The 51115-nt window shown below is 37.8% G+C and carries 52 protein-coding genes (1 of these 52 only partly in view); 21 read left to right on the top strand and 31 right to left on the bottom strand.

From position 1 onward, the window contains the following. From J655_RS14995 to J655_RS14965, 7 genes are all read right to left on the bottom strand, one after another. The coding region (locus tag J655_RS14995; protein WP_032052616.1) for a beta-ketoacyl synthase N-terminal-like domain-containing protein at positions 1–389 on the bottom strand (389 nt) is incomplete at its 3' end. Positions 390–401: 12 nt separating this feature from the next. Continuing rightward, on the bottom strand, positions 402–1055 hold the full coding sequence (locus J655_RS14990) for a 3-oxoacid CoA-transferase subunit B (RefSeq protein ID WP_032006418.1): 654 nt from the start codon (positions 1053–1055) through the stop codon (positions 402–404). Positions 1056–1073: 18 nt separating this feature from the next. Next, the gene (locus J655_RS14985) at positions 1074–1745 is read right to left on the bottom strand and encodes a 3-oxoacid CoA-transferase subunit A (RefSeq protein WP_005305950.1); all 672 of its coding nucleotides are present in this window, start codon (positions 1743–1745) and stop codon (positions 1074–1076) included. Positions 1746–2085: 340 nt separating this feature from the next. Beyond that, on the bottom strand, positions 2086–2802 hold the full coding sequence (gene ispD / locus J655_RS14980) for a 2-C-methyl-D-erythritol 4-phosphate cytidylyltransferase (RefSeq protein WP_032006420.1): 717 nt from the start codon (positions 2800–2802) through the stop codon (positions 2086–2088). Then, positions 2768–3157 carry a cell division protein FtsB gene (gene ftsB / locus J655_RS14975; RefSeq protein WP_004643028.1) on the bottom strand — a complete coding sequence of 130 codons (390 nt, stop codon included), beginning with the start codon at positions 3155–3157 and terminating at the stop codon, positions 2768–2770. The genes ispD and ftsB overlap by 35 nt, the downstream gene beginning before the upstream one ends. 267 nt (positions 3158–3424) lie before the next feature. After that, the gene (locus tag J655_RS14970) at positions 3425–4378 is read right to left on the bottom strand and encodes a bifunctional helix-turn-helix transcriptional regulator/GNAT family N-acetyltransferase (protein ID WP_032006421.1); all 954 of its coding nucleotides are present in this window, start codon (positions 4376–4378) and stop codon (positions 3425–3427) included. Between the two features lie 146 nt (positions 4379–4524). Next, positions 4525–6702 (bottom strand): TonB-dependent siderophore receptor, encoded by a 2178-nt coding sequence (locus J655_RS14965; RefSeq protein WP_032052614.1) that lies wholly within the window; start codon positions 6700–6702, stop codon positions 4525–4527. Positions 6703–7128: 426 nt separating this feature from the next. On the opposite strand from J655_RS14965, the gene J655_RS14960 reads away from it, so the two are divergent. Next, positions 7129–7809, top strand: a complete 681-nt coding sequence (locus J655_RS14960) for a hypothetical protein (protein WP_032006425.1) — start codon at positions 7129–7131, stop codon at positions 7807–7809. Between the two features lie 23 nt (positions 7810–7832). Here the strand turns inward: J655_RS14960 and J655_RS14955 are convergent, their stop codons facing one another. Then, entirely contained in the window at positions 7833–8210 is a 378-nt protein-coding gene (locus tag J655_RS14955; RefSeq protein WP_032006426.1) for a ParB N-terminal domain-containing protein, read from the bottom strand. 322 nt (positions 8211–8532) lie between these two features. Here J655_RS14955 and J655_RS14950 point away from each other — a divergent pair, with 322 nt between their 5' ends. Further along, entirely contained in the window at positions 8533–9210 is a 678-nt protein-coding gene (locus J655_RS14950) for a DUF421 domain-containing protein (RefSeq protein WP_032006428.1), read from the top strand. A gap of 83 nt (positions 9211–9293) precedes the next feature. Here J655_RS14950 and eno read toward each other — a convergent pair whose 3' ends face one another. From eno to J655_RS14935, 3 genes are all read right to left on the bottom strand, one after another. Continuing rightward, entirely contained in the window at positions 9294–10583 is a 1290-nt protein-coding gene (eno, locus tag J655_RS14945) for a phosphopyruvate hydratase (RefSeq protein WP_002121066.1), read from the bottom strand. A gap of 63 nt (positions 10584–10646) precedes the next feature. Further along, complete coding sequence (gene kdsA, locus J655_RS14940) at positions 10647–11504, bottom strand: 3-deoxy-8-phosphooctulonate synthase (protein ID WP_002121042.1); 858 nt, start codon at positions 11502–11504, stop codon at positions 10647–10649. A gap of 30 nt (positions 11505–11534) precedes the next feature. After that, positions 11535–13172 carry a CTP synthase gene (locus J655_RS14935; RefSeq protein ID WP_017480995.1) on the bottom strand — a complete coding sequence of 546 codons (1638 nt, stop codon included), beginning with the start codon at positions 13170–13172 and terminating at the stop codon, positions 11535–11537. A 223-nt stretch (positions 13173–13395) separates the two neighbouring features. Between J655_RS14935 and J655_RS14930 the strand changes: the two genes are divergently transcribed. Further along, a complete protein-coding gene (locus tag J655_RS14930) occupies positions 13396–13851 on the top strand; it encodes a hypothetical protein (RefSeq protein ID WP_002121076.1) in 456 nt (151 codons plus the stop codon). Positions 13852–14092: 241 nt separating this feature from the next. Next, a complete protein-coding gene (locus J655_RS14925) occupies positions 14093–14938 on the top strand; it encodes a metal-dependent hydrolase (RefSeq protein WP_002121049.1) in 846 nt (281 codons plus the stop codon). Between the two features lie 63 nt (positions 14939–15001). Here the strand turns inward: J655_RS14925 and J655_RS14920 are convergent, their stop codons facing one another. The 4 genes from J655_RS14920 to J655_RS14905 form a co-directional block, all read right to left on the bottom strand. Continuing rightward, positions 15002–16096, bottom strand: coding sequence for a YheT family hydrolase (locus J655_RS14920; protein ID WP_032006432.1), 1095 nt, complete (start codon positions 16094–16096; stop codon positions 15002–15004). A 19-nt stretch (positions 16097–16115) separates the two neighbouring features. Continuing rightward, complete coding sequence (locus tag J655_RS14915; protein WP_032006433.1) at positions 16116–16832, bottom strand: SGNH/GDSL hydrolase family protein; 717 nt, start codon at positions 16830–16832, stop codon at positions 16116–16118. 38 nt (positions 16833–16870) lie between these two features. After that, the gene (locus J655_RS14910) at positions 16871–17278 is read right to left on the bottom strand and encodes a nuclear transport factor 2 family protein (protein ID WP_032006434.1); all 408 of its coding nucleotides are present in this window, start codon (positions 17276–17278) and stop codon (positions 16871–16873) included. 71 nt (positions 17279–17349) lie between these two features. Beyond that, on the bottom strand, positions 17350–19374 hold the full coding sequence (locus J655_RS14905) for an NADPH-dependent 2,4-dienoyl-CoA reductase (protein WP_032042410.1): 2025 nt from the start codon (positions 19372–19374) through the stop codon (positions 17350–17352). A gap of 135 nt (positions 19375–19509) precedes the next feature. On the opposite strand from J655_RS14905, the gene J655_RS14900 reads away from it, so the two are divergent. Together J655_RS14900 and J655_RS14895 are read left to right on the top strand one after the other, a co-directional pair. Beyond that, positions 19510–20070 (top strand): PadR family transcriptional regulator, encoded by a 561-nt coding sequence (locus J655_RS14900; RefSeq protein WP_005069032.1) that lies wholly within the window; start codon positions 19510–19512, stop codon positions 20068–20070. 2 nt (positions 20071–20072) lie between these two features. After that, positions 20073–20990 carry an alpha/beta fold hydrolase gene (locus J655_RS14895; RefSeq protein ID WP_032006438.1) on the top strand — a complete coding sequence of 306 codons (918 nt, stop codon included), beginning with the start codon at positions 20073–20075 and terminating at the stop codon, positions 20988–20990. 48 nt (positions 20991–21038) lie between these two features. On the opposite strand, the gene J655_RS14890 is transcribed toward J655_RS14895, so the two are convergent. From J655_RS14890 to argC, 6 genes are all read right to left on the bottom strand, one after another. Further along, a complete protein-coding gene (locus J655_RS14890) occupies positions 21039–22094 on the bottom strand; it encodes a 3-deoxy-7-phosphoheptulonate synthase (protein ID WP_005069028.1) in 1056 nt (351 codons plus the stop codon). A gap of 425 nt (positions 22095–22519) precedes the next feature. Continuing rightward, positions 22520–22882, bottom strand: coding sequence for a YnfA family protein (locus J655_RS14885; RefSeq protein WP_032006439.1), 363 nt, complete (start codon positions 22880–22882; stop codon positions 22520–22522). Between the two features lie 3 nt (positions 22883–22885). Continuing rightward, positions 22886–25162: an ATP-dependent Clp protease ATP-binding subunit ClpA gene (gene clpA, locus J655_RS14880; RefSeq protein ID WP_032006440.1), complete on the bottom strand. Its 2277-nt coding sequence runs from the start codon at positions 25160–25162 to the stop codon at positions 22886–22888. A 9-nt stretch (positions 25163–25171) separates the two neighbouring features. After that, complete coding sequence (gene clpS, locus J655_RS14875; protein WP_002121129.1) at positions 25172–25585, bottom strand: ATP-dependent Clp protease adapter ClpS; 414 nt, start codon at positions 25583–25585, stop codon at positions 25172–25174. Between the two features lie 9 nt (positions 25586–25594). Continuing rightward, a complete protein-coding gene (locus J655_RS14870; protein ID WP_014206946.1) occupies positions 25595–26353 on the bottom strand; it encodes a DUF6776 family protein in 759 nt (252 codons plus the stop codon). 75 nt (positions 26354–26428) lie between these two features. Next, a complete protein-coding gene (gene argC / locus J655_RS14865) occupies positions 26429–27484 on the bottom strand; it encodes an N-acetyl-gamma-glutamyl-phosphate reductase (RefSeq protein ID WP_080973481.1) in 1056 nt (351 codons plus the stop codon). A 184-nt stretch (positions 27485–27668) separates the two neighbouring features. Between argC and J655_RS14860 the strand changes: the two genes are divergently transcribed. Beyond that, positions 27669–29189 carry a hypothetical protein gene (locus J655_RS14860; protein ID WP_032006442.1) on the top strand — a complete coding sequence of 507 codons (1521 nt, stop codon included), beginning with the start codon at positions 27669–27671 and terminating at the stop codon, positions 29187–29189. Here the strand turns inward: J655_RS14860 and J655_RS14855 are convergent. Next, on the bottom strand, positions 29186–29866 hold the full coding sequence (locus J655_RS14855; RefSeq protein ID WP_032006443.1) for a SprT family zinc-dependent metalloprotease: 681 nt from the start codon (positions 29864–29866) through the stop codon (positions 29186–29188). The genes J655_RS14860 and J655_RS14855 overlap by 4 nt on opposite strands. Beyond that, entirely contained in the window at positions 29866–30537 is a 672-nt protein-coding gene (gene rpiA / locus J655_RS14850; protein ID WP_002046900.1) for a ribose-5-phosphate isomerase RpiA, read from the bottom strand. Before rpiA ends, J655_RS14855 begins: the two co-directional genes overlap by 1 nt. 101 nt (positions 30538–30638) lie before the next feature. On the opposite strand from rpiA, the gene ilvA reads away from it, so the two are divergent. From ilvA to J655_RS14835, 3 genes are all read left to right on the top strand, one after another. Further along, positions 30639–32186 carry a threonine ammonia-lyase, biosynthetic gene (ilvA, locus tag J655_RS14845; protein ID WP_014206951.1) on the top strand — a complete coding sequence of 516 codons (1548 nt, stop codon included), beginning with the start codon at positions 30639–30641 and terminating at the stop codon, positions 32184–32186. A 146-nt stretch (positions 32187–32332) separates the two neighbouring features. Continuing rightward, on the top strand, positions 32333–32983 hold the full coding sequence (locus J655_RS14840) for a potassium channel family protein (protein ID WP_005069007.1): 651 nt from the start codon (positions 32333–32335) through the stop codon (positions 32981–32983). Positions 32984–33001: 18 nt separating this feature from the next. Beyond that, entirely contained in the window at positions 33002–34339 is a 1338-nt protein-coding gene (locus tag J655_RS14835) for a TrkH family potassium uptake protein (protein WP_032052613.1), read from the top strand. Positions 34340–34377: 38 nt separating this feature from the next. Here the strand turns inward: J655_RS14835 and J655_RS14830 are convergent, their stop codons facing one another. Then, positions 34378–35529, bottom strand: coding sequence for a phospholipase A (locus J655_RS14830; RefSeq protein WP_002120916.1), 1152 nt, complete (start codon positions 35527–35529; stop codon positions 34378–34380). A gap of 21 nt (positions 35530–35550) precedes the next feature. Further along, positions 35551–38490 carry an insulinase family protein gene (locus J655_RS14825; protein WP_032006447.1) on the bottom strand — a complete coding sequence of 980 codons (2940 nt, stop codon included), beginning with the start codon at positions 38488–38490 and terminating at the stop codon, positions 35551–35553. A 382-nt stretch (positions 38491–38872) separates the two neighbouring features. Between J655_RS14825 and J655_RS14820 the strand changes: the two genes are divergently transcribed. From J655_RS14820 to J655_RS14790, 8 genes are all read left to right on the top strand, one after another. Further along, complete coding sequence (locus tag J655_RS14820) at positions 38873–39877, top strand: adenosine kinase (RefSeq protein ID WP_032006449.1); 1005 nt, start codon at positions 38873–38875, stop codon at positions 39875–39877. Between the two features lie 16 nt (positions 39878–39893). After that, positions 39894–40202, top strand: a complete 309-nt coding sequence (locus J655_RS14815) for a Rieske (2Fe-2S) protein (protein WP_002121079.1) — start codon at positions 39894–39896, stop codon at positions 40200–40202. A gap of 25 nt (positions 40203–40227) precedes the next feature. After that, on the top strand, positions 40228–40836 hold the full coding sequence (locus J655_RS14810; protein ID WP_017480984.1) for an OB-fold-containig protein: 609 nt from the start codon (positions 40228–40230) through the stop codon (positions 40834–40836). 378 nt (positions 40837–41214) lie between these two features. Further along, positions 41215–41409, top strand: a complete 195-nt coding sequence (gene cydP, locus J655_RS14805) for a cytochrome oxidase putative small subunit CydP (protein WP_005073962.1) — start codon at positions 41215–41217, stop codon at positions 41407–41409. Beyond that, on the top strand, positions 41409–42995 hold the full coding sequence (locus J655_RS14800) for a cytochrome ubiquinol oxidase subunit I (RefSeq protein WP_032042412.1): 1587 nt from the start codon (positions 41409–41411) through the stop codon (positions 42993–42995). Before cydP ends, J655_RS14800 begins: the two co-directional genes overlap by 1 nt. Next, positions 42992–44137 carry a cytochrome d ubiquinol oxidase subunit II gene (gene cydB, locus J655_RS14795; RefSeq protein ID WP_017480983.1) on the top strand — a complete coding sequence of 382 codons (1146 nt, stop codon included), beginning with the start codon at positions 42992–42994 and terminating at the stop codon, positions 44135–44137. The genes J655_RS14800 and cydB overlap by 4 nt, the downstream gene beginning before the upstream one ends. Positions 44138–44147: 10 nt before the next feature. Further along, positions 44148–44249, top strand: a complete 102-nt coding sequence (cydX, locus tag J655_RS0104550; protein WP_002120988.1) for a cytochrome bd-I oxidase subunit CydX — start codon at positions 44148–44150, stop codon at positions 44247–44249. Further along, positions 44250–44549, top strand: a complete 300-nt coding sequence (locus J655_RS14790; RefSeq protein WP_004791954.1) for a cyd operon YbgE family protein — start codon at positions 44250–44252, stop codon at positions 44547–44549. 64 nt (positions 44550–44613) lie between these two features. Here the strand turns inward: J655_RS14790 and J655_RS14785 are convergent, their stop codons facing one another. The 5 genes from J655_RS14785 to J655_RS14765 all read right to left on the bottom strand — a co-directional run bounded on the left by J655_RS14785 (position 44614) and on the right by J655_RS14765 (position 48310). Next, positions 44614–45285 carry a DUF2057 domain-containing protein gene (locus J655_RS14785; RefSeq protein ID WP_017480982.1) on the bottom strand — a complete coding sequence of 224 codons (672 nt, stop codon included), beginning with the start codon at positions 45283–45285 and terminating at the stop codon, positions 44614–44616. Positions 45286–45505: 220 nt separating this feature from the next. Then, the gene (locus J655_RS14780) at positions 45506–46102 is read right to left on the bottom strand and encodes a nitroreductase family protein (protein ID WP_002121011.1); all 597 of its coding nucleotides are present in this window, start codon (positions 46100–46102) and stop codon (positions 45506–45508) included. 189 nt (positions 46103–46291) lie between these two features. Continuing rightward, a complete protein-coding gene (ftsY, locus tag J655_RS14775; RefSeq protein WP_005073955.1) occupies positions 46292–47404 on the bottom strand; it encodes a signal recognition particle-docking protein FtsY in 1113 nt (370 codons plus the stop codon). Between the two features lie 120 nt (positions 47405–47524). Continuing rightward, entirely contained in the window at positions 47525–47851 is a 327-nt protein-coding gene (locus J655_RS14770) for a hypothetical protein (protein ID WP_002120920.1), read from the bottom strand. A gap of 99 nt (positions 47852–47950) precedes the next feature. Next, the gene (locus J655_RS14765) at positions 47951–48310 is read right to left on the bottom strand and encodes a hypothetical protein (protein ID WP_002120892.1); all 360 of its coding nucleotides are present in this window, start codon (positions 48308–48310) and stop codon (positions 47951–47953) included. A 216-nt stretch (positions 48311–48526) separates the two neighbouring features. Here J655_RS14765 and J655_RS14760 point away from each other — a divergent pair, with 216 nt between their 5' ends. From J655_RS14760 to J655_RS14750, 3 genes are all read left to right on the top strand, one after another. Next, complete coding sequence (locus J655_RS14760; RefSeq protein WP_002121063.1) at positions 48527–48760, top strand: hypothetical protein; 234 nt, start codon at positions 48527–48529, stop codon at positions 48758–48760. A 282-nt stretch (positions 48761–49042) separates the two neighbouring features. After that, positions 49043–49417, top strand: coding sequence for a DUF2750 domain-containing protein (locus J655_RS14755; protein ID WP_005802084.1), 375 nt, complete (start codon positions 49043–49045; stop codon positions 49415–49417). A gap of 144 nt (positions 49418–49561) precedes the next feature. After that, positions 49562–49993 carry a CBS domain-containing protein gene (locus tag J655_RS14750; protein ID WP_002121094.1) on the top strand — a complete coding sequence of 144 codons (432 nt, stop codon included), beginning with the start codon at positions 49562–49564 and terminating at the stop codon, positions 49991–49993. Positions 49994–50047: 54 nt separating this feature from the next. On the opposite strand, the gene J655_RS14745 is transcribed toward J655_RS14750, so the two are convergent. Beyond that, positions 50048–51115: the 3' portion of an aspartate aminotransferase family protein gene (locus tag J655_RS14745; protein ID WP_017480981.1), read on the bottom strand. Its footprint extends 141 nt past the window's final position; 1068 of the gene's 1209 nt are visible here — the last part of the coding sequence; its start codon lies off the right edge, out of view; its stop codon occupies positions 50048–50050.

The following is a 51115-nucleotide window of genomic DNA, read 5'->3' as shown; positions in this document are numbered from 1 at the left end:
CCCATCACATAAGGTGCGCGGCTCATGCTTTCGACACCACCTGCAATCACCAAGTTTGCTTCACCGGCTTTAATGGCACGGGCAGCAATGGCAATCGCATCGAGTGAAGAACCACACAAACGGTTAATGGTGGTTGCTGGAACCTGATACGGTAAACCAGCAAGCAGTGCTGACATACGGCCGACGTTACGGTTATCTTCACCGGCTTGGTTGGCACAGCCATAGATCACATCATCGACCTGTTCCCAATCTACATTTGGGTTACGTTGGATGAGGGCTTTAATCGGTACAGCGCCCAGGTCATCGGCACGGACAGGTGCAAGACCACCGGCATAACGGCCAAATGGAGTACGGATGGCATCGATGATATAAGCGTTTTTTAATGTCATTTCCCTACTTCCTTACCCTTGAGTCGCATCAATCAAAGTTGCACCAGTCAAAGCCTGTAACTCTTCAAAGCTAAGACCTTCAACTTTCTCAATCACCTTTAAACCATCTTTAGTCACATCAATCACACAAAGATCGGTGTAAATACGGTCAACACAGTGTTTACCCGTAACCGGATAAGTTAGCTCAGCCACAATCTTCGGCTCACCTTGCTTGGTCACATGGTCTGTAGTGATAAATACTTTTTTAGCACCTACAGCCAAATCCATCGCACCACCTACAGCAGGAATCGCATCAGGTGCACCCGTGTGCCAGTTGGCCAAGTCACCATTCGCAGCAACCTGAAATGCACCGAGTACTGCAATATCAAGGTGACCACCACGCATCATGGCAAAGGAGTCGCCATGGTGAAAAAAGCTGCCACCTTCAAGCATGGTCACAAACTCTTTACCCGCATTAATCAATTCAGGGTCTTCTTCACCTGCCGCTGGTGGTGGGCCAAATGCCAACAGGCCATTTTCGGAATGAAGGAAAATATCTTTATCGTTAGGTAAGTAGCTTGCAATCTTGGTTGGCAAACCAATACCCAAGTTCACATAGGCGCCATCTGGAATATCTTGTGCCACACGTTTTGCAATCTGGTCACGGCTGAGTTTCTGGTAGCTCATGTTATTTCTCCTTATTGCTTACTGTGCGGGCTGTACTTGTACAACGTGCTGTACAAAAATACCTGGGGTGATGATGTGCTCTGGATCTAAGCCACCTAGCTCAACCACCTCAGAAACCTGAACAATCGTGACATCAGCAGCCATGGCCATAATCGGGCCAAAGTTACGTGCAGATTTACGGTAAACCAGATTGCCCCAGCGGTCGCCCTTATAAGCTTTAATCAGGGCAAAGTCAGCCTTGATCGGATATTCGAGTACGTAGTCTTTACCATCGATCTGACGGGTTTCTTTGCCTTCAGCTAAAAGTGTTCCAAAGCCAGTTGGGGTAAACACAGCGCCTAGGCCCATACCTGCTGCCTGAATACGACATGCCAGATTACCTTGTGGAACCACTTCAAGCTCGACTTTTCCGGCACGGTACAGCTCATCAAACACATAAGAGTCTGACTGACGTGGGAAAGAGCAGATTACTTTTTTAACCGAACCAGCTTTGAGTAGTTTAGCCAGACCATAATCGCCATTACCGGCGTTATTGCTGACAATTGTTAAATCTTTAATACCCAGTTCAATCAGTCCGTCAATGAGTTCAGCGGGTTGTCCTGCAGTACCAAAACCACCAATCAGAATGGTCGCACCATCTTTAATCTGCGATAGTACCTCGCTAAGAGAGGACTTACTTTTGTCAATCATTAGACAACTCCATTGTGCTCATTCAGGAAGGAATAGATAAGAGATTTAGGCACACAGAGGCAGAATGAACAGATAGATATTTCACTCAATCCCGAGTGTTTCCCTTAGATTTCCTTTTAAACATTCTTGATAATTTTTCTAATTTGATCTAGTTATCAAACCATGGTTTTGTTCGGTATAAATATTTTTTGTTCGATGATCGAACATTATCTAGTATAGTTGTATGATCTTGATAAATCCTAAAACTTATCAATGTAAAAGAATATGAGTGGTTATAAATAGATATGTAGAAAACTTGCTTAGGTGGGCAAATTATCCAAGCAAGTTAAAAATAATAGAATTAAGACTGAGATTGCAGAATCAAACGTGCAAGTTCTAAATCATCGGGATAGGTAATTTTTATATTATCCGAACGACCCATTACGACCTGTACAGTTTCACCCATATACTCGAGTGCACTTGCCTCATCGGTAATAGTGACGTCATTTTCTAAAGCATGTTCAATTGCTTTTTTTAGTTTACCGATTTTAGTAATTTGAGGCGTTTGAGCTTGCCATAATAAATCTCGGCTAACTGTTTTATCAATGTGATTGCCTGACTTAACCTGCTTTAAAGTATCGCGAACAGGAATTGCTAAAATAGCACTCTCATTTGATTCAATTGCATTTGCCACAAGTGCATTTAAACAATCAATGGTTACACAAGGGCGAGCCGCATCATGCACAAGAACCCAATCATTTTCATCGGCAAAATTTAAAAGATGATTTAATGCATTTAAAACTGAATGGACTCGCTCAGCTCCACCAATGCAAAAATGCGCCTTATCTATATTTTGAAATGCTAGAGTCTGAGCAAAGGTATCTTGTGCGCCAATTGCCAAAACATAACCATTTAATGGAAGTTGGCTTATACGGCCAATCGTATGTTCTAAAACAGTCCTATTCTGAATATATTGATACTGCTTCAATTCAGTTTTAGAAAAACGACTTCCTGATCCTGCAGCGGGAATCACTGCCCACAATTTAGTCTGGGATATCTGGGGATGCAGGTGTCTCATTCGTTTCCAAATCAACTTTAGCGTTCGGGTCAATATAAATAGGTTTGTAATGGGTACTGATCGTACTCATTTGAACAAATGTCTCGTGAGGTTTAACCAAACCAAGATCAAGGCGGGCATGTTCTTCTATTGCTTCTGTACCATTTTTCAGGTCAAAAACCTCTGCTGCCAAAATACGGTTTCGTTCTTTAAGCTCTTCATTTACCTCAGCTTGTTGCTGAATTTGTTGCATGAGAGCTTGATGAGGGATATAGCCACCCTCACCTAACCAAAATTGATATTGCAGGATAGCTACTAAAACAATAACAAGTAGCAATATCAGTTTGCTTGAAGTGGATCGAAATACTTCTAACATATCATTAAGATTTTTAATTAAAAACTTTCGTTAAGAGATTGTATTGTATAGTAATTAACAAGTAGCATGCGCAATTCCTGCAAAAATTTAAGCAAAATTATTAATGGGCATATTACTTTAATTGACCATTATGACATGTTTCATTTTGTCAAAAATGAATAGAATTTGAAAGGGAAATAATATTTATAAGTACAACTGTTTATAAATCAATCTACCCACAAAAAATCATTCTAAGCATGAGAAATTTATGCTGAGAAAAGCTTATGGTTAATTTCCATTATTTATCCGTGTAAATTGTTGCTCTAACATGGTGTTGCCCCATTGGTCTCCTTCCCATTCATTCGTGAGTTTAAAACCAAAAGTTTCATAAAGTTTTCTTGCTGCACTAAGGCCACTAAATGTCCATAATTGAACAGCAGAGAATTGTTTTTGATCACAAAAGTTTATTGCTTCTTTTAATAGCTTTTTGCCGATTCCCTGTCCTCGACAATCGTCACTTAAAATAAACCACCGAAGATGAGCCTCGCTATTCCCTAAATCTTCGCCATCAATCGCAACAGAACCCACAATTTTATTATTTTTTATTGCCAACCAAATATTATTAGAGTCTTTATAAAGACGGTTAGAGAACTCAGCTAAATTGGTAGCCACTTTTCCTTCAAAAAAAGGTCCAAAATTATAATTTTCATAATAATAAGTACCATGCATTTCTGCGATTCTGCCAATCATACCTGCGCGGTAGCCACTCACAATTTGAATAGTATTGTTATCTATAAGATCTTTATTATCTCGACAATTTACTAAAGATTCAGCATAGGCTGTCAAACCTTGAGCAATAACAAGTTGTTCATAAGATTTTAATTTTTCAATGGCTTGAATAACTCGCATTTCTCCATAATTATTAATTTTTCTTACAGTTTCCACTCCTTTCGGTGTGAGTTTAATCACTTTTAGTCTAGCATCATTCTTATCTTGTTCCTCTCTAATCTCCCCCGCCTTAATGAGTTTAAGCAACATTCTACTCACACTCGATTTCTCTAAGCCTAAAAGCTGTCCTAATTGTACCGCGGTTAAAGAACCTCTATTTTCAAGTTCAAGTAAAGAATGAACAGCTGACGGAGAATAATCAGTGGCAGCAAGAGTTGAACTCATAAAACCTAATTCACGAACCATAATTCGAGATGAACTACGGATTTCATCAATAATTTTTTGATCAATCATCACTGCACACTCAAAATATAGTTGTATAATACAACCATATTTATAAAAAAGAAGTCAAGATTTTCTTCACTTTTAAAACGAGCTTAAAAAGAATAAAAGCCCTCTTTGGAGGACTTTTATAAATCGTTTACTTATGTGAGTTTAAATCAGAAATTATAACGAACACTCAACGTTGCATTTCGTGGTGTGCCCCAATTCATTGAGTTAGCACCAATACCTTCATAATATTTTTCATCAAAAATATTATCGATATTCAATTGAAGTTTGATATTTTTATCCACTTGATAGCCAAGCATCGCACTTGCTAAAACATATGCATCTTGCTCAATACGAGAGCTTCCACTTCCCGTATAGTATTTACTCTTATAATTTAAACCAAGCCCTGCACTCCATTGATCAAGTTTGTACTTAACAAATAGATTCGAGGTTGTTCGAGAGTTTGTCGTATTAACCTTTGTGCCTTGTGCATCTTTTGCTTCAAAATTAGCAATACCAAAGTTAATACCCCAATTGTCATTAATCTCGCCATCAGCTTCAAACTCAAAACCTTTACTTTCAACCCCATCTACAGCGCGATAGGCCTGTTCTGTAGTTTGTGTACCATTACGGACAATAAATACTCCCGGTATCGATTCAGCAAAATTAGATTGTTCTATTCGGAATACTGACAATGCTGTATTTAAACGCCCTCCAAACCATTCGCTCTTTAAGCCAGCCTCATAACTCTTACCAGTAATCGGATCTATATATTGATCATTTATATCTTTACGTTCTTGAGGTTTAAAAATTTCTGTATAACTTGCATACACAGAATGATCTTGGGCAAAATCATAAATAGCGCCAACATATGGTGCTAATTCATTGTTAAATTCACGGTTACCTTTATCATTTTCAGACTTATATTCCCAGTTAGATAAACGTGCACCAGCAATAATTTTCAAAGGATCCAAAATCTGAAATTTTCCAGCAATATAAGCGGCAGTTTGTGTGGTTTCATTTAGCGCATTTTTACCGTTTAAAACAACAGGCTGAAGCAACTCTTGAGCCATATCATTATAGTTAAATGGTCCACCTAAATATTTCTCAATGTCTTGGTTTGTGTTAGATCCACCAAAAATATCTTTTGTCTTTTCATTCTTATTCCACGATCCACCAATAATAATTTCTTGTGGACGATTAAAAATCGTAAATGGAGCATTGATAAAAACATCAATATTGTTTTCTTCATTTGCAGCTTTTGCACCATATACTGAGACATTATCCTTGCCCTCTTCATTTTTTAATGGACTGGTATTGGTTGCCTTGTCTACTTTTCCAGCTGTATACAACAACATAGAAGCTGTATCTTCTTTACGGAAGGTATAAGCAATATTTAAATTAACGTCATTAAATAAATTATGCTTTAAATTTGCAAATACTGCCGTTGTATTTACATCCCAATAGGTCCAAGGTGCACTTACTGTTAAGCTTCTGGAAAAATTGGTACGAGTCCCATCAGTATAAAAAGCAGGTGTACCGCCCCAACGAATACCATCACGATGTAACTCTTGATAAGTTGCACCAAGCGACATGCTTGTTTTATCACTTAAGTCATAATCAACCGCACCATAAAATACATTGCGTTCTTTCTCATAGAAATCCATAAATGATTTTTCATCAGAATGTTTTACAAACATGCGGCCACGCAATGATCCATCTGCATTAAGTGGCGTGGAAACATCTGCTGAGCTATTCCAAGAGTTCCACGAGCCTAAAGATGTGCTGACATTACCAGTGAGTTCTTTTGAGTTTGCATGTTTCCGAATCATGTTCAGCGCCATTGCTGGGTTTCCCGCACCTGTGGTTAGTCCATTGGCACCCTTTACGACTTCGACACGATCATAAATATCTAAATCTAAATCTCCAGTGCCTAAGTTTGTAGTACTAGGTATTCCATCAATTAAGTAATAATCCACCTCAAAACCACGTGCATACACTCTTTGGCGCTCATCGGTACGTGAGGTTGAAACACCCGTAATATTATTCATTAAATCTTGAAAGGAATCGATTTTTCGATCATCTAAATATTCACGGGTTAAAACTTTGACTGATTGAGGAGTTTCACGAAGAGATAAATTTAATTTTGTAGAAGTATTTGTGCGTTTTGCTGTATAGCTCCCGGAACCTTCAGTAACGGCCGGATTTTCTTGTTCTGCTTGTACTTTTATCGTTGCTAAAGTGGTTGTTTCGGTTTGTTCTGCATAAACAAATGAAGGTACCGTTAAAGCCATAGAAAGTGCTAAAGGGCGAACTCTAAATGCTTTTCTAAAGGGCGGATTGTACATAAGAAAATTCCATAATAACCAATGTGCTGAACCATATTTTTAGCCTTCCACTACCTTATTCCTTGTTACACAGTAGTAAAAGTTCGGCACAAAAATTAACACGAATAATAATTGTTATCAACTTTAAGTTAATAATTATTCTTATTTGTTTAATTTAAATTGCCAATTTATCATTGCATTAAAGAATCGCTATCCACGACATCAAAATTTGGATTTCTAACAGATTGAGTGTTGATCTTGTTGAAGTATAATGCTGAAACCACAGGCTTTATATTATTGATTCAAAAATATATAAACCAATTTTCAAATTCAAATTGACTGTTGAACTGCTCATGAACATGAGAAATAAAAAACTACACAGTATTTTCTTTTATATTTTATTATTCTTCATAAATCTCATGAAAGAGAATAAAGGTATAAACTGTAGTGCACAAAATTTTAGCGTTTTCTTTAGTAAGCTTAGGTTTAAGCGCTTGTGATCACCCTACTGATGATAGCCCTTCAAAAATAATTAATATGGAGAGCAATCATAAACAATATACACCTGCTAACCCTTATATATTTGAATATAATGATATTGTTTACAGTCTAAAAGCTGAGCAGCCACAAGATACTTCCCATAGAAAATTTAAAAACTTATTAAAAAAAATTCCCTCTAATGATAATAATTTAGATATTTTAAAAACCAAACGCAAGGTACTTATTCACTTAGGTTGCCTTAAAGAAGCATATATAGTTACCGAAAAAATTTTAAATAAAACAGATAGTTCACAACTACAAGAGATGCAATGTATTTTCTTAAGAAAAATGAAAAAAGATGCTCATGAAATAAAAGCATGTTATGAAAAAATGGCTCATAGCTATTTAAACGAAATAAATTTAATTCCAAAGGCAGCCATACGATATCAATATGCACTGTGGGGCCATTATGCAGCGATGTTTCATGCGGGACATATAGAATATAAAGATAAACTCCAAGAAATCGTTGATTATCATAACATTGAAGATCATAAACAAACATATCAACAAATGTATGAAAATATACTGAATCCAAATGTTTTTCAAAAACGTTTAGACGCTATTCCCTACAGTCCTGATTGCCACTGAATCATATTCGCAATTATTTATAATTAATCATCGTAGCTCAGTTCATCCTCCTCAACATTGATATAATCTGGTTGAGGGTCTTTATCAAATTGTACAGCACGTATTTTAAACTTACCTAAAATTTTCGCCTTTCCTACTCTATGCATACCATCCATTATCCTGCCCTGTGAGCATATTATTATTGGATAAGACAAATCTGCTTCTTGAATTAATATCATATGATCAATGATATCTTGAGTAGTGGGATGAGAATCTGGATACCAGTATGGTTCATTTAATTCTTTTATTTCTGATAGCAAAATTTCTTTTACTTTAAAATTTCTAGTTAATTCTACTAAATTATCTACATCCCAAATATAAGTATCATTTTCAACTTTTCTAAAATGATATTGCTTTCTCATCATATAAAATTCGCTTAAAATACAATAATATTAAAATATATCATATACATATTAAGACCAAACATTTTAAAAATTGACAAACTAAATTTAGTCCATACAGATCAAAATTTTTATCTTATTTGATAACTTTAAAATCATTTTTTTTAGTGTTATTTCTACGATTGAAGCTTCAACTATATGTTTATTTTAATAGTAGAATTTATACAAAATCACATAAAGTTCGATTTTTTAACCAACAACTACTTAAAAAGTATATTTTTTCTATTTTTAATTTGCTAAGAATTTTATAAAGACTTCATATACCTATTAAAAAGGAGAAAAAATGGATTTTTTTAATATTTTCATAGGTGACACGACTTGGACCTTTATTTTAGAAATCTTGGTTCGATGCTTTCTTATGTTTATCATTATTATTAGTTTTTTGAGACTATCAGGTAAACGTGGTGTTCGCCAACTCTCCCTTTTTGAACTCGCAATTATTTTATGTTTAGGCTCGGCTGCTGGTGATCCAATGTTTACCAAGGACTTACCTATTTCTCATGCTTTTGTCGTATTTATCGTTATTCTTTTTCTCTATCGTCTTGTAACTTGGGCGATGGTGAAACATAAAAAAATTGAAGACTTATTGGAAGGAAGAGCTCTCTGTGTAGTCAAAGATGGACTTTTGGTTTACAAAGATTTCCAGAAACAATCATATTCACATGATGAGTTTTTCTCAGAAATGCGCCAACAAAATGTTGAACATTTAGGTCAAGTAAGAACAGCTTTATTGGAGTCTGACGGTATCTTGAGTTTACTTTACTATGAAGATGAAGAGGTAAAATGGGGACTCCCCCTATTCCCTGATGCCTACCGTAAAGCCGATGTACTGAAACTGAATACTTTTTATTCATGTATGAAGTGTGGTGAAACTAAAATTTTAAATAAAATCGATCAAGAATGTACCCGCTGCAAACATCACAGTTGGGCTGAGTCTTTAAAAACACGCCGATTAGGATAATAAAAAAGGTGCTATTTCCTATTAAAAACAGGAAATAGCACCTTCAAATGTTAAAAAATTAATTTTAACTTTTTATTTAAAGATTAGTTTAAACCTTTAAACTCAGCTTTACCGCGGTAAGCAGCTTTAGTCAATTCTTCAATACGAAGTAATTGGTTGTACTTAGACACACGGTCAGAACGACAAAGTGAACCAGTCTTGATTTGACCAGCAGCTGTACCTACTGCTAAGTCAGCAATAGTAGAATCTTCTGTTTCACCAGAACGGTGAGAAATAACAGTCGAATAACCATTTGCTTTAGCAAGATAGATTGCATCTAAAGTTTCAGTCAAAGTACCGATCTGGTTGTATTTGATTAAGATTGAGTTACCAACTTTTTCATCAATACCACGTTGTAAAATCTTAGGATTAGTTACGAACAAGTCATCACCAACCAATTGGATTTTATCACCAAGGATTGAAGTCAAGTAGCTCCAGCCTTCCCAATCAGACTCATCAAGACCATCTTCGATTGAGATAATTGGATATTGATTTACAAGGCCAGCTAAATAATCTGCAAACTGATGACTTGTAAATGCACGGTTACCTTCACCTTCTAAAACGTATTGACCGTTTTTGTAGAATTCTGAAGATGCGCAGTCAAGTGCAAGCATCATGTCTGAACCAGCTTTGTAACCAGTCAATTCAATTGCTTGTAAAATGATTTGAATTGCTTCTTCGTTAGAACGTAAGTTAGGAGCAAAACCACCTTCATCACCTACAGCAGTATTCAAACCTTGTTTCTTTAAAACTGATTTTAAAGAATGGAATACTTCAGCACCAGCACGTAAAGCTTCGGCAAATGAAGTGAAACCTACAGGCTCAATCATGAACTCTTGAATATCAACAGTGTTGTCCGCATGCTCACCACCATTTAAGATGTTCATCATCGGTACAGGCATTGTCAAAATTGTTTGACCACGAAGATCTGCGATGTATTGGAAAAGAGGAAGTTTCTTTTCTTCAGCAGCAGCGCGCGCAGCAGCCAATGACACAGCTAAAGTTGCGTTAGCACCTAATTTCTCTTTGTTTTCAGTACCGTCAAGCGCGATCATTGTATTATCAATGTCTTTTTGCTCAAAAACTGATTTACCCAACAAAGCATCACGAATCAACGTATTAACGTTATTAACTGCTGTACGAACGCCTTTACCTAAGTAACGCGATTTATCACCGTCACGTAGTTCTAAAGCTTCACGAGAACCAGTTGAAGCACCAGATGGTGCACATGCACGACCAACAACCCCAGATTCTAAAATTACGTCTGCTTCGATGGTTGGGTTACCACGAGAGTCCAAAATTTCACGTGCACGAATGTCAACGATTTGGCTCATGAACAATTCCTCTTTGAATGAATATGAGCTGCGGTTAAAGCAGCGTAAGGGTTATAAAACAACTCAATGGGTGTCTAACTTTTTGAATCCTTTAACTAAAGTATCCAATTCTTTTATTTGTGCCAAGAACGGTTCAAGTTGCGACATACGTAATGCACAAGGTCCATCGCATTTTGCATGTTCTGGATCTGGGTGTCCTTCCAAGAACAATCCAGCCAAACCAGTTGCCATTCCAGCGCGTGCTAAAGTTGTAATTTGAGCACGACGACCACCTGCTGAGTCAGAACGACCACCAGGGGTTTGTAACGCATGTGTCACGTCAAAGAAAACTGGCACATTCATTTCTTTCATTGTGTCAAAGCCAAGCATATCTACAACAAGATTGTTATAACCAAATGCTGAACCACGTTCACAAAGAATAAGTTTGTCGTTTCCTGCTTCTAAACATTTGTGCAGGATATGGCGCATTTCATGAGGTGCTAAAAACTGGGCTTTCTTAATATTAATAATAGCCTGTGTTTTCGCCATCGCCTCGACAAGATCAGTCTGACGACTTAAGAAAGCGGGTAATTGAATAATATCGGCTACTTCTGCAACTGGTGCAGCCTGATATGGCTCGTGCACATCAGTAATGATAGGAACATTAAAATGTTTTTTAATATCACCTAACCATTCGATACCTTTTTCAAGTCCAGGACCACGGAATGAATGCAGACTAGAACGATTTGCTTTATCGAAACTCGCTTTAAATACATAAGGAATATCTAAGCGTTTGCAAATATCAACATACGTTTCTGCAATTTCAAAAGCTAAATCTTTTGATTCAAGTACGTTCATTCCGCCAAATAATACAAATGGCAAATGATTTGCCATTTGTATATCGCCTAAACGTACAACTTCTTGTGGTTTTAATTGTGACATTTAAACTTTCCCAGTTTATTTAAAATCGCATTATTTACTTTTTTGATGCTGTGTTTTTGCAGCGTCAATAAAACTAGCAAATAATGGATGTCCATCACGTGGTGAACTTGTAAATTCCGGGTGGAATTGTACAGCAATAAACCAAGGATGTTCAGGAATTTCTACAGTTTCAACTAAATGTTGTGCTGAAGAGTAACCTGAAATCTTCATACCAGCTTGTTCAATCGACTCAATGAAACGGTTATTCATTTCATAACGGTGACGATGACGCTCAGTGATTTCAGCTTTACCGTAGACTTCACGTGTTTTTGTGCCTTCAACCAATTCAGATTTTTGAGCACCTAAACGCATAGTTCCACCTAGGTCAGACTCAAGGCTGCGTTGTTGTAATTCACCGCGCTCATCTAACCATTCAGTAATTAAACCAATGAGTGGATATTTTGTAGAACGGTTAAATTCTGTAGAAGAAGCTTCTGGCATACCTGCAACATGGCGAGCGTATTCAATAACAGCCAATTGCATGCCTAAACAAATACCCAAGAATGGGATTTTGTTTTCACGTGCGTATTGAATAGCTCTCATTTTGCCTTCAGTACCACGTTCACCAAAACCACCTGGAACTAAAATTGCGTCAGCTGTACTTAAAATAGATACGTCTTGGCTTTCAAGTTCTTCAGCGTTGACATAATCAATTTGTACTTTTACGCGATTTTTAATACCTGCGTGTAATAACGCTTCATTCACAGACTTATAAGCATCTGGTAATTCAACATATTTACCAACCATAGCTACACGTAAAGTGTATTCAGGATTTAGTAATGCTTCGACTACATTATCCCAATCTTCTAGGTTTGCTTCTGGAAGATCATTAAATCCAAAACGCTCACAGATCAAGTCATCAACGTTTTGTTCATAGAATGTACGTGGAATTTGATAAATCGTTTTCGCATCCTTACATACCACTACAGCACGCGCTTCTACGTTAGTGAACAATGCAATTTTGCGTTTAGTGTCAACATCCACATCATATTCAGTACGGCAGATAAGAATATCTGGCTGAATACCAATCGAAAGCAACTCTTTTACAGAGTGTTGAGTTGGTTTTGTCTTAAGCTCTGCTGCAGATTTGATATATGGCAACAAAGTTAAATGCATAAGCATGGTTCTTTTATGACCAAGCTCAACCATTAACTGACGAACTGACTCCATAAATGGAAGTGATTCGATATCACCTACCGTACCGCCAATTTCTACGATAGCAACATCGTAGCCTTCACCTGCGCGAAGTACGCGTTCTTTAATGTTGTCAGTAATATGAGGAATAACTTGAACTGTACCACCAAGATAGTCACCACGACGTTCTTTATTTAAAACGTCCTGATATACACGACCACTGGTAAAGTTATTAAGTTTGGTCATTTTCGCACGACGTAAGAAACGTTCGTAATAACCCAAGTCTAGATCAGTTTCGGCACCATCCTCTGTGACAAAAACTTCACCATGTTGGAAAGGGCTCATTGTCCCTGGATCGACATTAATGTAGGGATCCATTTTAACCATTGTGACTTTTAAGCCACGGGCTTCCAAAAGTGCAGCAACTGAAGCAGCAGAAATACCTTTACCTAGCGATGAAACTACACCACCAGTGACAAAAATAAAATGGGTCATTAAGTTTCTCGTACAATCAAGCCGAAATCGGCCTACAATGTTTGGCAATTTTACTGTACTCTGCCCCTATAAAGCAAAGTCAAACCGCATCAATTCAAAGATCATTAAACAACTGGCTATTCTATCAGCATTTTTAATAAAAATTTAGGTCAATCTCACATGATTTTTTCATTCTCTTTTGCTGTTATAATGCCAGCTCCTCAATTAAATGTTGTTTAGGACAATGGCAAATAAAAAACTTTTAATCTGTGCTGCAATTGCTGCTGGACTATTGTTAACCGCATGTGTCAAAAAAGAAACACCTAAAGAAGAAGAGCAAGAAAAGGTTGAAACTGCTGTTTCAGAACCTACACCTGCTGAACCTGCAAAATTTGAGTCTCTAGAAAGTGTTCAAACTGAAGAAGCTCAAACTCAGGAACCAACGCAAGTTGAGGTGCATCACGAAGAAACAGCAAATACAACAACTGAAATTCGCCGTGAAACTCGCCCTGCCCAAGCTGAGCAAAATTCACAAACAAATGTTTCTGAGCAACCTAAAGCAGAACCAAAGCCAAAACCTGAACCTAAGCCTGAACCAAAAGCAGAGCCAAAACCATCTAAACCAGCTGAACCAGCTCAAAGTGAAGATGATGCTGTTGCTGCTGCAATTGCGGCTGCTACTCCAGCGCTTAAGAATTAAGTTCGTATGCGAATATGCCCAAATTGAACCATCAGTTTGGGCTTTTTAAATATTATTTAAGTTATCAACACAATAATAAGTTTTACTTTTCTTTCTATTTATCTTTAAAGTTTTCTTAGTTATCAATTAGGGACAATCTACTTTTTCTGCTTAAAAAAGCATTGACGATAGATATATGGCAATGTAGTTTTCTATCAAGTTCCTTTTTGGAACTTAAATTAAAAGAAGATTGGAGCCTAGAATGAATACAGTATCAAATCGTGTCCCCGCCTCATTTCCAGTCCGTCGTATGGACTACAATTTTGAAAACGTACCTCGCTACTGGTGTAATAACGAGCCCACTTTTACACATTATTTTACTGGTTTATCTACATTGTTCCCTGAAGGTGAATCATATTTCGTTCGCTCTGTTCGAGCTTTACGCGCCAAAGCAAAGTCAAATGAAATTTTAGATCGGGAAATCAGTGCGTTTATTGGCCAAGAAGCAATGCACTCAAAAGAACATCATGCTTTTCATGTAAGTGCACAGCAATATGGTTTAGATCCTCAATCTTTAGAAAAAGTAACTGGCATCGTTTTAAAAGCTATTGAAAAAGTTTTTAGTAAAAAATGGAATTTGCTTGTAACAGTAGGTCTAGAACATTACACAGCAGTACTTGTGGTTAGTATGATGCAATCCGTTAATGAATTGATGACAGACTCGACTATTCGCAATTTATGGCTATGGCATAGTATTGAAGAAACTGAACATAAAGCTGTGGCCTTTGATCTCTATCAACATTTATATGGAAGCGGCTTAAGTGCATATCTTCCTCGCATTACAGTCTTTACTTTAAGTCTATTTTTAATTACAGGCTTTTCAACAATCTATCAATTTGTTCTTATGAAACGGGATCATCAACTTTTAAATTTCAAATCTTGGCGTAAGTTCTTTAGTTTTGCAAATAAACAATATAGAACATTGATCCCCCAATTTTTTGATTATTATCGCTTTGACTTTCATCCCAACCAAACAGATGAAAAAGACCTCGTGGCTAGCACAAAAATCAAAATTGGACTAAAAGATCCCAAATTGCTTTTATCTTGATCTAATAAAATTATAAAGCCCATCTATTGAATGGGCTTTATTTAACTTATCGCAAAGTTACCGTTATTGTTTATGCTCAACCATAAAATAATTTGATATTAATTTGGCAGCCCATGAGGTACTTTTCCAACCTTCGTAGAAGCCACAATGACTTCCTTTTTTTGTGGTGATTACCGCAATATTACTCATTTGCTGAATCGTTTCTTTGTAAGGTTCCAAATTTTTAATAGAACAGACTGGATCATCCTCAGCATTAAGAATCATTAATGGTATTTTTACATTCTCAAATACATAAATTGGATTAATGGCTTGGCAATAACTTTGATAATCCTCAAAGCCAGCCATTTCAAAATATTCTTTTTCAAACTCTTCCAGACTTGTGGTCGCCAGAACTTTTTCAATAGAAGAAAGTTGGTTCCATGTATTTTGATACGGATGAATAAAATATTTGAATAACTTTTTGGTCATCATTTTGCTATAAAACGGATGAACATTTTTAAAGCCAATCTCTGTGTTGTAGCCCGGACACATTGCAAAGGCAGCTTTAAATGGCGTGTCAGTACCTTGCTCTCCTAAGTAGCGAACCAGTAGACCTGTCCCAGCAGAAGAACCTACTGCGTATAAATCCGATTTAGGAAACAAATTTTGAATATGCTCAAGTTGCTCTTTAAGATCGCTTGTTGACCCAAAAAGAGAAATCTGTGGCACAGGCATAGGTAATCCAGCATGCCCACGGCGTAAGCATAGTGCTATTCTCCATCCCGTATAATGATGTATGTCTTTCACAAGTTCACGCATACTTTCAGGTGTTCCTGTAATGGTATGCATAATGACAACTGTTGGAGTATCTGGAGGAAGATCATAGCCATACCACGCGATCGCAGTTACGCCACCATCTTTCATGGTGAGCTGATCAATACGATCGTATTCAAGCTTAATGGTTTTTTTTCTGATAATATCAAAATATAAAAGATGCACGTGATTGTTGCTTAACCACGGTGTGGGCCGATATTTTTGCTTGAGCTGGGGCAATTTCTCCAGAATATCTTTTATTTTCCCATTTGGGTCATAATAGATTTTTGGTTGCTCGGCACCTAATACCGAATCGAACAATTCTGAACCGAAAGCTTTAATTTTATTTAAAGTAGATATGCCCATTTCCAATCACTACCTCTGATTATGAGTTAAATGATTGCCGCACTAATGCTGCAACCTGTTGTCCCCAAATTGCATAAATTTCTTTACTCGGATGAAAGCCATCACTTGCCATAGGCAGATTCATCGCTTGAAAATGCTCAATATCATATTGAATGAACTTAAATTGGTTTTGTGATTCTAACCATTTATCTAGTACTTGATTCATTTGTTCCGCATATTTTCCAAACAACCAAGCCAATGGATTTGGTAACGCTGGAAAATGCTGCATTGGTGGAATACCAGAAACAATAATGAGCTTAGGCTGAAAACGTGCCTGTATAGATTGAAATAATTGTTTTTGTTGTTTTATCCATGAACTTGCTGAGGTTAGTTTCGTGACATCATTAACACCAATCGACGTAACCACCACATCGTAATTTTGTTGCTCTAAATGCTGTACTGCTTGAAAAACCTGCTTAGTTGTATCACCTGTTTTTGCATGCAGTTTCCAGCGTATCGAATATTGATCTTGCAACTCAGAAATAATTACACCAGATAAAGCATCTTTTTGGGTTTCTACCCCAACACCTGCTGCGGCAGAGTCTCCTAAAATAAGTAATGATAGAGGTCTTCCCTTGCCAACGATGCCTTGTCTCTCACCACTGGCTTCTAGCAAACGTGGCGTATTCTTACGAACCTTTGTTCCCTGTACAAACAGTACTGGAAGCAATGCTAGAGTTGAAAGCTTTAACCACATTTTATTGATCTCTATCTTACTTAGGCTATTTACTAAAATTATTGAGGTTGAAACTTAGCAATTCTTATACCCATTTGTTCAGCCAATGCAGCTAAGCCACTCATTGGACGTATCATTACTTCAAAATCAATAATTTTGCCTTGTTCATTAAAACGAATCATATCAATACCTTTTAATGATTTACCACTGACATTAGCACTGAACTCAAGCACTACATTTTCACCGTCTTCTGTATAAAACTCACGATGATAGCTAAAGTCTTCGAACACCTGAATCACATTGGTAAGAATAAAGAAAACGACCTGCTTTCCTTCATAAGGTTTGTAAGCAACTGGTGAACGAAAAACCACTTCATCCGCCAGCAAGTCATTTAGATCGGATAAGTTACCAGCCTGAACCATTTCATGCCATTTTTCTAAAGACTGTTTTGTTGTTTCGAGTGTCATTGTTTTTTATATCCTATAATTTAACCAAAGAAGTAATGGGCATTTCTCTTTAAAAAAATGCCCATAAAAATTTATAGTGTCGCTGCTAATTCAGCCCCTTGGCGTATTGCACGTTTTGCATCTAGTTCCCCCGCCTCTTTAGCACCACCAATTAAATGAACTTTTTTTCCATCTGTTTTTAATTGATCATACATTGCAGTAAATGACTCTTGGCCTGCGCAAATCACCACATGGTCAACCTCAAGTACACTTGGTTTTCCATCTATAGTTATATGTAAGCCTTGATCGTCTACCTTGTCGTATTGCACACCAGCAAACATTTTGACCTGACGATTTTTTAGTCCTGTACGATGAATCCAGCCTGTTGTTTTACCTAAACCAGCACCTACAGCAGCAGTTTTACGCTGTAGTAAATAAATTTCTCGTTCAGATGCCTCAACTCTTGGCTGTTTTAAACCACCCACATGCTCATATTGAGTATCGATTCCCCACTCTTCATAGAACTTTTCTGGATTTAAACTGCCACTTTCACCTTCGTGAGTAAGATATTCAGCTGTGTCGAAACCAATACCACCTGCACCAATAATGGCAACACGTTGGCCTACTGGCACACGCTCTTTTAGAACTTGTAAATAGCTCAGCACTTTAGGATGATCAATTCCCTCAAACTGTAATTGACGAGGTGTTACACCTGTTGCAACCACAATTTCATCAAAATTTGCTTGGCTTAATTCTTCGTAAGTTGCTTGATGGTTTAACACAAGTTCAATATTTGGTCGCAATTCAATTTGACGACTAAAGTAGCGTAAAGTTTCGTAGAACTCTTCTTTTCCAGGAACTGTTTTTGCAATATTAAACTGACCACCAATTTGATGACTTGCTTCAAAAATTTTAACTTGATGTCCGCGATCAGCTGCATATACTGCAAAACTTAAACCTGCCGGACCTGCGCCAATAACAGCGATACTCTTTTTCACCTGAGCTTCTTTAAAGATCAGTTCAGTTTCATAACATGCACGCGGGTTTACTAAACAAGTTGCAATTTTCATTGAGAAAATATGATCTAAACAAGCTTGGTTGCACCCAATACACGTATTAATTTCATCACTACGGCCTTGACTTGCTTTCAAGACAAATTCAGCATCCGCTAACATTGGTCGTGCCATAGACACCATATCAGCATGACCAGATGCCAATACATGTTCAGCCATTTCAGGCGTATTAATTCGGTTAGAAGTAATTAAAGGGATAGAGACTTCACCTTTAAGTTTTTCAGTCACCCAAGTAAATGCAGCACGAGGAACTTTGGTTGCAATTGTAGGAATACGTGCCTCATGCCAGCCAATACCTGTATTGATAATTGTTGCGCCTGCTTTTTCAATTTCTTTTGCAAGCTGAATCACTTCATCAAAACTTGAACCGCCTTCAACTAAATCAAGCATAGATAAACGATAAATAATGATAAAATTTTCACCAACTAAAGCACGTGTGCGCTTTACAATTTCAATTGGAAAGCGGATACGATTTTCGTAACTACCACCCCATTCATCATCACGATGATTCGTTCGAGCTGCAATAAATTCATTAATTAAATAACCTTCAGAGCCCATGATTTCTACGCCATCATAGCCCGCATACTGAGCAAGTTTGGCGCAGTTAGCAAAGTCATCAATGGTTTGTTGTACTTCGGCAGAACTTAAAGCTTTAGGCTTAATCGGGTTAATAGGGGCTTGAATTGCTGAAGGCGCAACGTTATTTGCCTGATAAGAATAACGACCCGTATGTAAAATCTGCATAGCAATTTTACCCCCAGCTTCATGGACAGCTTGGGTAATCACTTTATGTTTTTCAGCTTCTTCAACTGTATCTAGTTTGGTCCCGTGGCTAAATACAACACCATCATCATTTGGAGAAACACCGCCAGTTACAATTAAACCCACATCACCTTTTGCACGCTCAGCATAAAACGCAGCCATGCGCTCATATCCTTGCGGTGCTTCTTCTAATCCAATGTGCATCGACCCCATAAGCACACGGTTTTTTAAAGTAGTAAAGCCTAAATCAAGTGGCTTTAATAAATGTGGATAAGCTGACATATTTTCTCCTATGGCTAGCAATAAGCTTGCTAATGCAACTTGTTGCATAAATTTATAATCAAATTTTGACTTTTATGCAACATGTTGCATAATCTTATGAGTCACACTTTACTTTTGCTTACAAACTGGATTGCCATGTCACTTCCTCATGTTTTATTGACCAGCTTGCTTGAACGTCCAAGTACAGGGTTTGAACTCGCCCGCCGCTTTGACCGCTCAATGGGCTTTTTCTGGAATGCCACTCACCAGCAAATTTATCGTGAACTCAATAACATGCTTAAAAAAGGCTGGGTTTCCACTTTAGAAAATGAAATGGATAATGGCCGAAAAAAAACCTATCAGGTCGAACAACTGGGTCGTATAGAACTGGCTTCATGGATGACGCAACAAAGTGAACCTGCGCAGCTTCGTGATGATTTAATGGTTAGATTGCGTGCAGAAGCACAATTGAGCAATAATCAGATATTACCTGAACTGTTAAGGCATCTTGGTTTACATCAAGAGAAGCTCAAACTTTATCAAAGTATTTATGATAAAGATTTTAAAGACAGTGATGATCTAAATGACCGTGTGTTATACATCCACAAAATGATCTTAGAGCTTGGAATTACGATGGAAAGTGAATGGATCAAATGGTTGGAACAAGTCATCCCTCAATTAAAACGCTTTGCCCAAGATAACCCATCTGGAGAATAGCCATGCCGTATTACACCATGCCCGATCGGGAAAATTTATTTGTACGCCGTGTTGGTCGTGGTGAGCCTGTTTTGGTTTTATCTGGCCTTGGCATGCAAAGTTGGCAGTGGCTACCGTTTATTTATGCAAACCGCAAAGAATATGAGTTTATTATTCCAGACTGGCGTGGTTTCGGTGGATCAAAGAATTGTGCAATTCCCGAGCAAGATGCCATTTCTAGTCATTGGCAAGATGTTGCTCATTTAATAGATCAATTAAAACTCGATAACTTTATCTTGATGGGTTACTCAATGGGCGCAACAACTGCCATGCATGGCATGAAACATGCGCAACTGGCACAGCAGTTAAAAGCCTATTTACATATTGATCAGACACCAAAAATATCAGTAGATTCAACTTGGGAATATGGTTTATTCGGCCCTCTTCACACCCAGTTCAAACAATTATTAAATGATATTTATCAATTATTGCTAAAGCATAAAAACGCCAAATATCTTTATGAGCTATCACTTCCAGATCGACAAGAACTAGTCCGTCTATGGGTAGATTTTATTGAGTTACAAAGTAGCAATCCATTTAGTCCACTAGTTTTTAAAACAGCTTTAAAACAGCCTTTTCTACAAAAATATTTATTACCTATTCAACGTTTAGATTACTTGTTTTGGTATGTTGAAAACTATCTTTATCACAATGAAGATTATCGAGAAGCAATTCAGCAGTTAGCATGTCCTACCACTTTCTTTATTGGTCGCAATTCGACACTTTATCCAGAAACTGGTCAGACACTGATTGCACATAGCGTTGAGCATGCAAAAGCAATATATTTTGAACGTTCAGGCCATACACCTTTATTAACCGAACCCAAAAAGTTTGGGCATGAAATCACCACATTCTTATCAGAACTAAAATGTGCTTCTTAAAAAATAAAGGGATCTATTTATAGATCCCTTTTTAAAATCTAAAAATAATTAAGCGGAATGAGCTAATTCTTTTGTCTTTAATTGCTTCGAGACATTTAATAAAAGCTGCTCTGTTTTTTCCCACCCTAAACAACCATCAGTTACTGACTGGCCATAAGTCATATCACAAGAAATCTTTTGGTTACCATCAACCAAATGACTTTCAATCATGACACCTCGAACTTGTGTTTTTAAACGTTCAGCAACGATTTGCTGTAAAACTTCTGGCTGACGCAATGGATCCTTACCGCTGTTACCATGACTACAATCAATCACCAGTGCAGGTAAATTCTGTTTGTATTTTTCGCGTATCGCCTGAATTGAAGCCAAATCGTAATTTGGCCCATGATTCGCACCACGCAAGATCAAGTGAGGTAATGGATTTCCGGCACTCTGAATCACTGAAGGCAAGCCTTGTTGATTCATTCCTAAAAATTGATGTTCATTTTGCGCGGATTGAATCGCATCTAGTGCAATCTGAATAGAACCATCAGTACCATTCTTGAAACCAATACTGTATGGCATATGACTTGAGATTTCACGGTGAATCTGAGATTCGCTTGTGCGAGCTCCAATTGCGCCCCAAGCCAATAAATCATCAAAATAGCCAGTTGCCATTGGACTTAAAATTTCACTCGCAATTGGCAAACCCTTTTCAATAATCTGTAGGTAGAGTTCACGAGACTTTTCTAAACCAAGTTGTAAATTTGATGAGCCATCTAAATTTGGATCATACATGAACCCCTTCCAACCAACAGTGGTACGTGGTTTTTCAATGTATGTACGCATCACGATAAAAATCTGATCTTTAACTTTTTCTTGTAATTTTTGCAGTTTTTCAGCGTATTCAAGTACTGCAACTGGATCATGAATTGAACAAGGCCCTGTAATTACCATTAGACGATGATCGTTGCCGTTAAGAATATTTTGAATAATTTGGCGGTGTTCGGCAATTTGACGTGCGAAAGAGTGTGCAAGCGGGTATTTCGCTTTTAACTGGATAGGTAAACTAACTGGTGTTTCTTTTGTATTGGTTTGAGTCAATAAAGTATTTAGGGCATTCATTGGTTTTTTCCTTGGGACTGCAATCTACTCAGTCCGATCATTTATTTGAGCGTTTTGGATCTATTCGTTGGTAAAGGTAAGCAAAAGTAAAACCAATAAAAGTTGCTAAAGTACGAATAAGTCATGTTGTTCATTTTAAGTTCCTCGATTCTAAAAAGATAAAGCATAAAAAAACCTGATCGGGGTTGCCGATCAGGTATTAACTGTGATGGGCAACTTTCTCATGCCCGAATACGCTCAGGCAACTATCTAAATTGCCAAAAGTAATAGTAAGCGTTAGTGTTCACAGATTGATTTAACATCTTTATCTCAAATATTAAAAAATGTTCCTTAAATCTAAAATACGCATTGTTGATGAGTTTGACAAGTCTTTTTTTTGAAAAAAACTTCTTATTTTCTCGCTTAAGATTTGATTCAATGATGCATTAACGAATCAACCCTTGAGGTTGCAAAATAATTAAACCAGCTCCACAAAGCACAATTAAACCACCTAATATATCCCATCTTGTTAATCCCACCTGATCAACAAAGCGTAGCCACATAAGCGCAGTAAAAATATAGATACCGCCATAGGCAGCATAAATGCGCCCAGAAGCTGCCGGATGTAGGGTCAACAACCATACAAAGATAGCTAGACTTAAGGCTGTAGGTATCCACAACCAAGCTGACTTACCTTCTTTTAAAATCAGATAAGGAAAATAACAACCCAGAATTTCAGCAATTGCTGTGATAATAAATAACCCGAACACACTGAGTATTCGGGTTATAGCAAGACTATCAATTAACATAATTTACGCAGGTTCTGCCGTATGATGATCTTCAAACACTTCAAGTTTCAAGCCGACAGCTTTGCCATCTTCTTTTTTCACTGATACAGCCACATTACCACCATGATCTGCAAGCTCACCAAACAGAATCATTTCAGCGAGTGGTTTCTTCAAGTGTTCTTGAATGAGACGTTGCATTGGACGGGCACCCATCAAACGATCATAACCGTTTGTTGCCAACCAATCTCGTGCACTTTGATCAACATCAAGAACAACTTGTTTTTCATCTAATTGTGCTTGCAATTCTGTTAAGAATTTGTCGACTACAGACTCAATCACAGTAGTTGGTAATGCTTTGAATTGAATAACGCCATCTAGACGGTTACGGAATTCTGGTGAGAAAGCACGTTTCATCGCCTCTTGGTTATCAGAACTATGATCTTGTTCCGTGAAACCAATGCTCGCGCGAGAAATACTTTCTGCTCCAATATTCGTAGTCAGAACAATAATCACATTTCTAAAGTCTGACTTACGTCCATTATTATCCGTTAAAGCGCCATGATCCATGATTTGTAGCAATAGATTAAACACATCTGGATGTGCTTTTTCAATTTCATCAAGCAACAAGACACAATGCGGATTTTTGTGAATCGCATCAGTAAGCAAACCACCTTGGTCATAACCCACATACCCTGGCGGTGCACCAATTAAGCGTGAAACTGCATGACGTTCCATATATTCAGACATATCGAAACGTACAAGCTCTACACCCAATAATTTAGCGAGTTGCTTAGTAACCTCAGTTTTACCTACACCTGTTGGACCAGCAAAAACAAAACTACCCACTGGTTTATCTGGTGACTTCAATCCAGCACGAGATAACTTGATCGCTGAGCCTAATGCAGTAATTGCTTCATCTTGACCAAACACCACACGTTTCAAATCACGCTCAAGATTTTCAAGCACTGACTTATCATCTTTAGACACAGTTTTTGGTGGAATACGAGCAATCTTAGAAACGATATCTTCGATATTCTCTACAGTAATCAAGCTATCATCACTTTCAGCTTTCAAACGGCGTTGAGCACCTGCTTCATCAATGACATCAATTGCCTTATCTGGCAAGAAACGATCATTAATGAACTTAGCAGAAAGCTCTACAGCTGATACCAAAGCCTTATCGTCATATTGTACGTGGTGAAAATCTTCAAACTTAGTTTTCAATCCACGTAAAATATCAATCGTTTCCGAAATACTTGGCTCATTAACATCAATTTTTTGGAAACGACGTGATAACGCATGGTCTTTTTCAAAAACCTGACGATATTCTTGGAAAGTCGTTGAACCAATACAACGTAAAGTACCATTAGCTAAAGCTGGCTTAATAAGATTTGAAGCATCCATTGTGCTGCCCATACTTGAGCCTGCACCAATGATCATATGAATCTCATCAATGAATAAAATTGCATTTGTATTTTTCTTCAATGCATTAAGCAACTGTTTTAAACGTTTTTCAAAGTCACCACGATATTTAGTTCCAGCAACTAATGCACCAATGTCCAGACTATAAATTTCAGCCTGACTTAAAGGTTTAGGTGCTTTACCATTCACAATTAACCATGCCAAACCCTCGGCAATCGAGGTTTTACCTACTCCTGGATCACCTACAAGCAATGGATTGTTTTTGCGACGGCGGCACAGAATTTGTGCTGTACGCTCAATTTCTTTTTCACGACCAATCAGTGGGTCCGTTTTGCCTTTTTGCGCTTCAACATTTAGATTCAGCGTATAAAGCTCAAGTGGCCCTGCATTGCTTGCGCTAGTTTCACCTTCAATATCTTCAACTTCTTCTTCAACTTGTACTTCGTCTTTACGTGTCCCATGAGACAAGTATTGAGTCAATGTCAAGCGATTGATTTGATGACGTTTAAGTAAATACACAGCAAAAGAATCACGCTCTGAATACATTGCGACCAAAACATCTGCACCCTCAACAGTACGATCGCCGCCACTTGATTGCACGTGAAAAATAGCACGTTGCAAAATGCGGTCGAAACTTTCTGTTGGATGAGGCGCTTGCTCGCTATTTTCGCCAAGCTTAGGAGTATGTTGTTCTACATATTCTTCTAATTCTTTACGCAAAGAAACTATATCAGCCCCGCATGCTTTTAATGCATTCACGGCTGAATCGTTGTCGAGTAGTGCTAATAATAAATGTTCAACTGTAAGAAACTCATGTCTCTTTTGACGAGCCATGCTAACAGCCAAACGTAATGATACTTCTAATTGACGACTGAGCATGTAACCCCCTTATGCTTTAGGCTCAATCTGGCAAAGTAATGGATGACCTTGCGATCGAGCGTAATTATTAACAAGGTTTGCCTTAGTTTCCGCGATGTCTCTTGGATAGACTCCGGCAATACCTTTACCTTCATAGTGTACTGTTAGCATTACTTGAGTTGCTTGGTCAAGATTCATTGCAAAGTATTGTTGTAAAATTTCAATTACAAAGTCCATTGGAGTGTAATCGTCATTCATTAATACGACTGCATATAATGGGGGACGCTTGAGTTCAGGAGGAGCTGTTTGTACAACAACCTCTCCATCATGATCTTCGTTTTGCGAATCACTTAAGCGTGGGTGGAAGTGCCAATCGACATAGCCAGACTGCTGAAAAGAAGCCTTGATATCTTTTAAGTTTGTTTGACGCTTATTTGTTCGCATAGGATGTTACTATTGTGAATTTGCTTCAGCTTGAGGAATTTCTGCCACGAAAGCAGAAGATGTTTCGACAGGTTTACCACGCTGCCAACTAAAACGTTTAATAATCGGTGTATCAGAACCACCAGTTAAACGCACTTCAATAAATTGAGGCGTGAAACCTTTAGGCATTGTCCAGCGACCTGTTAAACGTTCAAAGTCAGTAAAGTTGAAGTTCTTCGCTTCAAGCGGTACGACTAAAACTTCAGTATCTTTGATCAATCTGATTTCAACCGATCCTAAAGCACGACGCTTACTTGGACTTACTTGAACTAAATCTAGTTGATATTCATAAGCATTTTCAGGCAACGGCTTAATGGCCAGATTTTGGATTGTTAAGCTCAAACCACCGCGCTGTCTCAAAATCTCACGATAGATATTACTCATACCTTCTTGCTGAGTCTTATCGGCATTCGCTTGATTAAGTGCCTCAAACAGATCATTTGCATTGGTCACAGCCACATCACGCTCTTGCACCGCTGCATTAAGGCTTTTGTTAACAGCATCTAAAGCTGTTTTTTGCTTTTGCACCACTTCAACCAATTGCTCCGCATCTGCATCGTAACCAACAACAGTTAAACCTTGACGGTGCCCAATTGTATAGCCGAGCGCAAAACAACCACTCATTAAAATAGCAGCACCAATAAACAAAGGCTTATTGGTGTTTAAAAATTTTTTCTTTTGCAACGAACTTTCTGCTGAAGTCGTCTGTCCAGAGTTTTGCATCGTCATCTCAGTGTTCAAGATCAGAGTCAAGACACACATTTAAATCGAAATTTAAATGTGTGTGAAGCAAAAAAGAGTTTTTTATGGTAATAAACCAATCCCTTGTAAGCCTTCTTCTTCATTAAAGCCAAACATAAGGTTCATATTTTGTACAGCCTGACCAGATGCACCTTTTACAAGGTTATCTTGAGCCGCCAAAATAATCAGTTTATTTGGTTGTGGTTTATATAATGCAATACGAAGTTCATTCGCACCGCGTACACTACGTGTTTCAGGTGAACTATTTGCAGGCATAACATCTACGAATTTTTCATTAGCATAGAAGTTTTCATACAAAGCTTGTAAGTCTGTCTGCTTACCAGCTTCTGTCAAATCTACATAAATTGTACTCAGCATACCGCGAATCATAGGTACTAGATGCGGAACAAATAAGAGTCCATCAAACCCACCCTTTTGTCCTGCAATATTTTCTAAGGCTTCTACAATTTCTGGATGGTGACGATGACCTGCAACACCATATGCTTTAAAGTTATCAGCGTTTTCACTATAAATCATGCCCAAGCTTGCTTTACGGCCAGCACCCGAAACACCAGACTTCGCATCAATAATAATATTTTTGGTTTCAATCAGGGCTTGTGCTGATTTTAATAGTGGCGCTAAACCTAATTGAACAGTCGTCGGATAGCAACCAGGGTTACCAATAACTTGAGCTTGTTTAATTTTTTCGCGGTTTAACTCAGTTAGACCATATACAGAATCTTTTAGTACATCTGGGCAAACATGCTCCATACCATACCATTTTTCAAATTGTTCAAGATCTTGTAAGCGAAAGTCTGCTGCTAAATCAATAACTTTAGTTCCAGCTGCAATTAAATCTTTGGCATGTTGCATGGCAACACCATGTGGCGTTGCAAAAAATACAACATCACACTCTTTTAATGCATCAATGTTTAAATCTGAAAATTGAAGATCTGTATGTCCACGTAAATTAGGGAACATATCTGCAACTGGTTTGCCCGCTTCTGTACGTGAAGTAAGAACTCGAACCTGCGCTTTAGGATGTCGTAATAGAATACGTAATAGTTCAACGCCTGTATAACCCGTTCCACCAACAATTCCGACAGAAATCACGTGCATTACCTCAATTTTTGAATCTATACTTGGGCAGTAGTATGACAGGATGTCCAAGCTTACAAAACCATTTCATGCTTGGTAATTTTAATTTTTTTAATTTTAGCGACAATCAGATAGCACTTACTGGACTGTCATAACCACATAAATATCAGCAAATAAATACCAGATTAATTTTTGGAGAGCTAGGATGCTTCATCAATCAAAAGAAACAAAATTACGCACGTACCTTGGCTTAAGCACATTCATTTTAAGTGTAGCCCTTACTGGTTGCGGAGGTGGAGGTAGTAGTGGAGGCAGTTCACCCACTACACCAACGCCAGTTGACCCTACACCTGAAGCAACAACTGATGTTACTTTAAAAACCCCTGTAGAAATGCGTAATATCCAGCTTAAAGTATATGACAATACCAACAATGCTATTTTAGTGGATACTTCAATTGCGAGTTTAAATAGCTTTAATGTCAAAATTCCTACTGCAAAATTGAATCGTTTATATCGCGTAGAAATTACAACTCAAAGCTCATCTCAAGTGTTTGACCCCATTACTCCACAATACCAAACCTTGTCAGGTATTTATCATGCATTTATTACACCAAACAGTGTAAGTGGCAGAATCCAATTCATTAGCCCAAGCAGTGAAGCAGTTTATCAACGAGCTGTCATACGTTCAGGACAACTCCCTCAAGAAACGGTTGACCCAACCCGTATTGAGCAATTACATGTGGATTTAGCTTCTCAAGATGTCTACAAATCGTTAATGAATGCGTTTAAAGATGGCGACATTCCAAGTTTAAGTCCAGCTAATTCCCTTCTGAATTTAACTTTGTTGCGATACTCAACTACTAAACCTAGTACATATGTAGATAGTTATCTTAGCTTTGGTTACTTACAATATTGGTCAACGATTCATGGCGGAGCAAACACCTACCAAGAACTTGTTAAAAGTTTAGTAACTGATTTAAAAGATGGCTTTTTGGATGGGAAAAAACTTCATGGGGATCAAACATCCTTCACTCCTATTTTCACACCTGCTCCAGATAATATTGATCCACTAAAAAATACGCTGTTAGATATTGCAGCTAATCAAAAAGTAACTCGCGATTACTTTGGAACCAACCTAAAAGCATCTACTTTGCAATTGGCTCAGGCTAATTCACAACAGTCTTTAGATCAGACGGGTTATGAACTTCTACAAAAAAAACAATATACAGGAATTGTTCCTACTGTAAATTCAACAACATTCATTCGCATTGACGGTGCTGGAGATTACCGTAGAGCTGTTGGGTTTACCACCACAGCGACGTGTAATGGATCAACCTACCCATGCAAACAAGGCTTAACCAGCATCAACCTATCAGATCCAAACCTACCAGCTACAGACTATTTAGTGGGTCACTATGAAGACACCTCAACTGGATGTCAGCTTAATTTTCGCGCGAACGGTCAAATCGACTTAAGTAAAGGTTCACAAATTTATCGTGCTGCTTTAAGTGCTGATAGTACCGATAATTTATTGCAAACAGATGCTGCCAGCTCAAGTTATTTACTCAATTCAAGTTCAGCCGAACCAAATAACTCGACGCAACAATACAACTTTATCCAATTATCTATTAAAGCAAATAAGATTATTAGTGCTAAAGCAGGTTTAGATAGCCGGAAAGCACCCGATAGCTTACAAACACCACAACTAGAATGTAGTTTTAGTTAGTTTGAGACATACCACCATGCAGGCAATGGATTTGATTTAAGTTGTCTGCGGTGTTTTTGAAAATATGGATCGTATTTTTCAACTTCTGCCCAAAATGCAGGACTATGGTCAAAATGTTTAGTATGCGCCAACTCATGAATAGCCACATAGCGAGCAATTTCATGTGACATAAGCACCAGCCCTGCATGTAGCATAATATTATGCTGGCTACTACAACTTCCCCACCGAGTTTTAGGGCGGCGAATTGTGCATTCCCTATAAGCCAAATGAGTATGCTCACTTAATTCTTTCAAAAGCTCTGGTAATTCTTGTTTCGCATAAGCAATAACTGCGTTTTGCAATGCCAAATATGGCTGTGTGTCTTTAATAAATAAAGAATTGTTTTCCAAGTCGAATTGAAAAACACGATGCTGCTTTTGAACAACGACTTGAAATGGCTGTTCTTTATTAAAGAAATAAATTTCCGAAGGAATTTCAATAGATGCCGATTGGACGTTTTGTTGCTTATTCCATGTCTCGGTTAACCATTGTTCAGATTGTGCTAAAAAATGCTGAATTTGTTTTTTACTACAAAATAAAGGAACCGTAAGACGGATTGAAGCAGGCTCAACACGTAAGCGCAATTTTCTTGCTCTTACGTGTCGAACGATTTTAATCTCTGGCATTTTTGCAGACATTACTGTGCTGTACGCTCTTCAATACCATTATTCGTTGCAACAATTGCAATCGTTGCAGGATTTAAGGCGAAGATACCGTTAGTTACCACACCAGGAATATTGTTAATTGTTTTTTCCAGCTCAATAGCATTTAAAATATTAAGATTGAAAACATCCAAAATAACATTACCGTTATCTGTAACTACACCCTCACGATAAACTGGGTCACCACCTAAACTTACCAATTTACGAGCTACAGCCGAACGCGCCATTGGAATAACTTCTACTGGAAGTGGAAAATCACGTCCAAGTTGATCAACCCATTTTGAATCATCAACAATACATACAAATTTCTTAGCGATTGATGCAACAATTTTCTCACGTGTTAATGCAGCACCGCCACCTTTAATCATATGCATATGACGGTCGATCTCATCTGCACCATCAACATAAGCATCTAGGCTACCTACATGGTTCATATCAACCACTTCAATACCAAGTTTTTTAAGGCGATCAGCAGTTGCTTGAGAACTTGCCACAGCCGCTTCTAATTGTAATTCAGGTAATAAATCAATTAGAAAGTTTACGGTACTTCCAGTCCCAACACCCAAAATGCCACCTTTGGGTAAGTGTTTTAAAGCAGCTTTCGCAGCAGCTTGTTTCTTTTCATCTTGGGTTGCATATAGGCTCATTACATCACTCAACTATTTTTTGACATTTATGCGCCAATAAACGGCGCAAATGCACAAGGGTTTGCTACAATAATTTCCTATTTTAAACTGTTATAGGGAAGATGAACATGCTGTCTCGTGTGGTACGACAAATTTTACAAGCAACGGTTTATGATGTTGCAATTGAAACACCTCTCGAAGCAGCTCCACGAATTAGTCAAAAATTAAACAATACAATTCGTTTTAAGCGTGAAGATTTACAACCCGTTTTTTCTTTTAAATTACGCGGTGCCTATAACCGTATTAGTCAATTACCAAAAGAACAACTTGAACGCGGAGTAATTTGCGCCTCTGCTGGTAACCATGCTCAAGGCGTAGCTTTATCAGGACAAAGATTAGGAATTCCCGCTATTATTGTTATGCCAAGCACAACACCTGACATTAAAGTTCAGGCTGTTAAACGCTTAGGTGGTCAAGTGGTATTACATGGCGATAGCTTTGATATCGCAAATAAATATGCTCAACAACGTGCAGAAGTTGAAGGTCTTGTATTTATTCCACCTTATGACGATGAACTTGTCATTGCAGGTCAAGGCACAATTGCCAATGAAATTTTACGTCAATGGCGTGATGTAGAGTACGTGTTTGTTGCCGTAGGTGGCGGTGGCCTTATTTCAGGCGTAGCAGCTTACCTTGGAGAAGTTGCACCGCATGTAAAAGTTATTGGCGTTGAATATGAAGAGTCTGCTTGTTTAAAGGCAGCTTTAGAAGCAAATGAACGTGTAATTTTGCCACACGTGGGCTTATTTGCAGATGGTACAGCTGTTGCCCAAATTGGTGCTTTACCATTTGATATTATTCGTTTGCGCAAATCTGATAACTCAGGCCCGATTGTTGATCCTGATATTGTGACTGTGAATACAGATGAAATCTGTGCAGCAATTAAAGACACATTTGATGAAAACCGCAGCATTGTTGAACCTTCTGGAGCAATGGCATTAGCGGGTATCAAAAAATATATTCACGAACATAAAATCAGTAATAAAAATATGGTGTCGATTGTGTGCGGCGCCAATATGAATTTTGACCGCCTCCGTTATATTGCTGAGCGTACCGAGTTAGGTGAGCAACGCGAAGCGATTTATGCAGTTACCTTATCTGAAGAAAAAGGCGCATTCTTAGGCTTCTGCCGTGCTTTACAAGGCCGCAATATTACTGAGTTTAACTACCGAGCAAACAATACAGAGGAAGCACAAGTATTCGTCGGTATTAGTTTAAAAGGTGGAGATGCAGAGCGCCATGAAATTTTGGAACAATTAAAACAGCAAGATTATATTGTAGATGACCTTTCTGACGATGAAGTTGCCAAATTACATATTCGTTATTTAATTGGTGGTCATGCAAATCTAGATGATGAAAGATTGTTCCGTGTTGAGTTCCCTGAACGTCCAGGCGCCCTCTTAACATTCTTAACTCGTTTAGGTCCAACTCACAACATTACCCTCTTCCATTACCGTAACCATGGTGCAGCAGAAGGTCGTGTTTTAGTTGGCTTACAAGCAACCGATGCTAAACAAAACCCTGATGGATTGATTGAGACACTCGAGCAGATTAATTATCCGTATGCAGAAATTACTGATAATGTTGGCTATAAACGTTTCTTGAAATAATCTTTAGTTCTGATGAGGAAGCCGACATAGTTGTCGGCTTTTTTTATACAATTCTTTTTATATTTCTAGCATCTTTACATTGCTTCTCTTTATCTTAAAGAAAATATCCTTAAAAATAATGATCTAACTCGGAAAAAAGGAACAACATGGCACAGTTTGCAGTCATTGGCTTAGGTAGTTTTGGAGCAACAGTTGCTCAAGAACTCACAAAATTGAATCATGATGTTATTGGCATCGATACAGTAAAAAAGAATGTCGAAAATCTTGCCGACGTTTTAACTCATGCCGTCATTGCCGATGCTACTGACGAACATGTGCTTGACGAATTGAATATCCAAAATTGTGACGCTGTTGTAGTTGCAATTGGTGAAGATATTGAAGCCAGTATTTTGTGTGTATTGAACTTAAAAAATCTAGGCATTGATAAAATTTGGGTAAAAGCAAAAACCAAAGCTCATCACACCATTTTGTCACACCTTAATATCAATAAGATTATTCATCCTGAAGAAGATATGGGGGTAAGAGTTGCTCAAGCCCTGAATTACCCTATGGTAAGCCGCTATATGTCTTTAGAAGATGATCATTACATTATCAAGATTGAAATCCCAGATAAGCTTAATGGCATCAATTTATATGGCATTATGCAGCAAGCTCCTCAGGTCAAAACATTGCTCGTGAAAAGACAGCAGCAAATTTTGTTTGAGACTGAAGAAAATTTCACTTTGCAAACACATGATATTCTTATTTTAGAAGGTCATTTATCACAGTTAAAGAAACTTTCTAATTGCTTCTTATAAGAAAACGAACTCTAGAATATGTCCATATATCCCAAGCCTCATAAAACGTTAAATTTAAGCCCTCCTTCACTTTTAGCGCTAGGGTTTTTAGGCTTTATTACTTTTGGCACTTTATTGCTTAAATTGCCATTTGCGAATACAGGCAATGTCAGTTGGATGGATGCGCTTTTTACAGCCACCTCAGCAGTTACCATTACCGGTCTATCCGTTTTAAATATTCATGAGTCTTTTACCCTCTTTGGGCAAACTATTATTTTATTACTGATCCAGTCTGGCGGTTTGGGTTTTATGACTTTTGCGATATTGGCCGCATTAAGTTTGTCACCAAAAGTTGGTCTTAAACAGCAAATGATGGCTCAAGATAGTCTCGGGCAAACAAGCCTATCAAAAGTTACCTTTGTTGCTAAAGGCGTTGTCACCTATACTCTTATTTTTGAGCTGATTGGTACAGTTATTCTTACTACCGCTTTTACACCAACCTATGGCTTTGCTCGTGGTTTATATTATGCGGCTTTTTACAGCATTTCCTCATTCAATAATGCTGGTTTTTCATTATTTTCCAATAGCTTAATGAATTTCCAAAGTAACTATATTATTTGTATAACCATTAGCATCCTTTACACTTTAGGTGGTCTTGGTTTTTTAGTACTCATGGATATTAAGCAAAACAAAAGATGGAAAAAACTAACGCCAAATAGCAAACTTATTCTGACAACCATTGCAATTATTAACCTAGTTGCCTTTATTTTAATATGGGCTTTAGAAGCTCAAAATCCCGCGACTTTAGGGATGTTAAACTCAGGTGAACAAGCATTAAACGCTTGGTTTCAGGCAACAGTCCCTCGTTCCTCAGGTTTTAATACCATTGATACGGGTGCAATGACCAACAGTAGCTCACTACTAATGATGTTATTGATGTTTATTGGTGGTGGTTCACTGAGTACAGCGGGTGGAATCAAAGTTGGAACCTTTATCATTTTAGTACTTAGTGTAATTTCATTTTTACGCCGTACAGATGAAATTAGAATATTTAACCACTCTGTATCTCATGAAACGACCTATAAAGCATTAGCGGTAACTGCTATTACGAGCATCCTCATCTTCATGGGCTTCTTTATTCTTTTGCTTTTAGAGCCTAAAGCAGATTTTATGAATTTGCTTTTTGAGGTTGTTTCAGCCGCATGTACAGTGGGCCTCTCTCGTGGAATCACACCAGATTTACATAATGGTAGTTTATTCATTTTAAGCCTACTCATGTTTGCTGGACGACTGGGACCATTAACACTCGCCTATTTAATTGCTACTCCTAAAAAGAGCCGACTCAAACACCCTCAAGCCAACATTCAAATTGGATAATAAAAAAGCCGCTTTAAAAGCGGCTTTTTTATAGCGTCTTAGTACCAATTCAAGAGCGATACACCCAAACCAGCATAAGTTGCTCGATGGTTATAATCAATTAGGCTTTCACCATAACCGTTAAACAACTGGAAATGTCCGCGTAACTTGCCACTGATTGGAAAAGCCCAATCAAATTGCACAGCACCATGAGAGTCATCACCACCTTTCAATGAATGACGCAGCATTAAAGAGAAGTCATTCTGCTTCCACTTATAAAACGCTGTTAAATCACCACGACCAATGTAATCTTCCATATCCGGATTATTATCATCTTTACTATCTTCTTCAAGACGAATCCATGGACGAAGCATTAAAGCAAAATTACCACGCTCCAATCCAACATTAAAAATTACACGGTTCCAGCTACGAGATAATGGATCTGAACGACCATTTGACTGATGGTTTAAGGTAACTCCAAGCAAACGCCCATCTAAACCAAGCAACTCGTAGTTCGTTCTAAACATTAAACTTGCTTCTGGCTCATAGTTCGTTTCACGGAATGGGCGAGATTCTTCAGCATTGAACGTCTGCCAGCGTGAAGATTGCGTATACCCTACCCACAAATCACCATTATTTCCAAAAATATTTTCCCAAGCTTTGGTTTTCAAAGAAATCTGAAACTTACTTTCTGTTGATTTCAGATTCTGAGCATCCGTTACAGTGTTATTTGGATTTGGACTACTCGGGAATTCATTCTTGTCACTGGTCCAAAATACAGGTAGTAAATAGACTGGTTGATAAGCACGAATATTCCAAACACCTAGCTTACTTTTTTCAGATAATTCCCAACGTTGATCTAGCAAAGAAGTAGTAGGTTCAAGTGTAGGTGCTTTACCAATCACTTTAATATTACTAACTGTATCTACCACCTTCTCTTTAAATGTTTCTGGTTGAACAGCGGGCTGATCGATTTTTTTAACAGGCTCAGGTACTACCGCGGCTTGTACAACAGGTAAAGCTGCTGGCTTAAATACAGAGTCGTAACAAGCTAGACGATCGGCATTCGAAGCAAGAGCAACACATGCATCAACTGTGGCAGGGTTTGCTGGAGCTAAGGTATCAGCATATGTTACAGACGCACATAAACAGCTAAGCACGATTCCCATGCTTAGCTGTAAAGATGTGCGTTCAAATTGTTTGAACGCCATGTTCAATCTCCAATTTTTATTTTAATTAACTTGTTGAATGGTAAAACCTAATCGCTGCAATTCATCACGTTTAGCAAATGGCGCAACTACAGCTTTTACAGGAGTTTGCTCTACTAAATATTGACGAGCAACACGTTTTAAATCATCCAATGTTACATGCAACAATCTTTCACGCAAAGTACGGCGGAAAGCTGGTGTTCTCGCATGCAACAATGCATAACATGCTGTAATCGCTTCACCTGCTGGAGAGCCTGGTTTATCCATACTTGCCACTAAACCAAGAATTGCTTCTTCAAGCTGATGAGGTTGTTGCTCTGTATTTAATAACCATTGCACACTTGCTTCAAAGTCTTTAAACGTCTCTGCTAAACGTGGGTCACGGTAGCTAAAGAAACGGAATGAACACGCATTTCCATCATAACTAGCCCCGCCGCCATAAGCACCACCTTTTTCACGGATAGCACTGTGCAAGAATCCGTTACGTAAATAAGCTGCCAATACCATTAATGGAGCCGCATCTGGATGTGATACTTCTACGGCTTGATATGCAGACGCACAGAATTGAACGTTTGCCTGAATTAACCATGCTTCATGATTATTATCATTAGCTTGTTCTACTTGAGTTAACTCAGTTGTAGCTGTATCAACATTCAACTTATCCCAAACATTCTGGATTTCTTCAACCAAACGTTCAGATTGATGTTCTTCGCACACTAGTAAGAACTGTTTAGGTGCTTGCAACAACTTACTATGAATACGTTTTAATTCTGCAATCAGCTCATCGTAAGCAGCATCATCTTGGGTAATTTTAGTAACAAGCTCACCCAACCAGTTCAATGCACCTAAACCCGTGTTTTGATAGTCACGTTGAGCCAAGGCACTCATGTTACGAGAAGCAATCTGCATCGCATAGCTATGACCTGAACCAGATAAACGAGATTGCCAACGTGTTTTACGTTGTTGCAGTAACTCGATAATTCGTTCTTTCTCATCAAATCGAAGCTGTTCAAATGCTAATTTTAATAAATGAATTGCATCAAATTTCTGAGTCAACGATTTAGTCGTTAAAGTTAACCAAGCACTAATTTTATCTTTATCATCAACTTTGCTACGTAAAGAGGCACCCATTCCTAAACCACCACTTACAGCGGTTTGTAAGTTTTGTAGTTCAAGATAGCCATATTCGCCTGCACCTACTTCACCCATCAAAATAGAAAGCAAATTGAAATAAGGCGACTTCACAATATCTTCAGGAATCTGAATGAGTACTTGTTGATAGTAAATACCGTTAGTACCAGCATGGTACAAGTTCAACGGCGTATCCATACGATTACAAATAATTTCACGTAACTGACCTTGCACAATATGCAAGTCAGCAGGTACATCTTCCAAACCTACTTTTGGCAATAACTCAAGATTATCAGGAGTGTCCTGACGTTCCTCTAAAGCCTTAGTCTTAGCAATGATTTCAGCCTTATCAGCATCTGTTAGCTTTTCACCAATAGCCGCTAAACGAGCTTTTTCCGCTTCCTGCTCTTTTACAGACTTGGTCGGGTCTGGAACTAAAGTCATTTGTACGCGATGAGGGTTGTCGAGCAAATATGTTTGAATCAGATTTGATAACCACATTGGGTCTTTCAACTCTTCTTTAACTTGTGCAATTGCGCTGTCAACATCCCAAATTTGGATTGGATCATTATGGTGAATCGCACCACTTAAACCATTTAAAATTAGACTTAAGCCATAAGGTGTGCCGTCACCATTAATTTCACGCTGATGCAACTCAATCTGATGCAAGATTGCATCGACTAAATTACTATCAATTGGTTTAGCAGCAACCTCACGCAGAATATTTAAAACACCCTCTCTAAAGCTTTGTGCATGTTCTGGGTTTGAACCTTGAACACCACAGTAGAAAGTCATTTCAAAATTACTATCGTCTACGCCCATTAATGGACCTGTAGATTGAGCATAACCACAAGTTTCTAAGTAATGACGTAGTGGTGAAGCTGAATTTTCTAATAAAATTCCTTCAACTAAACGCATTCCTAAACGCAATTTAATGTCATTTGCCTCTGGTAATAACCAAGATAGAACATGATAAGTTTTATCTTTTAAATCATCACTATCAACACCGTAGTTCTCTGTTACTTCAATTGGTGCAGCTAAACGTTTTTCAGGCTTAGAATATAAAGTTGTTCCTGCCGAAAACTTATGCAGGGCTAGTTTTTCAAACTGCTCTTGTAGTTCATATGCTGTTTGATTACCAAAGGTCATGAATACAGCATTACTTGGATGGTAATGTACTTTATAAAAATCGACTAACTGCTCATACGTTAAATCAGGAATATCTTTCGGGTCACCGCCTGAGTTGTAATGGTAAGTCGTTTCAGGAAATAAATGATGGGCCAACTGATGATAAAGTTGGTCAGACGGCGCACTCATCGCACCTTTCATTTCATTAAAAACAACACCTTTATAAACAGGTTGACCATTTTCCAGTTCAATACGAATACCTTCTTGAGCAAAATCAAGTGGATTCAAATTGGCAGCAAATGCCGCATCAAGATAAACAGAAAGTAAGTTTTGAAAATCTTTTTTGTTTTGAGTAGCGAATGGATATGCTGTCCAATCTGCTGCGGTAAATGCGTTCATAAAAGTATTTAAAGAACGACGAATCATTAAAAAGAATGGATCACGTACCGGAAACTTTTCAGATCCACACAAAGCCGTATGTTCTAAAATATGTGCCGTGCCTTTAGAGTCCATAGGCTGTGTTCTAAAAGCAACAAGAAATACATTTTCATCATAATCAGTTGCCAAGTGATAATGCACCGCACCTGTGACTTTATGCTTATATTCAGACACTAAAATATCTAATGCTTCTACATGGTGCTGACGTAGCAACTGAAACGCAGGGTGAACAGTTTGAGAAATGGTTTCAGTGACATCTACAGTCATGTGATCTCCTAACATATCGGATAAGTGAATAAGTCTCATTATAGCCTGAGTCAGCTTGAGATTGGCGAACAAAAGCCAAGTAAAATACTATGTTTTTGTTGAGTATTAGTTTTCATTGGCACAGCTTTGATATCAAACACATAGCCATGAATGTTTTATCCTAACAGAACAAAAGCTTTTAATTCTATGTATATGATAGACATTGAATAAAAAAGCTTATCAATTTTATCTTAACGAGCTATTTGTGAGTCTAAAGAATTTTCACACAATAATATTTTTCCACTAATTTTTGATTTAACTGAATTTTATTCAACAAACTACAGCAAATCCAAGCAATGGTGTAAACTTAGCAACCTGATTTTTTTATTTTGTGACAACACATATGGCAACTGTAGATCTTTTTGCAATTGGTAATGCATTAATCGACCAAGAATTTAAAGTGTCTGATGATTTTCTTAGTCAACAAGGTTTGCAAAAAGGCACCATGCAGTTGTCCGATGGCGACACTCAATCTGCTCTTTATGCAGAGTTAAAACAGCATCAAGATTATAAAGGTCAAGCAAGTGGTGGTTCTGCTGCGAATACTACTGTAGCCTTTAGTGCATTAGGTGGAAGTGCTTTTTATGGTTGCCGCGTTGGTAACGATGATTTGGGTTCAATTTATTTACAAGGTTTAAATGAAGCTGGCATCCAAACCACTCCAAAATCAATCAGTGAAGGCGTGACAGGTACCTGCATGGTACTCATTAGCCCTGACTCTGAACGTACAATGCATACCTATTTGGGCATCACTGCTGAACTTTCTCAACATCAAATCGACTTTGAACCATTAAAAACAGCAAAATGGCTTTATATTGAAGGTTATCTTTCTACAAGTGAAACAGCGCGCAAAGCTGTAAAACAAGCCAGAGAAATTGCAAAAGCAAATGGCGTTAAGATTGCTTTATCTCTTTCAGATCCTGCCATGGTGCAATACGCTCGCGAAGGCTTAGAAGAGCTCATGGATGATGGCGTAGATTTACTATTTTGTAATGAACAAGAAGCCTTAATGTATACAAATACAACAACTGTTGAAGATGCTCTTGCTCAATTACGTTTTAAAAATCATACAGTAGTCATTACACAAAGTGCTAAAGGTGCTTTAGTTTCTAACTCTACTCAACATTTCCATGTGGCAGGCCGTCATGTAGAAGCCGTTGATACCAATGGTGCTGGCGATGCATTTGCAGGTGCATTCCTATATGCCCTAAATCATCATCAAGATTTGAATGCTGCTGCACAGTTAGCTGTCTTAATTTCTAGTGAAGTTGTTTCTCAATTTGGCCCACGTTTAGCGATTAATGATTATGCTAAACTTCTTGAAAATTTTCAGAAGGAATGTGCTTGAAATGGAAAGGATCTGTATGACGGAAGAAGTTCCTGAGCGTGAAGCTAGAGCTTTTGACACTTTACAAGGAACTACTATTTTCATTACGCAACGTGATGGCGCATTCTATGCTTATCAAAACTTATGCCCTCACTTGCAAACAGAGCTTGAATATTTAGAAAATCAATTTCTTGATCAAGACCAAGAATATATTCAATGTTCTACCCATGGTGCTTTATTTACTGTGGAAACAGGCGAATGTATCTCAGGACCATGTTTAGGTGATTTTTTAAATAAAGTTGAGATTAAAGTACATTCAGATGGCGGTATCTATATCGTAGACTGAAGCGATAAACATTAGAGTTTCTGCCATGGCTGATTTCTTTTTCAATTATTATCTTATGCCATTTCACTTAAGTGTAGTGGCTTTGATATTACTCAGCGTGGTAGAAACCATTGGTATGTATATTGGACTTCGTCCAAGTCAATTACTCAAAAAAATTGCGCCTGTTTGGCTTTCTAACTCGCCACTACTTAACGTTAAATTTTCTAAAGCTTTAATTTTCGTTTTTTTACTTATCAATTTTAGTTTTGCAGGCTATTTTTTACAGCTCTCTTTCTTTGCAATCCAGCATTATTTTATTTCACCATTTTATTTAATCGTCCCAGCCCTTGTCATCGCAATCTTTTTTACTGTATTCATGATTCACTGCCTTGACCAAGTAATTAAACCAAAGCTTACTCATACAAACTATAATCTTTTAGGACGTTTAGCGACAGTTTCCAGTGGTAATGCTAGACCTGGGTTTTCTGCCCAAGCGCGTGTGCGTGATGAATTCGGCCAGCTACATTACGTTCAAGTCGAACCAGAATACGGCGAACTCGAATTATACTCTCAAGTTATCCTTGTGAGAGTGCATAAAAGCCATTATGTAGCCAAGAAAATTTCTATATCAAACGATCTTTTCGCCCCCGATTAAACTCTTACTACTATTCTATTTACTTACTGCTTTTAGCAGGCTTTATTACGCCTATATTTTATTATTTTCTTTTTAATTAATTATTTATTATTCCAACCATTTTAGTTTGAAATATAACTTATAAATATAATATACAACTATTTTAGTCGGTATTAAATTAAAACAAACTATTTTAATCAACTTAATATTTTTATTTACAACTGTTTTAGTAGGATTTAATAATCAATTCAGACTATTTTAGTATAGTATTTATTTTAAAATATTAAGTAATTGTTTTATATAAATTAATTATTTAAATATTCATTTAAAATATATTTAATGTTTATTTTTATTATATTTTGATTAATAATAAAATTAATATCAAATGAGGTTTAATTTATGAGCCTTAATTTTAAAAATCTTAATGGTCGTTTAGTTAAAGAAATCACTATTATTCTAATAATAAAAATAGTGCTTCTCTTAACGATCAAACATATTTGGTTTGATGCTCCCACCATCCCCAAAAATTTTGACAATCAGGTCGCCGAGCATATTGCTGGCGATAACATTTCCCACATTAAGGAGACACGTTGATGATTTCTGAAAGCGTGGTTGATCTTTCGCGGTTTCAATTTGCGATGACCGCAATGTATCACTTTCTTTTCGTCCCTTTAACTCTAGGTTTGGCATTTATCCTTGCCATCATGGAAACCACTTATGTCATTTCTGGTAAAGAAATTTACAAAGATATGACTAAATTTTGGGGAAAATTATTTGGTATTAACTTTGCTTTAGGGGTAACAACTGGCTTAACAATGGAGTTCCAATTTGGAACAAACTGGGCTTATTACTCACACTATGTAGGTGATATTTTTGGTGCTCCATTAGCAATTGAAGGCCTTATGGCATTCTTTCTTGAGTCTACATTTATTGGTTTATTCTTCTTCGGATGGGACCGTTTAAGTAAGGTTCAGCATCTAGGCGTAACGTGGTTAGTCGCTCTCGGTTCCAACATGTCAGCACTCTGGATTTTAGTGGCGAATGGTTGGATGCAAAACCCAGTAGGTGCTACATTTAACTTTGAAACGATGCGTATGGAGTTAGTTGATTTCGGCGCGCTGATCTTTAACCCTGTAGCTCAGGTGAAATTCGTGCATACCGTTTCTGCGGGCTATGTAACTGGTGCAATTTTTGTACTCGCCATCTCAAGCTATTACTTACTTAAAAAACGTGATCTTCCTTTCGCACGCCGCTCTTTTGCAATTGCTGCCATTTTCGGTCTCGCATCTACACTTTCAGTGATTTTGTTAGGTGATGAATCTGGCTATGAGCTCGGTGATGTTCAAAAAACTAAACTCGCTGCGATCGAAGCCGAATGGGATACTCATCCTGCTCCTGCTCCGTTTACTTTGTTTGGTGTACCAAACCATGAAGAGATGCGGACAGATTACGCAGTTAAAATTCCATATGCATTAGGTTTAATTGCAACTCGTTCAACAACCAAAGAAGTTACTGGTCTTAAAGATCTCATGCAACAACACGAAGTTCGTATTCGCAACGGTATGCTTGCCTATGCTGAACTTGAAAAATTGCGTGCAGGTGATCGCTCACCCGAACTATTGGCTTCTTTTGAAAAAAATCAGAAAGATTTAGGTTATGGCCTACTTCTTAAGAAATATGCACCCAATGTAGTTGATGCAAGTGAACAAAATATTAAAGCTGCTGTAAAAGATACTGTTCCAAATGTTACAGCGTTATTTTTCTCTTTCCGTGCAATGGTTGCCTCTGGTTTCTTAATGCTACTACTCTTCATTTTAGCGACTTGGGCTGTAGCAAAAAGAAATGCTGAAAATAAACCTTGGCTTCTGAAATATGCATTGTTTGCTCTACCGCTTCCTTGGATTGCTGCACAAACTGGTTGGTATGTAGCTGAAGGCGGTCGTCAACCGTGGTCTATTGGTGAAATCTTACCAACTCACCTCTCTACTTCTAGTTTAAGTACTGGTGACGTATGGGGTTCAATTATTGCGCTAGCAGCGTTCTACACCGCTCTTTTGATTATTGAAATGTATTTAATGATTAAGTTTGCGCGCTTAGGACCAAGCTCTCTACACACTGGCAAATATCATTTTGAAAAGCAAGAACCAAAAGCAGCTGTTAATGGGGAGGCCTTATCATGATTGAATATGAATTATTAAAAATCATTTGGTGGGTGTTAGTTGGTGTACTACTCATAGGCTTCGCACTTACCGATGGCTTTGATATGGGGTCTATGGCTCTTATGCCTTTCGTTGGAAAAACTGATAGCGAGCGCCGTGCTGCAATCAATACAATTGCCCCACATTGGGATGGTAATCAGGTCTGGTTTATTACGGCGGGTGGTGCACTATTTGCTGCATGGCCAATGGTCTACTCAGTCGCTTTCTCAGGCATGTACTGGGCACTCTTATTAGTTCTATTTGCACTCTTCCTACGACCAGTAGGTTTCGATTATCGCTCTAAACTTGAAAATACCAAATGGCGTAACTCTTGGGACTGGGGTCTGTGCATCGGTGGTGCTGTTCCAGCGCTTGTGTTTGGTGTGGCCTTCGGTAATTTATTTTTAGGCATTCCTTTTAGTTTAGATAGCACATTACGCTCTGAATATACAGGCAGCTTTTTTGCCCTTCTTAACCCCTTTGCTCTAGTTTGCGGTGTGGTAAGTCTGTCTATGCTGTGTGCACATGGCGGTGCATGGCTCATGCTGCGTACTGATGAAGCTTTAAAACAGCGCTCTGCCAAAGCCACTCAAATTATGGCAATTATCTTTTTAATTTGTTTCCTTGTAATTGGAGCATGGCTCTATTTCGGACAAGTTCCAGGTTATAGCTATGCTGTTGCTATAGATTCAAATGCTGCGCTTAACCCTTTAGCTAAAGAAGTGATTACCAATAGCAATCCAGGTTGGATGAACAATTACAGCACCTATCCAGTGACTAAAGTTGCCCCTGTTCTTGCCATAATAGGCGCAATCATTGCAATTTTTGCATCTTCAAAAGCAAAAGCAGCTCTAAGTTTTACTGGGACAAGTTTAATGATTGTTGGAGCAATTTTAACTGCTGGTTTTGCCCTATTCCCATTTCTACTTCCATCTAGTATCAATCCTAACTCTAGCTTGACGATGTGGGATGCTGTATCAAGTCACCTTACTTTAGGCGTTATGACAGTTGCTGCCTGCATTTTTGTTCCCCTTATTTTGATCTATACCAGTTGGTCTTATTACAAAATGTGGGGAGTCATCACTAACAAACATATCGAGTCAAACTCGCATAGCTTGTATTAAGGAGAAAACTATGTGGTATTTCGCATGGATCCTAGGCATTTTGATGGCATGTTTTGCGGGTGTACTCAGCGCGCTTTATATCGAACATCATCAAGATTTAGATGAGGAATAAATGATGGCAAAAGCAATGACAGCATCAAATCATCGAAAAGCTCAAGCATTTGCAATGGCCCTTTCTTTTCTGTTGGCATTGCCGCTTGCTGCAATTTTGTTAGTTTACCCTTCACTCATGCTTGATGCTAACGGACACTACAATCATAGCCAACTTATGCTGGTGATGATTGGTATATCTGGTGGATTTATTTACGGAGTAGGTTTCGTACCCAACTTCTGGTTATGGAAATGGCTATTTAGCCCATGGGTGGCTTGGCCTCTCATGCTTTTAGGCTATTACATCTGGTTTCTAACCTAAATTAAAAAGACCTCATCTGAGGTCTTTTTTCATCTCGATTAAATTAATAGGTACTAATATTAAATTAATTTGATTGTTCAGCTAACCATGCCATAAATTTTTGACGCTCAGCTTTAGAAGCTTTTTGCCAAGTTTCTACTAAACGTTGATCATTCGTTTGGGCTACACCCGTTACTGGCATAGATGTTGGAGCTGGTACAGCCACCTGAACAGAAGTAGGTTTAGCAGAGGCATACACTGCCTCAGGCTGCGATTTAGATGATTTAGTCGTAAAGTCAGTGACTTTTCCTAATAAACCCGTTGCAAACCATGGTTTTGCCTCATTGTTTGCACCAGTTTGTTGTACGATCAATTCATTATTTGCGCTATACAAAGCCACAGTTGGTTGCTCAGCATATTTCTTTGCTTGTTCAAATTGCTTTGGTGCATCTACCATTCTGAGCTTATAAGTTTGCCCATCTTTGAGAGCCGGAGTTTGAATTGTGACTACACCAGATTTAACAATGTCATGCTCTCCGCTTAAATGTTCAAAGTATTCTTGGTAACGCACACTTAAGCTTGTTTCACCAGCATCGACTTTATAATTATTTTTAGATGAACGAAATAACCCAGAGTTGACTTCCTGACCATTCACCGCAAGGATTACAATTTCCTCTGGTGCTGTAATTGTAACTGCTGAAAATACCGAACCGCTGAGTAATAAACCAATTGCAGCAACACCTAATCTTAAAGTCATCTGTCTCTTTCTCTGTGTTTGATAAGCTATTAAATCATGAGCAATATGCAATATGATTGTGACTATTTTATGACAAAGCAGTTATCGACTAATTTCTTGATTTATTATTTTGAAATATGCATTTGAATTTCATAAATTTTTGTTTTATGTATTCCTCCTATTCATTCTAAAAACATAAAAAAAGCACCTAAAATAGGTGCTTTTTTTAATTTCAATTAAATTAATTGAAAGTTTTGAAACGATCAGCATCATTAATAAATGCTTTTTCACCTGCTGGTGCTTCAACCGAACCAAATACTAATTGAGCACGTAATTTCCAAGTTGCAGGAACATCAAATGCTTCAGCTGCGTCTGCATCGACAATTGGGTTATAGTGCTGTAAAGATGCACCTAAACCAAGCTCTGAAAGCGCAGTCCAAGTTGCAAATTGAGCAATTGCACTTGAGTGTTCAGACCATACAGGGAAATTGTCTGCATATAGTTCGAATTGCTCTTGTAAGCTTTTAACAACAGCTTGGTCTTCATAAAATAAAACCGTGCCAACACCCGCTACAAAGCTATCAATTTTTGCATTTGTACCAGCAAAAGCTTCTGCAGGAACAATTTTACGCAAAGCTTCACGAACTAAATTCCAGAATTTAGCATGAGATTCACCGTATAGTGTCACTACACGTGAAGATTGTGAGTTAAAAGCTGAAGGACTATGTTTAACTGCTTCACGGATAGTTTCTTCAATTTTAGTGCGATCTAATGCAACGTTTTTACCAATTGCATAAATTGTACGACGGTTTTTAATTTTATCTAAGAAAGTAGACATTTTGTTATTTCCTACCTATTGATTTGACCAAGGGTCGTTGTTTGGGAATGAGTACAGTGTATTAAAGTCATTTTTCATAATCAGCATTAAAAATATGACAGTTCGTTTTATTTTCGCAACAATAATAAAAGATATACATATAAAAAAAGCTTCACGATTTAGTGAAGCTTTTTAGGGTTACCAAGCAATTTACTTATCAGTTTCAAACAGCGCAGCAACAAAAGATTTAGCCGAGAATGGTCTTAAATCATCAATTTTTTCACCTACACCAATAAAACGAATTGGCACATGGGTACGACTTGCAATATTAAAGAGCACACCGCCTTTCGCAGTTCCATCCAGTTTGGTAATGGTAATACCCGTTAAACCTACAGCTTGATCAAACTCTTGTACTTGGTTAATGGCGTTTTGACCTGTTCCTGCATCTACTACCAACATAATTTCATGAGGTGCAGTTGCATCAATTTTTTGCATAACACGTTTAACTTTTTTGAGCTCTTCCATCAAGTTACTCTTATTATGTAAACGCCCTGCCGTATCCGCAATTAATACGTCAATTCCTTTAGCACGAGCACTTTCAAAGGCATCAAAAATAACAGAAGCACTATCAGCTCCATGACCTTGCGCTACTACAGAGATATCGTTACGTTCACCCCAGATCTGTAATTGCTCAGTTGCTGCAGCGCGGAATGTATCACCAGCAGCTAACATCACTTTTTTACCTTCACCTTGTAAACGTTTCGCCAACTTACCAATTGTTGTAGTTTTACCCACTCCATTTACCCCAACCATCAAAATCACATAAGGTGATTTATTAGGGTCAATATGTAATGGCTTAACACGTGGAGCCAACAAAGCAACTAACTCTTCTTGTAACGCTTTATATAAAGAGTGGGAATAGATCAAATCACCACGAGCTGTACGCTCTGTTAAATTGGTAATGATGGTTTTAGTTGCTTCAACACCAATGTCTGCAACCAACAATTGCTCTTCGACTTCTTCAAGTAACTCATCGTCAATTTCCTTTCCACCAATCAAGATATTGACCATACCATCAGCGAAATTACGACGAGTTTTGGTTAAGCCTTCTTTCATCCGGCCAAAAAAACCAGTTTTTGGTTGTTCAGCCGCTGTTTCTGTAGAAGCTACTTCTTCTTTGGCTACTTCAATATTTTCTTGTGATTTAGCAGGAGATTCAACGATGGGAACATCGATAGCAGGTAAATTAGGTAATGTGACATCGTCATCACCGATCTCAGCATCTATCAAGAATTTATTTTGCATATTCGATTGTTGCTCCATGCGGATTCCTTGAAAAGCAGCGCGTTTAAAAAGATAAAGTTTAGCATAAATTCAAAATTTTGCCTGCCACAATAGTGCTCAAAAAGCTTTGGAAACCAAGATTTAGCCTGATTACCCTATTTACTGAGTATCTTCCTGAGCAAGTGCTGGATATTGTCTAATATGAGCACCTTCAAATTGATATGCATGCATTAACTTTAAATACTCTGCTCTATGAATTTCTGATTGAGCTATTAACAGCTCAGCCATATCCTGAGTTTTAGGATAAGTAGCTTGATGAGAGAGTTGTATAATTCGTTGATATTGTTCCGGACTAATAGGCCGAAGTAATGCTAAATATGACAGCACAAAAATACAGCCAATGACAATAACCACAAATAGGTTAAAACATTGATCAACTTTTAACTCAGATTTTAATTTAAGAAAATTTTGTTTGAATATGAGCATGACCTACCTCGAATTAGTGTAGTGTAGGGTTCAATACTCATAAGCACAAGATCAAACATCCAGTAAGGCCAAGAATCGTACCTTACTGGATAATAATACTTAGCTTATTAGTGAACGAATGACGGAAAAGTATAAAATTGCTGCAATAATCACCAAGACTAAAAACATCGCAAAAATACTTAACCCTTCTTCAGCATCGGCTGGATGCAATTCGTCTTCGTCGGCAATTTTTCTCAGTTCACCATCATAAACTTGATAAAACCAGTTTTTTTGTGCAGGTTCCAAATGCCGTGCAAAGTCAAATACTCTTTTGCGCTGAGCAAGACAATAATCCCCTAAATGGATCTCTTGATGAAAGATCGCTTCATCTAATAGTTTACGATGATAATGGGCTAGTTCTATGATTTGTTCCTCTCTAGGTGGAGTATCAAAAACAAAGCCATCGATAGTATTTGTCATATTTTATTCTCCTTGTCTTTTATTCTCATATTGATTTTACTCAAAATTATTTGTGAATAATGTTTAATCATGTATCCTAATAGTGAATTAACTGGTATGCACCAATAGTTGACAAATCCATTAATTTGTAATATTAGTTTAATAATTCTAAGTTAAATTAATTTAAAGGCAGCGGTCTTTAGAAAAAGTAATCATAATTACAATAAGGAGTTTTCTATGATTCAACGTATCTCTCATCATGATTTAGAACATGTGTACGCAACTGCAGTAAACACGATTCACTCTCAAATGAATTTTCAGGATGCAGTTGCACAGTTAGAAGAAGTTGCTCGCGCTGGGCACGGTAAAGCTGCTCTGTTTTTAGCAGAATTGTATTATCAAGGTTTCCGTGTTGAGCGTGACTCACTTAAAGCACAATATTGGCAAAAGTTAGCCACAATGCAAGCATAAAGAAACGTCACCTAGGTGGCGTTTTTTTACGTCTGGAAATAAGTAAAACTAGCAATTTATCTAAAGCTTTACTTCGCCACTTCAGTCGTGGCTCAGGTGGCGTTTTTACGCTGTAAAAATTTTCTATAAATATAATTCACTACGCAACGTTCTAACCGTTTGAAGTAAAGGACATGAATTTCACAGTTGGAATATTTGTTTACGATTTGATACCTGTTTAAACTGAAATGTCATCTGATTTTTTTATAATAAGCAAGACAAGTTAGAACCTTTAAATTCACAATGAAAAGTTTAAGTAATCTACAACCGGTTTCAAGAGACTTGATGATTAAGATTTATATTTTAAGAACCATGATGTATTGCGGGGTTCTTTGGGGATTATTTCATCAAGGATGGGCAATTAAATCAGATCAGGAAGACTTTATTTTTCCTTTTTGGCTTAATGGTTTGCAGGCACATCGCTACGCAAAAGAGCATTGGCCACATTACAAGCCAAGAAGAATTACACCTAAAGATTTCCATGAGTCTTTATTACCAACTTTAACTCGACTCAACGTTACTCCTGCTTTGTTTAATTCATCTCATAGAAAATTAAAGTTATCTACTCAGCAAATGCAGCATTTCTTTTTCAAACATCCGAATTGGCAAGGAGCGTAAACTTTTCTTTAGGTGCTTAATCTCTATTAGAATGCTTTTTGAACGTTTGAATGTAAAACTTGTATTTGAATGACTATCCAGTCTTTGCATTTTTATAAAATCAAGCTAATTTAAAACAAAATGATAAAACACAGGACAGAAGAAATGACAATCGTTGCACAAGTAATCAAGAACAAAGCAGAGCAAGATATTTTTACAATTTCTCCAGAAGCCACTGTCCTTGAAGCAATTAAGATTATGGCGGATAAAGGAATTGGTGCGCTCGTCGTAGCTGAGGGGGAAAAAGTTGTCGGAATTTTGTCTGAACGTGACTACACGCGAAAAGTAACGCTTATGGAACGTTCATCATATAGCACTACAGTCGCTGAAATTATGACATCCAAAGTACTTACGGTAAGCTTAAATAACACGGTTGAAGAATGTTTGCAGCTTATGACAGATCGTCATTTACGTCACTTGCCTGTACTAGACAATGAAAAATTAGTTGGTTTTATCTCTATTGGTGACTTGGTAAAAGCTGCAATGGAAGACCAGAAAAATCTCATTGAACAATTAAAACAGTACATCTCCGGTTAATTATTTCATATAAAAAATGGGCATTTATATGCCCATTTTTTATTGATATAAAATTTAAAGATAGTTATTAATTAAAGCGACTAAACGCTCTAGCAAGTCATCAGCTTGTGCTTGAGTCATGTTAATTGGTGGCAATAAACGCACTACTGAACCAGCTGTAACATTAATAATAAGCTTATGTTGATCACGAGCAATTGCAACGAGCTCAGCACAGTCTTTAGGCAATTGAATACCAATCATCATACCAAAGCCACGTACTTGCACATTTTTATCTGCCAATTGCGCACGTAATTGATAAACAATATAACCACCAACAACTGCCGCATTTTCTACAGCATTCTCTTTTTGGATTGTATCAATTACTGTATAAACCACACGAGAACCTAGCACCGTGCCACCATAAGTAGACCCATGGCTACCAGGTCCTAATAAGCCAACAGCTTTACCTTGTGTCATTACAGCACCTACTGGAAAGCCATTACCAAGGCCTTTCGCAGTCGTCAAAACATCGGGCACAATGTTTGTATGCTGATAAGCAAAATACTTACCGGTACGGCCGTTACCTGTTTGAATTTCATCTAGCATCATTAGCCAGTTATGTTGATTACATATGGTGCGGACTTCTTCAAGATAGCTAAAGCCTTGAGGTGCTGTATTAATACCACCCTCACCTTGAATAGGTTCAATCAAAATCGCAACAATATCTGGGTGCTGCAAAGCAGCTTCTTGAATTGCTTCTACATCACCAAATGGCACACGAATAAAATCATTGGTTAAAGGAGCAAAACCATCTTGTACTTTCTTATTACCAGTAGCTGAAAGTGTTGCTAAAGTACGACCATGAAATGATTGCTCTGCCACAATTATCTTTGGGGAGCTTACACCTTGTTGAGTACCAAATTTACGAGCAATTTTAATGGCGCCTTCATTTGACTCCGCACCACTGTTTGAAAAGAAGATCTCTTCCATCCCTGAAACTTCAGCAAGCTTCTGAGCAGCAGCCGTTTGCCAAGGAATCTCAAATAAGTTACTTGTATGCACAAGTGTTGCAGCTTGTTCAGCAATTGCTTCTGCAATGACTGGATGCGCATGACCTAAACCACATACAGCAATACCGGTTAA

It is taken from the genome of Acinetobacter sp. 1294243 (genome assembly GCF_000588015.1).
In the GTDB taxonomy this organism is placed as follows: Bacteria; Pseudomonadota; Gammaproteobacteria; order Pseudomonadales; family Moraxellaceae; genus Acinetobacter; species Acinetobacter pittii.
The sequence above is the reverse complement of the archived record's forward strand: the minus strand, read 5'-3'. Positions and strand labels throughout refer to the sequence as shown.

Excerpts from the sequence above, each read along its gene's own strand:
- clpA (WP_032006440.1), bottom strand. The coding sequence starts at position 25,162 with ATGCTCAGTCGTCAATTAGAAGTATCATTACGTTTGGCTGTTAGCATG.
- J655_RS14785 (WP_017480982.1), bottom strand. The coding sequence starts at position 45,285 with ATGACTTTAAGATTAGGTGTTGCTGCAATTGGTTTATTACTCAGCGGT.
- J655_RS14835 (WP_032052613.1), top strand. The coding sequence starts at position 33,002 with ATGTCCATATATCCCAAGCCTCATAAAACGTTAAATTTAAGCCCTCCT.
- J655_RS14750 (WP_002121094.1), top strand. The coding sequence starts at position 49,562 with ATGACAATCGTTGCACAAGTAATCAAGAACAAAGCAGAGCAAGATATT.
- ilvA (WP_014206951.1), top strand. The coding sequence starts at position 30,639 with ATGAACATGCTGTCTCGTGTGGTACGACAAATTTTACAAGCAACGGTT.
- kdsA (WP_002121042.1), bottom strand. The coding sequence starts at position 11,504 with ATGTCACAATTAAAACCACAAGAAGTTGTACGTTTAGGCGATATACAA.
- J655_RS14755 (WP_005802084.1), top strand. The coding sequence starts at position 49,043 with ATGAAAAGTTTAAGTAATCTACAACCGGTTTCAAGAGACTTGATGATT.
- J655_RS14930 (WP_002121076.1), top strand. The coding sequence starts at position 13,396 with ATGGCAAATAAAAAACTTTTAATCTGTGCTGCAATTGCTGCTGGACTA.
- eno (WP_002121066.1), bottom strand. The coding sequence starts at position 10,583 with ATGAGCCAAATCGTTGACATTCGTGCACGTGAAATTTTGGACTCTCGT.
- J655_RS14800 (WP_032042412.1), top strand. The coding sequence starts at position 41,409 with ATGATTTCTGAAAGCGTGGTTGATCTTTCGCGGTTTCAATTTGCGATG.
- J655_RS14860 (WP_032006442.1), top strand. The coding sequence starts at position 27,669 with ATGCTTCATCAATCAAAAGAAACAAAATTACGCACGTACCTTGGCTTA.
- cydP (WP_005073962.1), top strand. The coding sequence starts at position 41,215 with ATGAGCCTTAATTTTAAAAATCTTAATGGTCGTTTAGTTAAAGAAATC.
- J655_RS14825 (WP_032006447.1), bottom strand. The coding sequence starts at position 38,490 with ATGACTGTAGATGTCACTGAAACCATTTCTCAAACTGTTCACCCTGCG.
- J655_RS14855 (WP_032006443.1), bottom strand. The coding sequence starts at position 29,866 with ATGTCTGCAAAAATGCCAGAGATTAAAATCGTTCGACACGTAAGAGCA.
- J655_RS14900 (WP_005069032.1), top strand. The coding sequence starts at position 19,510 with ATGTCACTTCCTCATGTTTTATTGACCAGCTTGCTTGAACGTCCAAGT.
- J655_RS14765 (WP_002120892.1), bottom strand. The coding sequence starts at position 48,310 with ATGACAAATACTATCGATGGCTTTGTTTTTGATACTCCACCTAGAGAG.
- argC (WP_080973481.1), bottom strand. The coding sequence starts at position 27,484 with ATGCACGTGATTTCTGTCGGAATTGTTGGTGGAACGGGTTATACAGGC.
- J655_RS14935 (WP_017480995.1), bottom strand. The coding sequence starts at position 13,172 with ATGACCCATTTTATTTTTGTCACTGGTGGTGTAGTTTCATCGCTAGGT.
- J655_RS14990 (WP_032006418.1), bottom strand. The coding sequence starts at position 1,055 with ATGAGCTACCAGAAACTCAGCCGTGACCAGATTGCAAAACGTGTGGCA.
- J655_RS14815 (WP_002121079.1), top strand. The coding sequence starts at position 39,894 with ATGACGGAAGAAGTTCCTGAGCGTGAAGCTAGAGCTTTTGACACTTTA.
- J655_RS14925 (WP_002121049.1), top strand. The coding sequence starts at position 14,093 with ATGAATACAGTATCAAATCGTGTCCCCGCCTCATTTCCAGTCCGTCGT.
- J655_RS14920 (WP_032006432.1), bottom strand. The coding sequence starts at position 16,096 with ATGGGCATATCTACTTTAAATAAAATTAAAGCTTTCGGTTCAGAATTG.
- J655_RS14820 (WP_032006449.1), top strand. The coding sequence starts at position 38,873 with ATGGCAACTGTAGATCTTTTTGCAATTGGTAATGCATTAATCGACCAA.
- J655_RS14770 (WP_002120920.1), bottom strand. The coding sequence starts at position 47,851 with ATGCTCATATTCAAACAAAATTTTCTTAAATTAAAATCTGAGTTAAAA.
- J655_RS14890 (WP_005069028.1), bottom strand. The coding sequence starts at position 22,094 with ATGAATGCCCTAAATACTTTATTGACTCAAACCAATACAAAAGAAACA.
- J655_RS14970 (WP_032006421.1), bottom strand. The coding sequence starts at position 4,378 with ATGATTGATCAAAAAATTATTGATGAAATCCGTAGTTCATCTCGAATT.
- J655_RS14905 (WP_032042410.1), bottom strand. The coding sequence starts at position 19,374 with ATGTCAGCTTATCCACATTTATTAAAGCCACTTGATTTAGGCTTTACT.
- ftsB (WP_004643028.1), bottom strand. The coding sequence starts at position 3,157 with ATGTTAGAAGTATTTCGATCCACTTCAAGCAAACTGATATTGCTACTT.
- J655_RS14780 (WP_002121011.1), bottom strand. The coding sequence starts at position 46,102 with ATGTCTACTTTCTTAGATAAAATTAAAAACCGTCGTACAATTTATGCA.
- J655_RS14810 (WP_017480984.1), top strand. The coding sequence starts at position 40,228 with ATGGCTGATTTCTTTTTCAATTATTATCTTATGCCATTTCACTTAAGT.
- J655_RS14830 (WP_002120916.1), bottom strand. The coding sequence starts at position 35,529 with ATGGCGTTCAAACAATTTGAACGCACATCTTTACAGCTAAGCATGGGA.
- rpiA (WP_002046900.1), bottom strand. The coding sequence starts at position 30,537 with ATGAGCCTATATGCAACCCAAGATGAAAAGAAACAAGCTGCTGCGAAA.
- J655_RS14950 (WP_032006428.1), top strand. The coding sequence starts at position 8,533 with ATGGATTTTTTTAATATTTTCATAGGTGACACGACTTGGACCTTTATT.
- ftsY (WP_005073955.1), bottom strand. The coding sequence starts at position 47,404 with ATGGAGCAACAATCGAATATGCAAAATAAATTCTTGATAGATGCTGAG.
- cydX (WP_002120988.1), top strand. The coding sequence starts at position 44,148 with ATGTGGTATTTCGCATGGATCCTAGGCATTTTGATGGCATGTTTTGCG.
- J655_RS14910 (WP_032006434.1), bottom strand. The coding sequence starts at position 17,278 with ATGACACTCGAAACAACAAAACAGTCTTTAGAAAAATGGCATGAAATG.
- J655_RS14870 (WP_014206946.1), bottom strand. The coding sequence starts at position 26,353 with ATGACGATGCAAAACTCTGGACAGACGACTTCAGCAGAAAGTTCGTTG.
- J655_RS14840 (WP_005069007.1), top strand. The coding sequence starts at position 32,333 with ATGGCACAGTTTGCAGTCATTGGCTTAGGTAGTTTTGGAGCAACAGTT.
- cydB (WP_017480983.1), top strand. The coding sequence starts at position 42,992 with ATGATTGAATATGAATTATTAAAAATCATTTGGTGGGTGTTAGTTGGT.
- J655_RS14895 (WP_032006438.1), top strand. The coding sequence starts at position 20,073 with ATGCCGTATTACACCATGCCCGATCGGGAAAATTTATTTGTACGCCGT.
- J655_RS14760 (WP_002121063.1), top strand. The coding sequence starts at position 48,527 with ATGATTCAACGTATCTCTCATCATGATTTAGAACATGTGTACGCAACT.
- J655_RS14985 (WP_005305950.1), bottom strand. The coding sequence starts at position 1,745 with ATGATTGACAAAAGTAAGTCCTCTCTTAGCGAGGTACTATCGCAGATT.
- clpS (WP_002121129.1), bottom strand. The coding sequence starts at position 25,585 with ATGCGAACAAATAAGCGTCAAACAAACTTAAAAGATATCAAGGCTTCT.
- J655_RS14885 (WP_032006439.1), bottom strand. The coding sequence starts at position 22,882 with ATGTTAATTGATAGTCTTGCTATAACCCGAATACTCAGTGTGTTCGGG.
- J655_RS14965 (WP_032052614.1), bottom strand. The coding sequence starts at position 6,702 with ATGTACAATCCGCCCTTTAGAAAAGCATTTAGAGTTCGCCCTTTAGCA.
- ispD (WP_032006420.1), bottom strand. The coding sequence starts at position 2,802 with ATGAGACACCTGCATCCCCAGATATCCCAGACTAAATTGTGGGCAGTG.
- J655_RS14790 (WP_004791954.1), top strand. The coding sequence starts at position 44,250 with ATGATGGCAAAAGCAATGACAGCATCAAATCATCGAAAAGCTCAAGCA.
- J655_RS14915 (WP_032006433.1), bottom strand. The coding sequence starts at position 16,832 with ATGTGGTTAAAGCTTTCAACTCTAGCATTGCTTCCAGTACTGTTTGTA.
- J655_RS14955 (WP_032006426.1), bottom strand. The coding sequence starts at position 8,210 with ATGAGAAAGCAATATCATTTTAGAAAAGTTGAAAATGATACTTATATT.